The organism is Streptomyces sp. NPDC002926 (assembly GCF_053591755.1).
The window spans coordinates 1-53,494 of record NZ_JBSFUK010000033.1 but is presented as its reverse complement, the minus strand read 5'-3'; the positions used below and the strand labels follow the sequence as shown (position 1 = coordinate 53,494).

Below are 53,494 nucleotides of genomic sequence, written 5' to 3'. Positions count from 1 at the left end.
CCGCGGGCCACCGGCGGCGGGCTGACCCGCCCGCCGGTGGCCCGCCCGCCGTGGACGCGGATTCAGTCGGTGCGCACCTCCGAGCGGTCACCGCCCCAGAGGGTGTGGAACGAACCCTCCCGATCGGTCCGCCGGTAGGTGTGCGCGCCGAAGAAGTCGCGCTGGCCCTGGGTGAGCGCCGCGGGCAGCCGCTCGGCACGCAGGGCGTCGTAGTACGCGAGGGCCGCCGAGAAGCCCGGCGTCGGGACGCCCTGCCGGGCGGCTGACGCGATCACTCCGCGCCAGTCGTCCTGCGCCGCGCCGATCTCCTCGGCGAACTGCTTGTCCGAGAGCAGGCTGGGCAGATCACGTTGCGCGTCATATGCGCTGCGGATCCGGTCCAGGAACGCCGCCCGGATGATGCAGCCGGCCCGCCAGATCGCGGCGACCGAGCCGAGGTCGATGTTCCAGTCGTACTCCTCGCCGCCCGCCTGGATCTGGTGGAAGCCCTGGGTGTACGACACGATCTTGGACGCGTACAGCGCCTGCTCGACCTGGTCGGCGAAGCGTGCGGCCTCGGCCTCGCTCAGCGGCTCGGCCGTCGGGCCCGGCAGGGTGCGCGAGGCGTTGCGCAGCTCCGCGTGGCCCGACAGCGAGCGGGCGAAGACCGCCTCCGCGATACCGGAGACCGGCACACCCAGATCGAGCGCGATCTGGACGGTCCAGCGGCCCGTGCCCTTCTGCTCCGCCTGGTCGGCGACGATGTCGACAAAGGGCTTTCCGGTCGCAGCGTCCGTGTGGGCGAGCACCTCGGCCGTGATCTCGATCAGATACGAGTCCAGCCGCCCCGTGTTCCAGGTGCGGAAGGTCTCGGCGATCTGCGCGGGGGAGTAGCCCGCGACCGCGCGCAGCAGGTGGTACGCCTCGGCGATCAGCTGCATATCGGCGTACTCGATGCCGTTGTGCACCATCTTCACGAAGTGGCCGGCGCCGTCCGGGCCGATGTGCGCGACGGTCGGTGTGCCGTCGGGAGCCTTCGCGGCGATCTTCTCCAGCAGCGGGGCGAGGGAAGCGTACGACTCGGGGGAGCCGCCCGGCATGATGCTCGGCCCGTGCAGCGCGCCCTCCTCGCCGCCCGAGATGCCCGCGCCGACGAAGTGGATGCCGCGCTCCCGCAGTTCCTTCTCGCGGCGCCGGGTGTCGGCGAAGTGGGCGTTGCCGCCGTCGATGATGACGTCGCCCTCCTCCAGCAGAGGCGCGAACTCCTGGATCACGGCGTCGGTCGGATCGCCCGCCTTGACCATGATGATCAGGCGGCGTGGGCGCTCCAGGGCCGCGACGAAATCCTCGGCCGACTCCGCGGGCACGAAAGTGCCCTCATGGCCGAACTCCTCGACCAGCGCCCGTGTTTTCGCCGCTGTCCGGTTGTGCGCGGCCACCGTGAAGCCGTTGCGGGCGAAGTTACGGGCGAGATTGCGGCCCATCACCGCGAGCCCCGTGACGCCGATCTGGGCTGTACCACTCATACGTGTGCTCCTGGATGTCCGTCGGAAAATCCATCTCCGCCTCTACGCATACGTATGGACGGAGTCAGCCATTCATTGATCCTCAAGCCCTTCGGATTGTTCCGCATTCCGGGCCGCCCGCGTCGCGCCGGGGCCCAAGTGTCCGCCCGCGGGCAGGGTTCGGACGCCGCCAGGGCGGGAAGCGGGCAGCGCCATCCACCGCGATGACGGCCCGATGGGGCCCGACCAGCGCCGACGGCTTCGCCGAAACGGGCAGATACGGGCACAGCGGATCCTGTGAAGAGCCTGGTCGAGAGGCCGTGCCTGCTTGTACAAACGACGCATGAGCCCGAACGGACGCCGGGCTCGCAGCACCAGCAGAAGCAAGGAAGTGTGCCGTGGACACCGAGGAACGCCGACGAGGCATTCTCGATACGGCCCGGCGGGACGGGTCGGTCGACGTCAACCGGCTCGCCGGCCGGTTCCGGGTGGCCAAGGAGACCATCAGGCGGGATCTGCACGCCCTGGAGGAGCACGGCCTGGTCCGGCGCACGCACGGCGGGGCCTACCCCGTCGAGTCCGCCGGCTTCGAGACCACGCTCGCCGTTCGTACCACCCGTCATGTGCCGCAGAAGTCCCGGATCGCGGCGGCCGCCGCCGATCTGCTGGGTGACGCGGAGACGGTCTTCGTCGACGAGGGCTTCACCCCGAAGCTCGTCGCCGAAGCGCTGCCGCGGGACCGGCCGCTTACCGTCGTCACCGCGTCCCTGGCGGTGGCGACCGTCCTGGCGGACGCCGAGAAGACGTCCGTGCTGCTGCTGGGCGGACGTGTCCGCGGCGGCACCATGGCCACGGTGGACCACTGGGCCACCCGGATGCTCGCCGGCTTCGTCATCGATCTGGCGTACATCGGCGCTAACGGCATCTCCCGTGAATACGGACTGACCACGCCCGACCCCGCGGTCAGTGAGGTCAAGGCACAGGCCATGCGGAGCGCCCGCCGGCGGATCTTCGCCGGGATCCATACGAAGTTCGGCGCGGTGAGTTTCTGCCGCTTCGCCGACGTCGGGGACTTCGAGGCCATCGTCACCGACGCGGGCCTGCCCTCGGCCGAGGCGCAGCGCTACTCCCTCCTGGGCCCTCAGATGATCCGCGTCTGAACCCCGACGCCCCACCGACGCCCGACTTCCTTACCCCATAAGCGCATTGATCCCCGGCCACCCGGCCGGGGGCAGGGCCGTCATGCCCTGAACCACCGATCACCGAGCCGCTACGACCGATCAGGAGAAATCATGCCCCTCCAGCGACGACCACGTGGAATCCGCCTGAGTGCGGGGGCGGCCACGGCCGCCATGGCTCTGCTCGCGGGGTGCAGCGGAGCAGGCGCCTCCTCCTCCGGAGAGGGCGAGGCGGTGAACGTACTCATGGTGAACAACCCGCAGATGGCCGAGCTGCAGAAGCTGACCGCTGCCAACTTCACCAAGGAGACCGGGATCAAGGTCAACTTCACCGTGCTCCCGGAGAACGACGTCCGCGACAAGATCAGTCAGGACTTCTCCAACCAGGCGGGCCAGTACGACGTCGCCACCATCAGCAACTTCGAAGTGCCGTTCTACGCCAAGAACGGCTGGCTGCACGAGCTCGACGAGTACGCGAAGAAGGACACCGCGTTCGACCAGAACGACATCCTCAAGCCGCTGCGGGAATCGCTCACCGCCCAGGACGGCAAGCTCTACGCCGAGCCGTTCTACGGCGAGTCGTCCTTCCTCATGTACCGCAAGGACGTCCTGGCCAGGAAGGGGCTGACGATGCCGGCGCAGCCCACCTGGCAGCAGGTCGCCGATCTCGCTGCGAAGGCGGACGGCGCAGAGAGTGGCATGAAGGGCATCTGCCTGCGCGGGCTGCCCGGCTGGGGGGAGGTCATCGCCCCGCTCACCACCGTCGTCAACACCATGGGCGGCACCTGGTTCACCAAGGACTGGCAGGCGCAGCTCACCTCCCCGGAGTTCAAGAAGGCCACCCAGTTCTATGTCGACCTGGTACGCGGGCACGGCGAAGCGGGCGCGGCCCAGTCCGGGTACGCCGAGTGCCTCAACAACATGACCCAGGGCAAGACCGCGATGTGGTACGACGCCACCGCCGGAGCCGGCTCCCTGGAGGCGGCCGGGTCCCCGGTCAAGGGCAAGATCGGATACGTACCGGCGCCGGTGGACAAGACCCGGAGCTCCGGCTGGCTCTACACCTGGGCCTGGGGCATGCAGAAGGCGTCCAAGAACGCCGACAGCGCCTGGAAGTTCATCTCCTGGGCATCCAGCAAGAAGTACGAGGCGCTGGTCGGCGAGAAGAGCGGCTGGGCCAATGTGCCCGCGGGCAAGCGCACCTCCACCTACGCCAACCCGGAGTACCGCAAGGCCGCGGGCGCGTTCGCCGACATCACCGAGAAGGCCATCGCGAGCGCCAACCCGGAGAACCCCGGCACCCAGCCCCGCCCCGCGGCCGGAATCCAGTTCGTCGGCATCCCCGAGTTCACCGACCTCGGCACCAAGGTCTCGCAGGAGATCAGTGCGGCCATCGCCGGCCGCCAGTCCGTCGACCAGGCCCTGGCCGCCTCCCAGAAGCTGGCCGAGAAGGTCGGCAAGGAGTACCAGTGAGCACATCCGTCACCAGCCGGTCGCTGTCCCCGCAGATCCGCTCGGAGCAGGCGCGGCAGCCGAAGGAGCGGAAGGGGGGAGTGCGGGCCTGGGCCACCCGGGCTCCGCTCCTGCCCGCCCTCGTCTTCCTGATCGCGGTCACCCAACTGCCGTTCGTGGCAACGCTGGTGATCTCGCTCTTCGACTGGAACTCGCTCAGCCCCGACGAGCGCGACTTCGCCGGATTCTCCAACTACACCACTGTGGTCACCGACCCGGAGCTGCGCGACTCGGTCTTCACCACCGTCCTGCTCACCGCGAGTGTCGTCGTCGCCACCATGGTGCTCGGGCTGCTGCTCGCCCTGCTCCTCGACCGCTCCTTCTTCGGCCGCGGCATGGTGCGCACCCTGCTCATCACGCCCTTCCTGATCGTGCCCGTCTCCGCGGCGCTGCTGTGGAAGCACGCGCTCTACAACCCGGAGTACGGACTGCTCAACGGGGCGCTGACCTGGATCGGTGAGCTGTTCGGCGATACGTCCCCTCCGCAGCCGGACTGGATTTCCGGGATGCCGCTCATCGCCGTCGAAGCCGCGCTCGTGTGGCAGTGGACGCCGTTCATGATGCTGATCCTGCTCGCCGGACTGCAGAGCCGGCCCGCCGAGATGATGGAAGCCGCACGCCTGGACGGCGCGAGCAGCTGGCAGACCTTCCGCTATCTGACCCTGCCGCATCTGCGCCGGTACCTCGAGCTCGGCGTGCTGCTGGGCTCGGTGTACATCGTGCAGAACTTCGACGCGGTGTTCACCATCACCGCCGGAGGGCTGGACACCGCCAACCTTCCGTACACGATCTACCAGACCTTCTACAACGCTCACGAGTACGGGCTGGCGTCCGCCGCGGGAGTCGTCGTCGTCATCGGCACGATGATCATCGCGACATTCGCTCTCCGGGTCGTCTCGTCCCTCTTCCGTGAGGAGGCGAACCGCGCATGACCGCGACCACAGCCACTCCGGCTCCTCCGAAACTGCTGCCGCCCGCCGCGCGCCGCGCCCGGCGACGCTCCGCCGCACTGGGCCTGGTGGCATGGGTGGCAGGACTCGGCTTCTGTCTGCCCGCCATGTGGATGCTGCTCACCTCCCTGCACTCGGAGGCGGACGCGGCCACCAACCCGCCCCCGCTCGCGGCGGCGCTCACCCTCGACAACTACCGGCAGTTCTTCGGCGCCGACGGAGGTCCGAGCCCCTGGCCATCGCTGATCAACTCCCTCTCGGCTTCGGTCTTCTCCACAGTGCTGGTGCTCCTTCTCGCGCTGCCGGCCGCGTACGCGCTCTCCATCCGGCGCGTACGCAAGTGGACGGACGTGATGTTCTTCTTCCTGTCCACCAAGATGCTGCCGGTCGTCGCGGGTCTGCTGCCCGTCTACCTCTTCGCGAAGAACGCCGGGATGCTGGACAACATCTGGCTCCTCGTCATCCTCTACACCTCGATGAACCTGCCGATCGCGGTGTGGATGATGCAGTCCTTCCTCGCGGACGTGCCGGTCTCGATCATCGAGGCGGCCCAGGTGGACGGCGCCCGGCTGCCCACTGTGCTGACCCGGATCGTCGCGCCGGTGGCCGGTCCCGGAATCGCGGCCACCGCACTGATCTGTTTCATCTTCAGCTGGAACGAGCTGCTCTTCGCCCGGGTGCTCACCGGGGTCGTGGCCCAGACCGCTCCGGTCTATCTGTCCGGAGTCGTCACCAGTCAGGGCCTCTTCCTGGCCCAGCTGTGTGCCGCCTCCGTCGTTGTGTCCCTGCCGGTGCTCGCCGCCGGATACGCCGCCCAGGACAAGCTCGTCCAGGGCCTTTCCCTTGGAGCTGTTAAATGAGGGCAGCGATCGTCGAAGCCCCCGGCAAGGTCTCCGTCACGACGGTTCCCGACCCCACCCCGGGACCGCGGGAGGTCGTCGTCTCGGTGGCCTCGTGCGGACTGTGCGGCACCGATCTGCACATTCTGCAGGGCGAGTTCGCGCCCACACTGCCGATCCTGCCCGGCCATGAGTTCGCCGGTGAGATCGTGGGTATCGGGAGCGACGTCACCGAACTGGCCGTCGGCGACAAGGTCGCGGTCGACCCGTCCCTGCACTGTCACGAATGCCGGTACTGCCGGGCCGGACGCGGCAACCTCTGCGACCGGTGGGCCGCCATCGGCGTCACCGTGCCGGGTGGTGCGGCGGAGTTCGCCGTCGCCCCCGTCGCGAACTGCGTACGGCTGCCCGGCCATATCGACGTCAAGGACGCGGCGCTGATCGAGCCGCTGTCCTGCGCGGTGCGCGGATACGACGTGCTGAACAGCAGCACCCTCGGCGCCAACGTGCTGATATACGGCTCGGGGACGATGGGCCTGATGATGCTGGAACTCGCCAAGCGCACGGGCGCCGCGGGCGTGGACATACTCGACATCAATCCGGACCGCCTCGCGACGGCCGCTCTGCTCGGCTGCTCCCGCGCGGCAGCGGGCGCCGAGGAGCTGGAGCAGCCGGGCGGCTGGGATTTCGTCATCGACGCGACCGGCAATGCGGGCGCCATCCAGGACGGCCTCGGACGGGTCGCGAAGGGAGGCACCTTCCTGCAGTTCGGGGTCGCCGACTATGCGACGACAGCGGTGGTCGAGCCGTACCGGATCTACAACCAGGAGATCACCATCACCGGCTCGATGGCGGTGCTGCACAGTTATGAGCGGGCCGCCGCCCTCTTCGCGACCGGGGTGCTCGACCCGTCCGTCTTCATCAGCGACCGGTTGCCGCTGGAGCAGTACCCCGAGGCCATCGACCGGTTCAAGGCGGGCATCGGCCGCAAGATCGTGGTGGAACCGTGAGCGGCGGACCCGGTGGACCCGGTGGAGTCCTGGTACTGGGCGAGGCGCTCATCGATCTCGTTCCCATGCCGAGTGAGCCGGAGGCCAGGCGCGCGCAGCCCGGCGGCGCACCGGCCAATGTGGCGGTCGGCCTCGCGCGCCTCGGCACGTCCGTCGCCTTCGCCGGAGCGCTCGGCGGCGACGGCTTCGCGCGGAGCATCGAGCGGCGGCTCGCGGGCGCCGGCGTGGATCTCAGCCTCTGCGCACGCTCCGAACTCCCCACGGCGCTGGCGGTCGCCGATCCGGGGGAGACGGGGACCGGCTACCACTTCCACCTCCATGACACGGCGACGTTCCGGTTCCCGGACCGGGCGGCCGACGCCGGACGCTTCGGGGCTGTGTACGTCGGAGGCCTGGCCGCCGTCGTCGAACCGGCGGCCCGGGCCGTCGCGTCGACGGCGCGGGCCGCCGCCCGGAACTCGCTTCTGGTGGTGGACCCCAATGTGCGCGAGGACCGCACGATCGATCCGTGCCGGGCCATCGGGCTGCTCCGTGACCTGTGCGCGTCGGCCCATGTGGTGAAGGCCAGCGACGAGGATCTGCTGCGGATGTGGCCGGACAGGGATCCGGACGAGAGCTGCCGGCGGCTGGCCGCGGAGGGACGGCTCGTCGTCATGACCCGGGGAGCCCGGGGCAGTACGGGCTATACCCCCGGCGCCCCGCCCGTGTCCGTACCGGCCGTCCCGGTCGACGTGGTCAACAGCATCGGCGCCGGAGACGCGTTCATGGCGGGAGTCCTCGCCTGGCTCGGCACGGCGGGAGGCTGGGAGCGGGCGCTGTCCCCGGGCCGGACCGAGCACATGCTGACCTTCGCCTCACAGGTGGCGGCGTCCGTGGTCACGCAGACCGGCACGGAGCCTTCGGCGCCTGCCCACGTCTGACCGCACTTGCCCGTACCTGACCCGTCCCCGGATCCGGTGCGGCGGGCCAGGTACGGTCCCGGAACGGCGGGTCAGTACGGTCCCGGTCCCGCCGGTGCGTCCGTTTGCGGGGCCGGGTTCAGGCCGCTGCGGCCACGACCTCCTTGGTCGTCACCACCGTCGCGAAACCTCCGCCGTGCAGTGACACGGCCGACGCCTGCGCCAGTTCGTCCGCGGACCGCTGCCAGCCGAACGGACCCTCGAGATCGAATGTGTACGTCGCATCCAGCGCGAAAAGCACCTCGTACCCGAGGTTCCCACCCATCCGCGCCGTCGTCTCCGCACACATATTGGTCTGGATCCCGGCCACCACGAACTGCGAGACGCCCTCAGCCCTGAACCACGCGTCCAGGTCCGGCGTCCCGTAGAAGGCGGAATTCACGGTCTTCGTCACGAACAGCTCCGCCGCGGTCCCCTTTCCTCGCCGCTGCTCGACGTACTCCTTGAAGCCGTTCCCCTCGTGCCCCTGTCGCAGCGGCGAGTCCGGCTTCGACGAGTCGTGCCGGACGAAGACGACCGGCCGCCCGGTGGCCTGCCAGGTGTCGATGAGCGAGGCGATGTTCTCGTCCGCCTCCGGGTTGTTCCGCCGACCCCAGAAGTCCGGCTCGTCGAAGCCCTTCTGTACGTCCACCACGACCAGTGCTGCGTTCTCTGCGATCTCCATGCCTACGATGCTGCCGCCCCGGTCGGCCGGACCCCAGAGGGTTACAAGTCAGCGATCAATGATTTACTGCCACGGTGGCCACCGACCCCGTTCCGTACCGTGTCGCCCTCGTCAGCTTCCCGGGCATCCGGGCTTTCGACGTCTCCGTCATCACCGAGGTCTGGGGCACGGATCGCACCGACCGTGGCGTCCCCGCCTTCGACCTGCGCCGCGCCGCCGCCGACGCCACGCCCGTCCCCATGCGCGGGGGTCTCAGCCTCACCCCCGACCGCACCCTCGCCTGGCTGGCCCGTGCCGACCTGATCCTGGTCCCCGGCCTGGACGACCACCTCACCGCCGCACCGCAGCCGGTACTCGAAGCCCTGAGCCGGGCACACGCCCGCGGCACCACCATCGCCGCCCTGTGCGGCGGCGCCTTCACCCTCGCCCAGGCCGGCCTTCTCGACGGCCGCCGCGCGATCACACACTGGAACCTCGTCGATCTGCTCCGCGCCGAGCACCCGCGCGTCACCGTCGAACCCGACGCCCTCTTCATCGAGGACGGCAACATCTGGACCGCCGCCGGTACGGCCGCCGGCATCGACCTGTGCCTGCACCTGGTCCGCACGGCCCACGGTGCCGAGGCGGCCGCGACGATCGCCCGCTCGATGGTCACCGCTCCCTTCCGCACCGGAACCCAGGCCCAGTTCATCGAGCACCCCACCCCGCGCACCGACCGCGACGCCGACGCACTCGCATCCGTCCGCGAATACGCCCTCCATCACCTCGACGAACCGCTAGCCGTCGCCGACCTCGCCGCCCGCGCGGGCATGTCGGCGCGCTCATTCGCCCGCCACTTCGCGGCGGCCACCGGCACGACGCCGCTGCGCTGGCTCCTGGACCAGCGCATCGCCGCCGCCCAGAAGCTCCTCGAACACACCGACCTGCCGATGCCCGAGGTCGCCCGCCGTACGGGCTTCGGCAGCGAGATCACGATGCGCCAGCACTTCGCCTCACGCCTCGCCACGAGCCCGCGCGCGTACCGCGCTTCCTTCGCCGCCCATGCCGCCCGCTTCGATCTCGGCAACTGAGACCAGCCACGAAGCAGACCCCGACCAAGATCCTCAATACCGTGGTGGCGCCGGTCGACGTTCGTCGGCCGGGGCACGATCGCAGCACTCAAGGAGCGCATCGGCAGGCGGGGCATGTCCACGTGTGCCGACATCCTCATCCAGCGGCAGGGGAGCGAACCCGCATCAGGCGAGCCCGGCCAGGATGCTGCCGGCAACTGCGGGGTGGGCCAGGTAATCCGTGATGCCCGGCGGGCCGCTTCCAATGTCGACGACCAGATTCTCGACCTCGCCGGGCCAGACGGTGTGGAGTGGTTCTGCGGTGGTCAGCAGGTCTTCGCGGCACCGGACATCCGTCCAGCGACGGATCCGGCCATGGGCGGGTCTCTCGAACCTGCGGCGTACGGTCGACAACCCGAGTGGGCTCCCCAGAGTGACGAGTGAAAGCGCAGGAGAGTCCACAGGAAGATGATTGATCAAGTCCATGGCTACGAGAGAGCCCATCCCATGCGTCACCAGGGCCAGCTGCCCCGATCGTGGTACGACTTCCAGTACGGCCTCAAGCACAGAATCACGGTGTGCCTGATCGCTGAGATAACGTGCCAGGGTTCGGAGCACAGGCAGGATGGCGCTGCTGTCGGGTCCGCTCCTGGAGAGGATCCGGTCCCTCGCATGCCGCAGTCTTCCATACGCCCCCTTCCGGTTTGATGCCCTGTCGTCGTGCTCCAGTTGCACCCCGAGTTCTGCAGCGGTCTCCATGAGCATGCCCTGATACGTACCGTCAGGCCCGGACGCTTCCCAGGGAGATGAGTCAGCAACCGCTGCCGCTTCGAGCCGCTCACGGTAAAAGGGAAACGACACATCCGCCGAGCCGATCGGATCGTGTCCGGCCCGGTTCAGTCCCAGGTTGAGGCCGGCAACCCAGGACATGCGCAACTGATCGGGGTCGCCCGCCTGCGGTTCTCCCCCGGGAAGAAACAGCAGGTGCCGGTCTCCGCCGAAGGCCGGGTTCGTCGCTCGCAGCCCGCGGCTCCGGAGGACAGTGGCGGGCGGCAGAGTGCGCTCCTGGATGCCTTCCAGCTCGTCCATCAGAGCGCGGGCGGTGGGACGCCGGGTTGGTTCCGCAGCCATGCAACGTCGGATCAGTTCGCCAAGGTCACCAAGGTGGCGCGGCAACTGCGAAGCCATCAGATGCCCCCGAGACCTCGGTGGACTATCGCGCGTCGCCTCGTGGAGAAGGATCGCTCCCAGCCCATAGATGTCGAAGGACGGGTCCAACGGCTCGTCCTGCGGATATCCCTCGGGGGGGAGGTAACCGGTGGCGAGTTCGCGGTATTGAGGGCAGGGGTGAGGGCGTCCGTCGTGCTGGGCGTACACCCAGCTGATGAGGATCGGTGTATCGGGGACGAGCACAACGGCGTGTGGCGACAGGTTGCCGTGCACGATGCCGAGGGAATGAGCCCTGTCGAGGATCCGCGCGAGTTGCCGGGCCAGGTGGGCGAGGGAGTGAAAGTTGTCCGGGGGGCCGTTGCTCCACCAAGGGGCGCGGAAGAGGTTGTTCGCCGCCTCACCCGAAACCGAGGTGATGTATCCCATGGCCAGCCAGGGCGGTGATGCGTGCGCATCCATGCCGAGGAGCGGTGGCGCGCCTTGGCCCGCCATGCGCCGCAGGGATTCCGCCTCGACGTGCAGGAATTCACGGAACACCTCGGGTCCCGGCTGGAAGCTGTAAGGCTGCGTCTTCACCACAGCCTGGGTGCCCTGGGCGTCGACTCCAAGGAAGACGTCGGAGAAGTCCGCCGCGGTGAGGAATGTGACGAGCGTGTACGGATTGGCCCCAGCGTGACCGGAGGCGCCGGTGGCGGTAGGCACGGCTGACGCGGCCGGCGGTGCCAGACCCGCGCGGACGAGGGCCTCCTCGCGCAACCGGGCCCAGGGAATGCCGTCGACGGGCAGCCGTGCAGGGCCGGGAAGGGCGGGGAGTAGACCGGAGACGCGTCCGGCGGGACCTTGGGAGCTGCGTTCGAGGAAGCGGGACACCTCGAGGAGGACCCGGTCCACCTCGTGGACGCGAAGCGTTTCGAGGAGAGCCGCGCGCACCCCGGGGAGGAAGTCGTGCGGAATGTCCGACAGATCAGCGGCATCATCGGTCCCGGACGGCGTGATGAGCCCGCTGAACATGACCTCGGCCAGCACCGCGGGCGGGCTGCCCGGCAGCATGGCCGCTTGCACCACCCGCATGATGGCGAAGCTGAGCGGTACAGCCGACAAGTAGGCCGCCAGCCGGAAGGCGTCGGGGGCGGCCGTCGCGTGAAAGTCCTGAAGAAGTCGGGCCGGCGACCTGGTATCGGCCGAGGTCGGACGCGGCTGGGGCCGCTCGGCTAGTAGCGTCACCCCAGCATCGGTGACCCGGTGGCCGGAACCGGCCACCAGATTCGCCCAGGGCCTGAGCCACTGGGGGTTCAGTTCCAGCACCGGGACGGGGATGCTGTCGGCGGGCAGATTACGGGTACGGCGCCAGTGCCCGGTGTACGCAAGGTCAGTGTTGGCGGCGGAGAGGGCCGAGCGGCGCAGCCGGGCGGGAACGACCGGAAGAGCCGTGCGTCGCCACAGATGTTCGGGAAGGGCCTGGAGTACGGCGAGGGGACCGGCAGCGGCCCACTGCCGCACGGCCTTCCGAACCGATGCGTCATGCCAAGCGGGAGACACCCCGTCAGTGAGCACGAGCACCAGTCGGCGTCCCGTAGGGTCGCAAATCTCGGAGGTGGCCCGTATCCGGTCCGGATCCGGGACGGGGTGTGCGCTCAATCCCGGCGGGCCGTCGGGGTGGGCATGCAGATAGCGGATGCGTACGTCGCGGAAAGCCCCCAGCTGGATCAGCAGTCGATGCACCTCACACGCGAGCGACGTCCACAGCAGCAGGCTGGTCGGGTGGCCGTCCACCACGAGGACCGCGTCGAGCCAGCGTTCGGCCGCCGGCCGCAGGACGGGGTGATGCGCGGCGTTCCGACGCGAGGCGGCTCGCTGAGCCATCTCCTCGGTGGTCGCTTCCTCGTCGAGTTCACCGGCGTGCCGTGACGGTACCCGGCGCTTGAGCGGTCGCATGGCACGCAGCAGTTCCAGCCGCCCGGGCAGCCGCGAATCAGCGGCCAGCCTCACCGGGCTGGCGGGCAGGCACGTGCCATGGAGGGGCGAGGTCGTAGTCGCGGGGTGAACGGGGACGCCGGCTGGGCGGGTTGATGTCTCCTCGCCCCGGGCTGGTCCTGCGGCAGGGTGCGCAGTCTCTTCCGGCTCCGGTGGATCACTGCTTGTCCGAGCATCAGCGACGGTGGAAGCGTCCACGGCGGGCAGTCGGGTCGCGAGCCAGAGGATCTCGGCGACTTCCCTTGGCGTGGGATCCGGCCCGAGCCCGGCCAGTACGGATCGGAACCGTCCGATACTCATCAGCGGACCTGATTGAGGTACTGCAGGACGAGATCTGCAACATGGCTGCGATCGCTGGTCGTCTCACCCGCCGCGTGGCGAGCGAGGTACACGGCTTGCAGTAGCTGGTCCGTGGCTAATTCGCCCGTATTCCGCCGGTCGAGGAAGTGCGAGATGAGACTCTCGGCATGTGGAGCCGCCTCGCCCAAGTGGGCGTGCACGATGGCGCGCAGCCGGTCCGGGCCGGGAGCGGGAAGGTGAAGGCGTACGCAACGGCGCAGGAAGGCGGGCGGGAAGTCACGCTCACCGTTGCTGGTGAGCACCACGAACGGGAAAGCCCTGCACCGCACTTGACCTGAGATGACCGTTACCCGTGCCCCGTCGTCGGCGGGGCGCACCTCGACGTCGGCCAGTGTGTCGGCGACCCGGGAGAGCTCGGGAATCTCGAAGGTGCCCTCTTCGAACACATCCAACAGGTCGTTGGGGAGGTCGATGTCACTCTTGTCGATCTCATCCACGAGCAGCACACGAGGGAGGGCGTAGGGCGCCAGTGCGGTGCCGAGAGGCCCCAGCCGGAAGTACCGGCCCACGTCGAAGGCGGTCGCCGGAGAGCCGGCGTTGGCCTCCTCCAGTCGGCCGATCGCGTCGTAGCGGTACAGGCCGTCTTTGAGAGTGCTGCGGCTGGTGATCGGCCATCGCAGTACGGGACCGAGGCGCAGTTCATGTGCCACGGCATAGGCGAGGCTGGACTTCCCGACGCCTGGGTCGCCGGTGACAAGCAGCGGACGGCGCAGATACAGGGCAGTGTTGACCATCTCCACGGTCTGTGGATCAGCCTGATAAGCGACGGCTCTCAGGGGCCAGCGATCGGACAGGCCGTAGTCGTGATCCCTGTCGAAGGGCGTCGGCTCATCCGCGTAGAAGGCACGCCAGGGTGGCGGCTCGGGCAGGCTCGCGATGCCGTCATGAGGCTCGCCGCTGCCACGGTAGATCAGCCAGTCGCTCATCGATTCGGGGCCTCTCTTCTCTTCCTACGCGTACCGCAGCGGCGCATCCGGAAGCTGCCGCTCGGGGTCGTCCCACAGCAACACGAGGTCCTGGGCGTGGTGTCCTGCCGACCGAACGGTCGCGGCTTCCCCTCGCAGCTGCCGCACTCGCTCCGGCCATTGCGATGGTGGAGTACCCCCGACATCCCGGCGCAGGCTCGCGAAAAACGCGTCCGCGGGGCAGGAGTCGACTTCCCCGTCACGAGAACAGGCGCGTGCGATCCGGGACGGGCATCCGGAGGAGGCGGCCCCGGAGCAGCCGTCGAGATCTGATCGCCGCCAGAGGATCACCGGAACCCCCGAAGCCAGCGCGACCTCCATCGCGATTCCGGAGGAGGGAAGACGCAGCGAGCCTGCCAGTACCAGAACGGCCAGCGCGGGATCGGACTCGATCCAGCCCTCGATCATCTCGTGATCCGCCTGGTCGTCGTCGCAGGCGAGCGCCATCGACGGCCCCCCCGCCGCCACCTCAGCGGTGAATCGGTTCCAGCGGTTACGCCAGTACTGGTGCAGTTCGTCGTCGTCGAACCGCTCCAGATCCCGTAGCACCACCGGGTGTCTGCGGCCCAGGCTGGACCAGGCGTGGCGGGCCCAGGGCTTCCACTTGTCGAAGGCCTCTTCCATGAGCTCCTGGGGGATGATCAGCTCCACCATCACGGTGTCACCACCGGATCGGCCCAGGATGGCGAGTTGTTCCGGAAGCAGCCGTTGGGCCAGCCCCAACGCTTCGGCAAGCGGCAGCGCAGCCGACTCGGCAGCGGCCGGAGAGATGGCGTCCCGGCCCTCGTAGCGCCACATCGCCACCTGGTAACGGCTGGGGTCGACCACGGACGGCCTGAGGCGGACCATGACCGAACGCTGGACGGCAGGGCGCGCGGCTGAGGAACGGAGAATCTGCGCCACCAATCGGCGGTCCAGCTGCAGCGACTCTCCCACATGCTCTATCCAGGAGCGCAGCCGCAGGCCAGGATTTCGGGGTAACTCTTGTGCGACAGCAGCGACATGGAGCAACGCGCGGGGCAGTCCGTGGTCCGCGGCGCCCAGGGTGTCCAACTCGGTTATGACATCGCGGTGTTCGTGCATGGGCAGTTCCGGCTTGTGCGCGTAGCGCCCTGCTGCGGCATGGAAGGCTGTCGGCAGGCTTTCGGACACTGGCGCGGGAGCATCTGCCAGCAGGCCGAAAAGTCTGCGCTGCCACCGTAGCGGGATGCCTGCGCTCCACCGCGGAGAGGTGTCGTGTGACGGGGGGTCGGGCCATCTCGGGTCCTGCCCATGGAACGTGTCGTGTGCGCGGACAAGGGCCTGGTAGGCAACCGGATCGAGATGTCGTAGCGCCCCGATCGGTGTCGCCAGACCGCCCATGTCCGTGCTGTCCATCCGGGTGGCTTTCACCACCGCGCATACCCCGCCGGTGCTCAGGTTGAGGACCGGACCGCCCGACATACCAGGAGTGATCTCGTCCCGCTTCATCCTCAGCATCAGCCCGCCATCGAGGGACTGGTCACCCTGGTAATCAAACGTGGAGGTGAGCGGCTCGGGTACGGAGCGGTACTTGTCCGAGTGGCCGAGCGCGGTCAGCGCCTGGCCGCCCGCGGGTATCTGGTCGTGCCACCAGGTGCAGAGGTGGCCTTCGGGTAAGTCCGTCAGCCCGACGATCGCCAGATCGGGATACGGCCATAAGCCGCCGGACACCGGTGCGGGCGAGGCGGCCAACACCGCGCCGTCGAACTCGGACCCCTGCCAGGACACTTTGACTGGGCTTCCAGCCGTGCCGGCCACGTGGGCGCAGGTGACGACATGGCCAGGGGCCGCCAGGAACCCGCTCCCCGCTGTTCTCCCCCGGACCTGGACCAGGCATTGTCTTGCTGTCCGGGTCAGATCGGCGATCTGTGTTCCCCTGTCTCCGGTGTGCGCCGGGACGGGCGCCATCACGATTGAGCCTCACCCCGCTGCGACTGATCGGACTGACCGCTCCATGAGAGAGTCACCTTGACGGCCGCAGTTCCACTCACCCCCGCGAGCGCGGCAATCAAACCGTCCTTACCGAGCGCCAATTCGACTCCGAACTCAACGCTCACCTCATCAGGTCCTGCCTGAGCGACAGCATCGCGTACGTTGGCGGCCACTGATCGGAGCGTCTCGTCAAACCCCCGGAGTGCGCGAGCTCCGCCGTCGAAGAAGCCGGAGTCCTGAGGGCCTGGTGGCGACTCGATCCGCGCCCAGATCTCCTGTCCGTCCGGAAGCCGCACCTCTACCAGCTGTTGCATGTCCCCCGCCCAAACGGTACCGAGCTGACCTTGTTGCCACGATAGTGCTGCGAACGTCAGCACGCCGGGCATTCGCAGGGTTCCTGAGGCCGCACTCCGTCCGCACCCACCGAGTCACGCCGGTCGCCCCCGCCACCGCGAGCAGCGCCCGATCACGCCGCCCTGCGTGCCCTGCGCGACGCGCCGCGGATGATCTCCGCGTACCTGTGCCCGCTGCCCTTGATCGTGCGGCGCTGCGTCGCGTAGTCGACATGAACAAGACCGAACCTCTTGTCGTAGCCGTACGCCCACTCGAAGTTGTCCAGCAGCGACCACGCGAAGTAGCCCGCGACCGGCGCTCCCCGGCGCGCTGCCCGTCCGCACGCGGCCAGGTGTTCCTCCAGGTACTGGACGCGCTCGGGGTCGTCGACGGTGCCGTCCGCGCGGACGACGTCCGGATAGGCCGAGCCGTTCTCCGTGACGTGGATGCGCCGCGCGCCGTACTCATCGGTCAGCCGCAGCAGCAGCAGCTCCAGGCCGTCCGCGTGGACCTCCCAGTCCATGGCCGTGTGGCGGGCGCCCGGCAGATAGATCTGTTTGGCGTACGGCACGGGGCCCGTCGGGTCGGCGGTGACGATCTGGCGGAAGTAGTAATTCAGCCCCAGCCAGTCCAGCGGCGCCGCGATGCTCTTCAAGTCACCGGCCCGCTCCGGGAGTTCGACGCCGTACAGCTCGAGCATGTCCTGGGGATAGCCGCGGCCGTGGATCGGGTCGAGCCACCAGCGGTTGGTGTGGCCGTCCGCCCGGGCCGCGGCGGCGTGGTCCTCCGCGCGGTCGTTCGCCGGCTCGATCGGGCTGAGATTGTTGACGATGCCCACGCGCGCGTCGGACGAGGCCGCGCGGATCGCCTGGACGGCCAGGCCGTGACCGAGGTGCAGATGGTACGAGGCGTGCACCGCGGCCCCGAGATCGGTCAGACCCGGCGCCATCCGGCCCTCCAGATGGCCGATCCACGCCGAGCACAGCGGCTCGTTGAGTGTCGCCCAGTCCTTGACCCGGTCGCCGAGCCGTTCGGCGACGACGGAGGCGTACGCCGCGAAGTGCTCCGCGGTCTCGCGGGCCGGCCAGCCGCCCCGGTCCTGGAGCGCCTGCGGCAGGTCCCAGTGGTAGAGCGTCGCGAACGGTGTGATGCCCGCGTCGAGGAGACCGTCGACCAGCCGGTCGTAGAAGGCGAGGCCCGCCCTGTTCACCGGCCCGTCTCCGCCGGGCACGACCCGCGGCCAGGCGATAGAGAACCGGTAGGCGCCGATGCCGAGTTGCTTCATCAGAGCGATGTCCTCGGGCCAGCGGTGGTAGTGGTCGCACGCCACATCGCCGGTGTCGCCGCCCGCGACCGATCCCGGCGTGTGGGAGAAGGTGTCCCAGATCGACGGGGAGCGGCCGTCCTCGGCCACGGCACCCTCGATCTGGTACGCGGCGGTGGCGGCGCCCCAAGTGAAGTCGGCCGGAAGGGCGTTGAGGTCGTTCACGAACTGCCTTTCTGCTGGGCTCGGAGGGCGGATCACTTGACGGCGCCCGCGGTGAGGCCGGCGACGAGATAGCGCTGGAGCAGCAGGAACCCGGCGACGACGGGCACGCTGACGACGAGCGAGGCGGCCATGACCTGGTTCCAGTAGATGTCGTTCTGGGTGGCGTAGCCCTTGAGCCCGACGGAGAGCGTGCGGGTGACGTCGTTCGTCATCACGGAGGCGAACAGAACTTCGCCCCAGGCCGTCATGAACGCGTAGATGGCCACGGCGACGATGCCCGGGACAGCGGCCGGGACCACGACCCGGAAGAGCGCGCCGAGCGGTCCGCAGCCGTCCACCGTCGCCGCCTCGTCCAGATCCCGCGGGATCGAGTCGAAGTAGCCGATCAGCATCCAGATGGAGAAGGGGAGCGAGAACGTCAGATAGGTGAGGATCAGCCCGCCGCGTGAGCCGTACAGGGCGATGCCGGTGCTGTTCCCGATATTGACGAAGATCAGGAACAGTGGGAGCAGGAACAGGATGCCGGGGAACATCTGGGTGGACAGCACAGTGACGGTGAAGACCCGTCGGCCGCGGAATCGGTAGCGGCTCACGGCGTACGCGGCGAACACCGCGATCACCACCGACAGGACCGTCGCCGCGCCCGCCACGATCAGCGAGTTGAGGAAGTAGCGGGCGAGCGGAACGGTGTCCCAGATGTCGAAGTACGGCTGGATCGTGAACGTCGACGGAATCCACTGGAACTTCCCCGACACGTCCTGCAGCGGTTTGAGCGAGCTGCTGACCATCACATAGACGGGCAGCAGCGCGAACGCGGTGAGAAACGTCAGTACGACGCGGCGCGTCCAGAGGAACGACTGCGGCGGCGCGTTCGGGGACCTGGGTGGCCTAGGCATCGGCGCCCCTCCTTCCACGTGAGGTCAGCAGCAGATGGGCGGCGGTCACCAGCAGCAGGAACAGCAGCAGCAGCACGGACATCGCGGATCCCGAGCCGAAGTTCCAGGCGACGAAGGAGGACTGGTAGATATGGACCGAGATCACGTCGGCGGCCTCCGGAGCAGCCCTGCCGAACAGCACGTACGGCGTGTTGAAGTCGTTGAAGGTCCACAGGAACAGCACGAGCACCAGTACCTGGTTGACCGGGCGCAGCGACGGCAGAGTGATCTTGCGGATCTGCTGCCAGACGCCGGCTCCGTCGATCGCGGCGGCCTCGTACAGCTCGCGCGGAATGTTCTGCAGCCCCGCCATGACGATGAGGAAGGCGAACGGCCAGGACTTCCAGACCGCGACCACGACCAGCGCGACGAAGCTGTTGTCGCCGATCAGCCAGAAGGACGGCTGGTCGGTGAGGCCCAGCTGGTCGTGCAGGACATGGTTGATCAGGCCGTTGTCCCGCTGGAACATGAAGGCCCAGGTGATGACGGCGGCGTACACCGGCAGGGCGTACGGGGTGAGGAAGACCGCCCGCAGGAAGCCGCGGCCGCGGAAGTTCTCCTGCATCATGATCGCCGCGGCGACGCCGAACAGCCAGGACAGTCCTACGGCGAAGACGGTGAACAGGCAGGTGACGTAGAAGGAGTGGAGCAGGGCCCGGCCGATCGGGGCGTCGAAGTCGACGGCGACCTTGTAGTTGTCGAGCGCGGCCCACGGCGCCTCGCCCCAGTTGCGGATGTAGAACTGCGTGAGCCGGCGGAAGCTCATCACGATGCCGATGACCATCGGGATGAGGTGGACGAGCAGTTCGAGTACGACGGCCGGCAGGAGCAGGAGATAGGGCAGGCCGCCGTGGCGGACCCGGTCCGGGATACGCGGCAGCCGTCCGCGCGGATCCCCCTTGCCCGGGCTCGCACCGCTGTCGGCCCGGTCCGTCCGGCCGGGAGTCACGGTGGTCATCCGGCGGCCCTCACTGCTGCATCTGCTGCTGGGCCTTGGCCAGGCGTGCCTTGACGGATTCGGTCGTCACCGGCAGTCCGGCCGCGGCATCCGCCCACAGCTCCTTGACGGCGGTGCCGACGGCCGTCTCGAACTGCGATTCGGTCGGCACCTGGGGCAGCGGTGCGGCGCCGGTGGTCAGCGTGTCGCGCAGGATCTTCAGATCGGGTGCGGAGAACGCCGGGTCCTGCTGGGCGGCCTTGACCGGCGGAATGGATCCGTACGTCTTGTTGAGCAGCTTCTGCTCCGCGTCGCTCGTCATGAACTTCACGAACTTCTTGGCGCCGTCGATGTTCTTCGTGTTCTTGAAGACCGCAAGATTGATGCCGGCGACCATGGAGTTGGTGTTCCGGCCGGTGCCGGGAGTGCCTGCCGGGACCGGTACGGGCGCCACGCCCCAGTCCGCGGGCTTCATGCCCTGCGCGGCGAACGTCGAGGCGGCGGCCTGCCACAGCACCATGGCCGTCCTGCCGCGCGCGAAGTCCTGGAGGGACTGGTTCTGGGCGTACTCCGCGTTGCCCGGAGCGATGATCTTGTCCTTGGCCATGAAGTCGACGTACTGCTTCACCGCGGCGACCGCGCCGTCCGAGGTGAAGGTGGGCTTGGCCGAGGAGTCGAAGAAGTCCGCGCCGTGCTGCTTTCCGAGCACGAACACCTGGTGGATGTTGTTCGCGAGGTTGCCGCCCTCGGCGCCCAGCGCCCATTTCCCGTTCTTCGAGAGCTTCTTGCCGTCCGCGATCAGTTGGTCCCAGGTGGCCGGCGGCTGCGAGATCCCCGCATCGGCGAACATCTTCTTGTTGTAGTAGAGCGCGTACGCGAGCGAGTACAGCGGTACGGCCGCGGGGTCCTTGCCCTCGGCTCCGGCCGATGCGACCGCCGAACCGACGAAGCGGTCACGTCCGCCGATCGCGTCGAAGTTCTTCCGGTCCCAGGGCAGCAGCGCGCCGGTCGCCTGGAGGGAGGCCGACCAGGTATTGCCTATGTTGAGCACGTCGGGGCCCTGGCCGGAGGTGGTGGCGGCCAGAATCCGGTTGAGGAGATCGGACCAGGGGACCACCTCGAGCTTGACCTTGATGCCCGTCTGCTTCTCGAACTTCTTGAGTTCGGGCGTGAGGATCTTCTTGTCGGCCTCGACGTTCGGGCCCTGATTGGAGGCCCAGTACGTGAGCGTCCTGGGTGATTCGTTGCTGCCTCCTCCGTCGGTGGAGGTGCCTCCGCCGCAGCCCGCCGTGACGGCGGCGAGTGCGGTGACGACGGTGACGGCTGCTGCGGCTCTGCTCGTGCGCATGAGAGGTGGCCCCTTCCCGGGGGTGGCTGCGTTCGGTTCCCGAACGGTCTCCCTGGCTTAATTCATGTCGTGATTTAAGAGGTGAGGGAAGGTCGCGTCAAGGGCTGCGGCCGGGGTATGTTGCGTCCACGGAAGGAGCACCATGGCGGAGCGCAGCAGACGGACAGTGCGTGACCTGCGGCGCGGCAACCGCGCCCGGGTACTGCAACGGTTGTATTTCCACGGCCCGTTGAGCCGCCAGGAACTCGGACCCGCCACCGGGCTGAGTTCAGGATCCATCAGCAACGTCGTATCGGAACTCATCGCCGAGGGAGTGCTGGAGGAAGCCGGGGTGGTCGACTCCGACGGCGGCCGGCCGCGCACACTGCTGCGCGTCACCCCGGGCGGCGGACTGCTGATCGGCATCGACATCGGCGAGACCCGTGTACGCGTCGAACTCTTCGACCTCTCCCTCACCGAACTCGCCCGCACCGAACGCCCGCTGGCCCAGCACGGCTACGACGTCGAGCGCATCGTCGCCCATGTCCGCACCGGCGTCGCCGACGTCCTGCGGGACGCGGGCGCCGACGCGACGAGCCTTCTCGGCGTCGGGATCGGCGTCCCCGGAATCATCGAACAGGACACCCCCGGCGGCGCGATCGTGCACGGCCAGACCATCGGCTGGAGCGCCGTGCCCTTCGAGAGGCTCCTCCGCGCCTCCGTCGAACTGCCCCCCGAAGTACCACTGTTCATCGACAACGGCGCCAAGACGCTCGGCCAGGCCGAAATGTGGTTCGGCGGCGGCCGCGGCGCCCGCGAGGCCGCCGTGGCACTCATCGGCTCCGGAGTCGGCGCCTGTGTCGTGCATGCCGCCACCCCCGACGAGAATGCCCGCAGCAGCGCGCTCGAATGGGGCCATACGACCGTACGGATCCGGGGGCGGCGCTGCCGCTGCGGCTCTCTCGGCTGTCTGGAGGCGTACGCGGGCGCGGAAGCGCTGCGCGAGCGCTGGCAGGAGGCGGGCGGACCGTCGGCGGCCGACGCCGACGACGAGACCGCGCTGGCCTCGCTGCTCGCCGCGGCCTTCCCCGGCGCGGACGGCCCCGAGCCCGACGCGGTGGCACTCTCACTGCTCGATGACACCGCCGAGTACCTGGGTGCGGCCGTCGCCGACCTGATCAACCTCTTCCGGCCCGAACGCATCCTGCTCGGCGGCTGGGCCGGACTGCTGCTCGGCCCGCATCTCCTCCCCGAAGTGCGCCGGTACGCGGGGGAGTACGCCCTGCGCCACGCGGCCGCCCGCACCACCATCGAACTCGGGCGGCTCGGTCCGGACGCGGTCACCGTCGGCGCCGCGACACTGCCGCTCGCCGACTTCCTGGCGCGCGGCGGCAGCCGGCCCCCGGCCGCGGCCCGCGCCACAGTGCGCGGGAGCTGACCCCTTGTCATGGCGCGTGCCCTGCACCTAGTTTGGCCGATTGCGATGTGACCTGCATATCAGTGGGGGAGTCTCAAGATGGCCGCAACCGGTCGGCACCGTCGATACCAGCCGAGCCGCATCAACCGTGCTTCGCTCACTGTCACGGCGGGCGGTGCGGGCATGGCTCTGCCGCTCATCGGCGCGGGCACGACCCACGCGGCCTCCGTGGATGTCTGGGAGAAGGTCGCGGCCTGCGAGTCCACCAGCAACTGGAAGATCAACACCGGCAACGGCTATTACGGCGGCCTGCAGTTCACCCAGTCCACCTGGGAGGCGTACGGGGGCAGGAAATTCGCCCCGCGCGCGGATCTCGCCAGCAAGGACCAGCAAATCGCCGTCGCCGAGCGGGTCCTTGGGAGCCAGGGGCCGAGGGCCTGGCCCGTCTGCTCCGCCCGCGCCGGGCTCGCCCGTGGCGGTGAAGCCCCCGACATCGCACCGGCCAGGCGATCAGCGCCGCGGAGCGAGCACCGGTACGAACGCAAGGCAGCGCCGAAGAAGGCCACGCCGACCACCGTGCCCACGCATCGCGAGGGCTACACGGTCGCCCGCGGCGACTCACTCTCCAAGATCGCGGACTCCGAGCAGGTCAGGGGCGGCTGGCATCAGCTCTACATACAGAACCGCACCGTCGTCGGCCCCGATCCCGACCTCATCCATCCGGGCCAGAAGCTGATCCTGCGCATCGAGGCACCCAAGCCCGACCCGAGACCCAACCCGTCGTCCCCTGCGCCGGCCGAGCAGAAGCCGAAGACCCAGCCCAAGCAGCAGGCACCGAAGCACGAGCCGCCCAGGAAGAAGCAGGAGCGGCCACGGAAGCCGGCGTCCAAGCAGGCGCACGCGACCAAGCCCGCGCACAGGACCGGACTCAGCGCACCCGTACAAGCGAGCCCCGGTACCCCCTACGGCAAGCCCGGCTCCTCCTGGGCCAGCGGCTACCACACCGGCGTGGACTTCCCGGTTCCCACCGGCACCGCGGTGCAGGCGGTCGCCTCCGGCCGTGTCGTCTCGGCCGGCTGGGGCGGTGCGTACGGCTATCAGGTCGTCATCCGCCACACGGACGGCAAGTACAGCCAGTACGCGCACCTGTCGGCGCTCACCGTGCGCTCCGGCCAGCAGGTCGGCAGCGGACAGCGGATCGCACGCTCGGGGTCCACCGGCAACAGCTCAGGGCCGCATCTCCATTTCGAGGTGCGTACGGGGCCCGGATACGGGTCCGACATCGACCCCGTCGCCTACCTCAGGTCGGGCGGCGTCTCCGTCTGACGGACGCCCGTGCAGAGGGACGTGGCGCCCTCGGGGTTCCACGTGGCGCATCCGCGGTTCCGAGCGGCGCACCGGCTGTTGCGAGGGGCGTGCCTGCGCGTTCGCCTCCGGCCGTGCTTCCGCCTCCGCGCGCGTGGCCTTGATCCGCTCCGTCGTCAGCAGCATGAGCCCGCCCGCCGCCACGACCCCGAAGCCGATCGCGAACACGGTGCCCGGCACGCCGTACCGGAAGGTCTCGCCGAACATCGTGATGCCGACAACGGCTGCCACCACCGGATTGACGACCGTGACGGTGGCCAACGGGGCCGCGAGGCCCGCGCCGTGGTACGAGGACTGGGAGAGCAGCAGACCACCGCAGGCCAGGGCGGCGATCACCAGCAGGCTCGGCCACTGGTCGAGCGGCGCGGACCAGGTCCAGTCCACCGCGACGGTCTTGGTGAACACCGAGGCGATGCCGAACGCCACACCCGCGGCAGCGGCGAGCAGCACACTGCGGATGATCGGCCGGTTCACGGTCTGGGCGACCAGGAAGAGCAGCGCCACCCCGCCGAACGTCACGGCTGCCAGCACTCCACGCTGGCCGCCGTCCAGCGAGTGGGAAGCGGAAGTGCCGGTCAGCGCCAGCAGCCCGGCGAGCCCGGCGGTCGCCAGGATCGCGCCGCGCCAGGCGGCGGCCCCGGCCCTGCGCCGCACGAACAGCGCCGCCATCGGCAGCGCGAAGACGATCGTCAGCGCTCCGAGCGGCTGGACCAGGCTCAGCGGCCCGTACGCCAGCGCCACCACATGCAGCACGGCGCCGAGCGTGTTGAGAGCGACGGCGACCCACCACGCGGCGTGGTGCAGCGGTGCGTAAGGCCTGGCCGAAGTGGTGGCAGCGACATGCTCCTGCATGATCGCCCCGGCCGCATAGGCGACCGCGGAGACCAGTGACAGCACCACGGCCAGTGCGAGGGAACTCATAGAGACCACGATCTCCCTCTTCAGCGTCCACGTCGTCGTCCTTGAGCAGGCACTTGGGCCTACTGCCGACGTAGTACGCGCGTAGGTCTGAAGTCCCCCTCTCGGCGGGGGCGCGGGCCGGTGAGGTGGAGACCGACCCGCCCGGGTCCGGGACGTACGCGCCCATATGGACGCATACAGCGTTCCCCACCCAGTTTCCTCGCCACGCCCGTGCATCGCGAGTGGTGGCTACGGTGGCCTGGTGCGGACATTCCGGCCGCCCGGAAGGGAAAAAACCCGTACGGGTGATGACAGCCCGTACGGGTGATGACAGAGAGCGGAGCGTGGGCGTGGATCTGGAGGAGGTGGGCTCCGTCGGCGGCTTCTTCGCCCTGCGGATCGGCGCGCCCGGCGAGCGGCAGCTCCCGCTGGCGAGGCTGTACGCGGGCGAGACCGCCCCGCTCACGGCCCGTATCGACACGGTCGCAGCCCGCCTGCGCACCCCCGAGCGCCGGGTCGCCGCCTCCATCGCCCAGCTGGGGCTCGCCGCCCGGCTCTGGTCGGTCGCGCTCGGCTCCGCCGTGCTGCACGGACAGCTGCCCGACCTCGACCCCGCGCGGCTGCACTGGGACCCGGACCGCAGCGCGCCCGACGATCTGCGGCTGACCGCGGCAGATCCGCTGCCCGCGACCGCGGAGACGGTCCGCGAGGTGGTGCAGTACGGCCATCTCGTACCCCTGGCGGACGCGGTCCGCGGCGATGTACGGCTCTCACGGCAGCTGCTGTGGGGCAACGCGGGCTCCGCACTCGCCGGAGCCGTACGCGAACTCCACGCCTGGGCGCGGCGCAGCGGCCGGCCGGAAGCGGGCGAACGGGCCTCCGCGCTCGCCGCCGGACTCTTCGCCCATCCGGATCTGTCCGGCACGGTCCACGGTCCCGCGCTGCGGCGCCGCAGCTGCTGTCTCTACTATCGCTGCCCGGGTGGCGGGCTGTGCGGCGACTGCGTGTTCGACCGTCCGCCGCGGCGCTCCGCGCAGCGGTCCTGACCGCGGTCTTCCGCGCACGCCGTATGTGAGTGACCATCATGGGGTGCTGTGTCTTCCCGGGGGACGCTGTCCCCGATTGCGGCTCTGCCGCGAGCCGGGCCCCCGGCTGAAAAACAGGCCAATGGTGGTGGGCCGACCGCCTTCGCGAGGTGAATCTCCGTGAAGGTGGGACTGCTCACGCGCGAGTACCCCCCGGACGTCTATGGAGGCGCCGGGGTCCATGTGGAGTTCCTGGCCCGGGAGTTACGAGCTCTCGCCGACCTCGAGGTGCACTGCTGGGGCGAGGGCGCCGCCGAAGGCGTTCTGCGCCACGAGGCGCTCGCCGGACTCGACGGCGCGAACGAGGCACTGCGCACCTTCTCCGTCGACCTCGCGATGGCCGCCGAGCTCCAGGGCCGCGAACTGGTCCACTCACACACCTGGTACGCCAATCTCGCCGGTCATCTCGCCAAGCTGCTCTACGGCGTACCGCATGTGATGACCGCCCACTCGCTGGAGCCGCTGCGCCCCTGGAAGGCCGAGCAGCTGGGCGGCGGCTACGCCCTCTCCAGCTGGGCCGAACGTACGGCCATCGAGGCCGCGGACGCGGTGATCGCCGTCTCCCGTGGTATGCGCGCCGACATCCTCGCCTGCTATCCGGCCCTCGATCCTGACCGGGTGCATGTCGTCCACAACGGCATCGACACCCGCATGTACCGCCCCGACCACGAGACAGCCGTACTCGAGCGGATCGGCCTCGACCCGGACCGCCCGTTCGTCCTCTTCGTCGGCCGCATCACCCGGCAGAAGGGCGTCCCTCATCTGCTGCGTGCCGCCCGCTCCTTCGACCCGAACGCCCAGCTGGTGCTGGCGGCCGGCGCCCCCGACACCCCGGAGATCGGACGTGAATTCCGGCAGCTGGTCGAGGAGCTGGAGGGCGCACGCGACGGGGTGCACTGGATCCCCGAGATGCTGCCGCGCCCGCAGGTCATCCAACTCCTCAGCCATGCCGCGGTGTTCGTCTGCCCTTCGGTGTACGAGCCGCTGGGTATCGTCAATCTGGAGGCCATGGCCTGCGGAACGGCCGTCGTCGCGTCGGCGGTCGGCGGCATCCCCGAGGTCGTGGACGACGGCCGCACGGGACTGCTCGTGCCCTACGACGCGGCTCACCCCGAAGCCTTCGAGTCGGGTCTCACCCAGTCGGTGAACCGGGTTCTCGACGACGCCGGGGAGGCCGCGAGGATGGGCGCGGCCGGTCGGGACCGGGCGGTACGTGAGTTCGGCTGGGACCAGGTGGCCCGGCGTACGTACGAGGTGTACGAGAAGTTGCTCGAACAGTCGTAGCAGCCATAGCGGGCATGGCACGCATAGAGGGGGCGCGATGCGCGGTGGACCTTCGGTGCTCGGAATCGTACTGGCCGGCGGGGAGGGCAAGCGGCTGATGCCGCTCACCGCCGACCGGGCAAAACCGGCGGTGACCTTCGGGGGCATGTACCGGCTCGTCGATTTCGTCCTCTCCAGCCTCGTCAACGGCGACATCCTGCGTATCTGCGTACTGACCCAGTACAAGTCGCACTCGCTGGACCGGCATGTGACCACCACGTGGCGGATGTCGAGTCTGCTCGGCAACTACGTCACGCCCGTACCGGCCCAGCAGCGGCTCGGCCGGCGCTGGTATCTCGGCAGTGCGGACGCGATCCTGCAGTCACTCAACCTCGTCAACGACGAACAGCCGGACTACATCGCGGTGTTCGGTGCCGATCACGTCTACCGGATGGACCCGCGGCAGATGCTGCAGCGGCATGTCGAGAGCGGCGCCGGGGTCACCGTTGCCGGGATCAAGGTGCCGCGCGCGGAAGCGTCCTCCTTCGGGATCATCACCCCGGCGTCCGACGGCGCCCGGGTCGAGCGGTTCCTGGAGAAGCCCGTCGACCCTCCGGGGCTGCCGGGCGACCCGGGCCGGGTTTTCGCCTCCATGGGCAATTACCTCTTCACCACCAAGGTGCTCGTGGACGCTCTCCACCGGGACGCCGAGGACGATCGCTCGGTCCACGACATGGGAGGCTCGATCCTGCCGATGCTCACCGAGCGCGGTGTGGCGCAGCTCTACGACTTCGATGAGAACCATGTGCCCGGTGAGAACCCGCGGGAGCACGGTTACTGGCGTGATGTGGGCACCATCGACACCTACTACGAAGCCCATATGGATCTGATTCCGGACCGTCCGGTCTTCGACCTCGACAACCGGCGCTGGCCCATCTACACCCACTCCGGCCAGCTGCCGCCCGCCCGTTTCACCGGCGCGGGCATCGCGAGTGAATCGATCATCAGCCCCGGCTGTGTGGTCCGCGGTCAGGTCACCCGGTCCGTGCTCTCGCCCGGCGTCGTCGTCGCGGAGGGAGCGGTGGTGCAGGGATCCGTCCTGCACGACAACGTTCGAATCGGGCGGGGTGCGGTGGTGCGTGGCTCGATCCTCGACAAGAACGTGGATGTGCCGCCCGGCGCGACGATCGGCGTCAACCCCGAGCGCGACCAGGAGCTTTACACCGTCTCGAAGAACGGAGTCATCGCGCTGGGGAAGGGCCGGCACGTGCTGTGAGGCCGGCCCGCCCGAAGATTGGGCCCGCGGCCGGTTGCCGATCGTGCCGCGCGGGAATCAGAGGGGTGAGGGGCCTGTCGTTGCGTGGATGCCGCCAACGGCTCTCCCACCCGGTTTTCTTGGCCGGAACCGGCTGCCTAGTCAGAACGGAGTGATCCCATGCGTGCGCACAGGCAAGCCCGTAGGCGAGCCGCACGCGCGACGTACATCCTGCCGCAGGCAGAGACATCGGCCCGCTGGGCGCGGCATCTGACGACCGCCTTCCTCACCAGCGGACGTGTCGAGGAGGTGTCCGGGGGCCAGGTGGAAGACGTGACGCTGGTCGTCTCGGAGCTCGTCACCAATGCCACCCGGCACGGCCGCAGCGGCTGCCGGCTGCGGCTGCGCGTCGACACGGGACTGGTCACCGTTGAAGTGGAGGACAGCAGTCCGGTACTGCCGCGGTTGTGTTCACCGCAGGAGGCGGACGAGGGCGGGCGGGGCATCGCCATGGTGCGTCACCTCGCGCAGCACTTCGCCGTCCGCGGCGGACCCGGCGGCGGCAAGACCGTACAGGCCGTGCTCGCCTCGAGCTGAGAGACCGCGGTTCTCCCTCGAGTCGCGCCCTCAGCACGGCCGGCGCCACACCCCCAGCGCGGCCGGACGTTGTAGATGCCGGTCTTGCAGCGGGCGAGGTTCGCCGGGTCGCGGAAGAAGCCGATGGTGTGCGCGAGCCCGTCCGTAGGATCGAGTTCGGGCTGCCGGCCGGTGGCCGCACGCAGCCGGGTGACGTCGGCGACCAGCCGCATCACTCCGGAGCCGGCCGGATGCGCTCTTCGTCCTCGCGTACCTCGAGATCGACGTCCATCAACTTGCCGATGAGCCGGGTGAGTTCGCCGATCGAGATCTCACAGCCGGTGCCGGCGTTGAAGGTGCGGCCGACGACGTCCTCGGCCGGCGCGGTGCCGACGGCGGGAAAGGCGCGCGCGGTGTCCTTCACGTAGAGGAAGTCCCGTGTGGGGCGCAGATCCCCGGGCGTGATGACCTGCTCGCCCGCCGCGACCTGGCCGATGACGGTCGGTATGACCGCCCGCATCGACTGGCGCGGCCCGAAGGTGTTGAACGGGCTCAGGGTGACCACCCCAGTGCCGAAGCTGGCGTGGTAGCTGTCGGCCAGCCGGTCTACGGCCGCCTTCGAAGCGGCGTACGGGGACTGGGTGTTGATGGGATGGTCCTCGGTGGTCGGCACGGTCTGCGCGGTGCCGTACGTCGCGCTGGTGGAGGTGTGTACCAGGCGGGGGATCCCCAGCTTGTGTGCTCGGCTCCGGTGACGGCGACAAGCGGGTTGGTTGTCACGAAAGCTGGCACGGTCTTGTCAGCGGTCAGCGGTCAGCGGTCAGCGGTCAGCGGTCAGCGGTGGGCCGGCCGAGCAGACGACAGGCCCCGGCGATCAGAACGGCAGCCGCCGCGGTACGACAGATCAGTTGGACGGGGCCCGGTGGCAGCCCAGCGGGCAGCGCCGCGGCCTCGGCTGCCGCGGCGGCGAGACAGATGGCCGCCGGCAGCCGGTGCGTCTACGCCCCACACTCCGCGCGGCACCAGAGGCACCTGCGCCGGTGGGAGGCAGCGGCGTGGCACCGACAAGAGATTCAGTCTGGACAAATTTATTTGTCGGTGGGAAGGTGGAGCCATGTTGGACGTGACCGTGATCGAGGACTCGGCGGCTGCTGCCGTCTCGCTGGACCCCATGCGTGCGCGGCTGCTCGCCGAGCTCGCCACCGGGCCCGCGTCGGCGGCCATGCTCGCGGGCCGTGTCGGACTGCCCCGGCAGAAGGTCAACTACCACCTCAGGGCGCTGGAGCGGCACGGTCTGGTCGAGCTGGCCGGCGAACGCAGGAAAGGCAATGTCACCGAGCGGCTGATGCGGGCCACGGCGGCCTCGTATGTGATCTCGCCGCTCGCCCTGGCCGCGGTGCAGCCGGACCCGGCCCGCTTCCGCGACCAGCTCTCGGCGCGCTGGATGCTCGCCGTCGCCGCCCGTCTCGTACGTGATGTCGGCACCTTGATCACCGGGGCGGCCAAGGCCCGCAAGAGGCTCGCGACCTATGCGCTGGACGGAGAGGTGCGCTTCGCCTCGGCCGCCGACCGGGCCGCGTTCGTCGAGGAGTTGACGCACGGCGTCGGCGCCCTGATCGCCAAGTACCACGACGAGAACGCCGAGGGCGGCCGCGAGCACCGGATCGTCGTCGCGCTCCACCCCACCGTCAAGCCCGATCCCCCCGCCGCCAAGGCCATCGAGGAGTCGTCATGAGGAAGCCGGTCACGCTCGTGCGCCGGCTGCTGGGCGAGGGCCTCGTGGACGGGATCGAGCCGCTCGACGCTTCCGCCGCCGTCGGCGGCGGCAAGCGCCTCTCCCAGGAGGGGCTTGCCCGGACCCCGCTCGAGGTCGTCCGGCCCAGGACGTCCGGACCGGGCGGCCACCACGTGATCCACGCGCCCAGGGGCGCCTGAACATCAGGAGTCATCATGTCCAAGGAATTCGAGATCATCCGCGAGTTCGAGGTCGACGCCAGTCCCGAGCAGGTGTGGGACGCGATCACCACCGGCACGGCCGGCTGGCTCTGGCCCATGGAGTACGAGCCGAGGGAGGGCGGCGCCGCGCCCTTCGGCGGGACCGTCACCGCATGGGACCCGCCGCGGCATCTGACCGGCCGCACCGAGAGCCTGGAGGACGTGCCTCAGCAGACCTTCAACCAGCTCGACCATGTCATCGAGCCGCGCGAGGGCGGCGGCTCCTGGGTGCGCTATGTGCACAGCGGCATCTTCGTCGACGACTGGGACAACCAGTACGACGGTGCGGACAAGCACACCGACTTCTATCTGCACACCCTGCGGCAGTACCTCGAGCACTTCACCGGCCGTACTGCCACGTTCGTGACCCTCGACGCTCCCGCCGCCTCCAACACCCCGGGCGGGCTCGAGGTCGTCAGCCGCGGGCTGGGACTGCCGGACGACGCGGCACAGGGCGCCACTGTGCGGGTCGAGGTGCCCGGCGCCGGTGAGGTCGACGCGGTCCTCGACTTCCGCAACCCCTACTTCGTCGGGCTGCGCACGGACGAGGCGATGTACCGCGTCTTCGGCCGGAACCACTTCGGTGCTCCGGTCGGCGTCAGTGTGCACGACTTCGCCCGTGGCGCGGACGCCGAGCAGAACGAGGAAGCCTGGCGGAGCTGGCTCGCCGGCCTCTTTGCGTGACGCGGGGAGAAGGGGCCCGGGAACAAGGGGCCGGAGAGAAGGGGCCGGGGAGAAGGGGCCCGGCTTGTGTGACCCGGGAAGAAGGGGCCGGGTCGGGGCGGCACCCGACCGGGCCCCTCCCTGCCACGGACCGGTGCGGGTCCCGGCATTTTGCCCACGCCTCATCACTCAGTAAAGTTGCGCTTTTGAAACTGCTGCGTGGGCGCTACTGCGTACGAGTGATCGAGGAACGGCAAAGCGATGACGGTGACAGAGGACAGCCCGGTGTTCGGCCCGGGCATCGACCCGGAGCGGTTGGCCGTCTGCCTGAGCGTGCTCGACGAGCTCGACAAGCTGGACGTCGACCACCCGGACGCGATCGCGGTACGCCGGGCCACGGCCGGGATCTACCGGACCGTGAAGCAGCGCCGCCGCCAGGAGCGCCGCGCCGCCAAGACCGCCCACGACAAGTCCGTCACCGAGGCCACCGCGACCGGTTCCGCCGAACGGATCGACGACGAGACGGAAGGCCTGCTGCCGTCCTCGTCGGTCGCCGGCGAGATCGCGGGCATACTCCAGCGCCCCAGGTCCTGCTACATCTGCAAGACCCGCTACGTCGAGGTCGACGCCTTCTACCACCAGCTGTGCCAGAAGTGCGCGGCCGAGAACCGCGCCCGCCGCGACGCCCGCACCGACCTCAGCGGCAAGCGCGCTCTCCTCACCGGCGGCCGGGCCAAGATCGGCATGTACATCGCGCTGCGGCTGCTCCGCGACGGCGCCCACACCACCATCACCACCCGCTTCCCCAGCGACGCCATCCGCCGCTTCAAGGCGATGCCGGACAGCGACGAGTGGATCCACCGCCTCAAAATCGTCGGCATCGATCTCCGTGACCCGGCCCAGGTCGTCGCGCTCGCCGACTCGGTGGCGGCCGAGGGCCCGCTGGACATCCTGATCAACAACGCCGCGCAGACCGTACGCCGCTCCCCGCAGGCGTACAGCGAACTCCTCGCCGCCGAGTCCGCGCCGCTGCCCGCGGGTGAGCTGCCCAGCTCCCACGTCATCGGCGCGTTCGGCAGCGGCTCCCAGGCCGCGCTGCCCGTCGGCCGCGGCGAGGCCCTGACCGCCCAGGACGTCACCGGACTGGCGCTGGTCACCGGCTCCGCCTCGCTCGCCAGGATCGAGGCGGGTACCGCCATCGACGCCGGCGGCCTGGTGCCCGATCTGCACGACACCAACAGCTGGGTCCAGACGGTCTCCGAGGTCGAGCCGGTCGAACTGCTCGAGGTCCAGCTCTGCAACTCCACCGCGCCGTTCATCCTGATCAGCCGGCTCCGCCCCGCGATGGCCGCCGCCGCGGCCAAGCGCACCTATGTGGTGAACGTCTCCGCTATGGAGGGCGTCTTCAGCCGCGGCTACAAGGGCGCGGGCCACCCGCACACCAACATGGCCAAGGCCGCGCTGAACATGCTCACCCGCACCAGCGCCCAGGAGATGTTCGAGTCCGACGGCATCCTCATGACCGCCGTCGACACCGGCTGGATCACCGACGAGCGCCCGCACCCCGACAAGATGCGCCTCGCCGACGAGGGCTTCCACGCCCCCCTCGACCTGGTCGACGGCGCCGCTCGCGTCTACGACCCGATCGTGCGCGGCGAGGACGGCGAGGAGCTCTACGGCTGCTTCCTCAAGGACTACGCTCCGGCGAACTGGTAGTCCGCAGCTGCTCGTGGACGGCGTACGAGCCGGTGTCCGCTGCCGCGCGCACCCGAGTACCGCCGTCCACCAGCAGATCGGCCCCGGTCACCCACGCCGACTCGTCCGAGACCAGCCACAGCACCGCCCGCGCCACATCGCCGGGCTCGCCGATCCGGCCCAGCGGCATCCCGTCGGCGATCCGCCGCTCGGCGCCTTCCCAGACAAAGCGTGCCATCTCGGTGCGTACGAGACCCGGTGAGACGGCGTTCACCCGTACCGCTGGGGCGAGTTCGCCGGCGAGCTGACGCGTGAGATGCAGCAGTGCCGCCTTGCTCGTGCCGTACGCGCCGACCCGTGGGCCCACTCCATGGGTGCCCTCGGTGCAGATGTTGACCACGGTCCCGCCGTGCTCGCGCATCCAGGCCCGCCAGGCGAGCTGCACCAGCCGCAGCGCCGCCTCCACATTCACCGCGAACGCCTGCCGCCACTCGTCGGGATCGGCTTCCATCAGCGGACCGTAGGGCGCGTTCGTGGCGGCGTTGTTGACCAGAATGTCGAGCCGCCCGAACTCCCGCACGGCGAGGGCGGTGCAGCGATCGAGATGGGCCGGGTCGGCCACGCTTCCGGCACAGCCCGCCGCCCGCGCTCCCGCGTCCCGCAGTTCGGCAACTGCCGCTGTTACTCCATCCGGGTCCCGCGCGGTGACCACCACATCCGCTCCCGCTCCGGCCAGTGCTCCGGCGACGGCGAGGCCGATGCCACGGGAAGCCCCTGTCACCAGGGCTGTCCTGCCTTCGAGGCAGTTTTGCGCGGGCCCGGAAACCATCTGCGCACGATCCCACGAAGCCCCGCACAGGGAAAGATCGTTGGCCGGAATTGAGTTGGTTTACAGGAGATTTACAGGCCCCATCGAGCGGAGCTCTGCTCATTTGGTTACTCTGGGGTGAACGGACGCCACCAAAGGGCCCACGAAACCCCCTTGGCCGTCCTGGGACAGGTCTGCAACCAGGCTGCGGTCCCGCCCGACCACCGGCGCCACCGCGACCGAATTGCCCTTGTCCCAGTTGCGCGACACAGAGGAGTGCGCGGTGACATCAGATGTGAAGAAGCACGAGAAGCGACCGCCGGAACGCGGCGGCGAACGGGCCGGCCGGCCCGATGAACTCGGCAGTCTGGAAGTCTGGGCTCGATCGGCCCCGATCAGGCTGGCCGGCTACGAGGACGACCTGGCCGAGCCGCACATCCTGCCCGGCATCGACTGAGCGGATCGCTTCGCCCCGTACCCCCTGCCGCACCCGGCAGGGGGTACGGGGCGTTTTGGGGGCGGTGGGCGATCCCGCAGGTCACGCTGATTCATCCGATGGCTCGGGGAAATGCTTTCACTTGTGTCCGGTCGAGAGCATTGGCAGGTCACTGTCACGCTTCAATCATCGGACCTCATGACCGAACTTCCCAGGCGCCATGTACTCGGAATGACGGCAGGGGCGGCATTCGGCGCCGCCCTCATCCACCCGGCCACGGCCGATGCGAGCCCCCGGACCGCGGCGGCACACGTGAACGAGGAAGCGGGAGACGGCGACTGGGGCACCGTCCCCGCCGTCGTTCCCGTACCGCTGGAGCGCTGGTTCGACAACGACGGCATCGACACCGCGGATGCCCCCGGCGAGGAACTCCCCGCCGGACGGCTGGAGATCGACGGCATGGTCTATCTGTTCCCCGCCGCCACAGCGGGCACCAGGAACAACATCGTCGCCCTCGGACAGCGCGTCGAACTCCCCAAGGGCCGCTGTCTTTCCGGCCTGTTCCTCGTCGCCGGCAGCCATGGAGCCGCGTCCGGCAGGGCGACCGTGCACTACGCGGACGGCACCACGCAGTCCGCGGCCCTCGGCGGCCCCGACCGGTACTCGGGCAGCGGCACGCTCACCGCCCCGTACCGCCGCAACCCGGCCGGACAGAAGGATCCGCACCAGTTCGTCATCGCCACCGCCGAAGTCGCCATGGACCCCACCAAGGACGCGGTGGCACTCACCCTGCCCCTCACCAACCCCGCCGAGCCGAACAAGAGCGCACTCCACATCTTCGCCCTCACGCTTCAACCAGCCGCTCAGGGACGGGCCTTGATGCTGCGGCAGGCCCACTCCACACGTGCCCGCCGCCGCCCGCCGGGCCGGCAAGCATGTGTGGGTGTTCAAAATAGCCTGGTCGGCCTGAGGTACTCGCGCAGGTAGGTCCGGTGCCACCAGGCGCCGGTGTCCCGCAGTTCGCGCCAGGTCGTGTACCGGTAGCGGTACAGCCTGGCGCGGACATACGCGGGTGGGGCGTCCGGGAACGGATTGTGGGCAAGCAGCCGCAGCGTGTCCCGGTCGCCGTCGAGCAGGCGCTCCACGAACGGGCCGAACCAGGCGCGCGCATAGGCGGGGGAGAGCGCGGCGAACCACATCAGCCAGTCGAGCCGCAGATGGTACGGGGCGAACTGGCGTGGCATCCGGTGTACGTCGCCCGGCTTGCCCTTGAAACCGTACTCCCGCCACACCGTGCCCTGGTGGAGCACCGTCTCTTCCGTGCCTTCGATCACCACCTCATGGCGCACCCGGCCGACCGTGCCGAACGCGCCGTAGGCGTTGACCAGATGGAGCGGGTCGTAGGAGCGGTTCATCGACTGCCGTTTGGAGAGCAGATTGCGCGCCGGACGGTAGCTCAGCACCAGAACCAGGGCGGTCACGGCGATCACGACGATCTCGTACCAGAGTGGTGGCGCCGGCAGCGCGGGCGGATCCGCGAGCATCGAACCATCCACGGCGGCCAGCGCGAGCGTGATCGTTATCCAGTTCAGCCAGGCGAAGTTGCCGGAGAGCACCAGCCACAGCTGGGTCAGCACGATCAAGCCGGCCGCGGCGCTCGCCACCGGCTGCGGTGTGAACAGCAGGATGGGCACCAGCAGCTGGGTCACATGGTTGGCGGCCACCTCGACCCGGTGGCAGGGTTTCGGCAGATGGTGGAAGAACCAGCTCAACGGCCCCGGCATCGGCTGGGTCTCGTGGTGGAAGTCGAGACAGGTGAGGTTGCGCCAGCACTCGTCGCCGCGGATTTTGATCAGTCCCGCGCCGAATTCCACCCGGAACAGCACCCAGCGGAGCAGCCACAGCACCAGCACGGGCGGGGCCGTGCGGTCATTGCCGAGGAAGACGGCCAGGAAGCCCGTCTCGAGCAGCAGTGACTCCCAGCCGAAGGCATACCAGGTCTGCCCGACATTGACGATGGACAGGTACAGCACCCACAGCAGCGCCCACCACGCCATCGCCGCCCACAGTGGGATCCGGTCGGCGGCGCCTGCGACCAGGGCCGCGGAGAGCAGAGAGCCGGCCCAGGCGCAGCAGGCGAAGAAGCGGTCCGAGTAGTGCAGTTGGAAGATGCTCGGCGCGCGGCGCAGCGGTATTCCCCGTACGTACGCGGGCACCGGCAGCATGCCGCGTTCGCCGATCAGCGCCCGGAACTGCAGGGCGGCGGTGAGAAAGGCGACCAGATACACGCCGGCCAGAGCCCGCTGGAAGACCAGCCGACTGAGCCAGTAGTCACTGTCGCCGAACCACTCCATTACCTCCAGTATCAGGGAGCGGCGATCTCCCGCAGTGTGTGACCGAGCCGTCCGGCGTAGGCCTTCTGCAGCACGGGCACGAGCGGACCGGCGAGCCGGGTGTACCAGGCCGCCGGGCGGCTGAACGCCATCACCGTGAACCACACCGAGCCGTCGTCCCGGATGTCGACGATGAACGACTCCTCGCCGCACTCCGGATGCCCGGTCAGCGTCCCGTACGCGAAGCCCGTCCGGTCCTTCTCGTACGCCGTCCAGATCACCTCGCAGGGCGCGGTGAACCGCAGTGGTCCCAGACCGGCCGAGACCGTGAGGCGGGCGCCCGGCTCCGCCCGCACCGCGGCGGTGTGCACCCGGGCGCCCGTCCCCCGGTGCATCCGCCAGGTGGTGACGGCCGTGCCGGCCGCCTCGAAGGCGGCGCGGCCCCGGCCGATCCGGGTGGTGTGGTGGAGGTGGTGGTAGCCGGCGGGCAGTGGGCCGAGCCGGGTGGCACCGGTCTCCGGGTAGTTGAGCGTGCGGGCGGTCTGCCTGCGGACGCTGTTCATGCGGCTTTCTCCTTGAGTCGTCGCCAGGCCAGCACCGAGCAGAGTGCGAAGCCCAGGGCGTTGCCGAGGCCGTGGGTGGCGGCCATCCAGGTCAGGGTGGGGTGGGGGAGTCCGGTGGCCTCGCCGAGCGCCCAGCTCAGGGCGAGCAGCATGGTCGCACCCAGTACGGCGGCCGAGACGGCCAGCAGCATGCGGGTGAGCCGGTCCCGACTGCCAGTCCGGACATCCCGCCACGTCAGCAGGGCCACGGCCCACATACCCGCGGTCAGCACCAGTGCTCCCAGCAGCTCGGCCCAGTCGTCGACGAAGTAGCCGCCGAGGACCAGCAGGGTGCCCAGCGGAACACTGAGCGCCGCGAAGCGACCGGCCGGTCCCGCTGCCGCCCGGCAGACCAGGCCCGCGACCAGCGCGGCGGTGAACCCGGCGAAGTGGAAGTGCGGCACGGTCAGCGCCAGGATCGGCAGACTGAAGCCGAAGAGCTCGTGTCCCGAGCGCTCCGCGACCAGTGCCAGGCCGGCGACCGATGGTGTCGCCAGCGCGGTGAGCACCGCGATCTCAGCGGGTGCGAAAGAGCGCGTACGGCTCAGCCGCCGTGGTGCCTGCAGAGCGAGGGCCAGTGTGCCGAGCGCGTAGACGGCCGCGAGTGCCGCGGCCGAAGCCGAGCGGGGCAGCCATGGAGCGACCGCTCCCGGAACGGCGAACAGGAGCCATGTCCGCCGAATGGACGTGAGTTCGTCACCGTCGATGAGACGCAGTCCCGCGGGGACCACCACGAGCATTCCGAGCATCACGATCATGTTGACCAGTACGGACATCGCACCCCACCCCCGGTCTTGAACGTGTTCAATTCCCTGAGGGCGAGACTATGCCCTTACTTGAACGCGTTCAAGTCGCGGGGGTTGTGGGAATCCGGCAGAACTTGAGTGACATCTCGGGGTGAAGAGTCGGGAGACTAACGTGCGCTCACCAATTCGACGTTGGTACGCGGCAGTCGCCGCACCGTCCGTCGCGCTTCTCGCTGCCGGCTGCGGCGTCGTCGGCGGTGCGGCTTCTTCGGGCGCGGGCTCGGACTCCGGCTCGCGGGAGATCGTTCTCCAGCCGGTCGCAGCCCAGGGGCCGGACCCGTACACGGCGTCGACGGCCAGAAACGTGGCGCAGCAGCCGCCTCCGCCGCCCCGGTCGAGCGCGCCGGCCGACCCGGCGGGCGCGGGGCCGACGATGAACACGTTCCTGGGTTCGACGCCCGGTCTCTACGGCGGCACCGAGGCCATCGGCAGCTGCGACGTGGGGCAGCAGATCGCCCTCGTCAGTGGTGACCGGGCCAAGGTGCGTGCGTTTGCGGGGGGCTTGGGGGTCGCTCAGGCGGACGTCCCGAACTTCCTGCGCACGCTGACGCCCGTCGTCCTGCGCGCCGACACCCGGATGACCGGCCACGGGTTCCGCGACGGCTCCGCCACCAGTTACCAGTCCGTGCTGCAGGCGGGCACGGCCGTGCTGGTGGACCAGTACGGCGCGCCGCGCGTCCGGTGCGCCGGCGGGAACCCACTGAAACCGCCGGTCGCCGTCAAGGGCACCGTGGTGCACAAAGGCCGGCCGTGGGCGGGCTACCGGCCCGATCAGGTCATCGTCATCAAGCCCACCACCACGACGATCAACAACCTCGTGATCGTCAGCGTCCTCAACAACTCGTGGATCGAGCGGAGGACCGGAACCGACGGTGAAGAGGACAGGAAGCCCGAGGTGCTCCCGCCCGTCAACCCGGACGCCGTCTTCACCAACCCGCCGTCCATCGAACTGACCGGGCCGAGCAATCCGCCGGAATCGAGTGGCCGGTCCCCATCGAGCGGCCAGTCCCAGCCCGGCAACCCGACCGGGCCGAGTGATCAGGTGCAACCGGGTGACCAGTCCCGGCCCGACAGCCCGACCGGGCAGGGCCTCGACACGCAGCTCGGCGGCGACCCGTCGACTCCGGACTGCCCGGCACCGGCCGCCCTCCCGCCGGGGGAGGAGCCGGCGTCCGGCGGGGCGATCGAGCCCGGCTGCTCCACGTCGACCCTGGCGGAGCCGGTGGATCCGCCGCTGGACTCGCCCGGCGACGCCCCGGTCGACCCGCCCGTGGATCCGCCCGTCGGCCCTTTGGGTGATCCGTCCGTGTCCGGCGATGTGCCGACGGCGGACTGGCTCATGCCCTCCCGGCCGGAGCTCTTCACCCCCTCTTCGGAGGTGAAGGAGCCGGACACGTTCCACGTCTGAGCTGATCGTTCGAACGGTCGAAGAATCCGACAAATGATGGCAGAGTGGCTCCATGGTTGATCGGGCAGCGGGTGCCCTGTCGCTTCCCGACGACTGGCCGGCCCGACCGGATCTGAGCTTGAACCTCAACCGCATGGGCAGCTTCGACTGGGACCTGGCCAGCGGGCTCATGAACTTGGACCCGGCCGGACACGAAGTGTTCGATCTGCGCCCCGGCGAGTACGACGGCCGCCCGGCGAGCCTGGCGAGCCGGGTGCCGGCGGACGAGGCCAGCCGGCTCGACAGTCTGGTGGCGCGGGCGCTCAAGAGCGGCAGTCAGCACTACGGCGCGTACTTCCGCATCCGCCGCCGCGACGGCAGTCTGCGCTGGACCCACACCCAGGGCTTCATCCGGCGTGACAGCGCGGGTCGGCCGCTGCGGATCATCGGCATCATCCGCGACGCCACCGACGAGCTCGCCGACTCCTCCGCCCGTCTCGAAGCGGATGTGGAGCGCCGCAGGCAGACCAGCGTCGTCGAGAGCACGACGGCCGCCCTCGCTCACGCCAGGACCGTGCAGGAAGTCATCGACGTACTCAGGGACTCGCACGGTCTGGAGCACTTCGGCGCGACCAGTCTGGTCATGGGGCTGCTGGAGTCGGGCGGGCGGATCCATCTGGTCGCCGACGGCCCCGAGGGCTCCTTCGTACCGGGCACCCGCTACACCCGGGTCGACGACGAGTACCCGATGAGCGAGGTCGTCCGTACACTCACGCCGCGCTTCATCGAGTCCAAGCAGGACTTCGCCGACTCCTATCCGCTGCTGTGGCCGCATATCGAAGGACTCGGCATCTCCTCCGCCGTCTATCTGCCGCTGATCGCCCAGGCCCGCCCCATCGGAGCCCTCGGCCTCCTCTACGGCGACAAGACCGGCTTCAGCTCCGAGGAGCGCAATGTGCTGGTCGCGCTCGGCAGCAGCATCGCGCAGAGCCTGCAGCGAGCCGTGCTCTACGACCAGGAGCACGATCTCGCCCAGGGGTTGCAGCAGGCGATGCTGCCGCGCCGGATCCCCGCCGTGCCCGGGTCGCAGATCGCCGTGCGCTACCGCTCCGCGCGGCTGGGCCGGGACATCGGCGGCGACTGGTACGACGTCATCGCGCTGCCGGGCGGGCGCGTCGGCGCGGTCATCGGCGACGTGCAGGGCCATGACACCCACGCGGCCGCGGTGATGGGGCAACTGCGCATCGTGCTGCGGGCGTACGCCGCCGAGGGGCACACTCCGGCCACCGTGATGGCACGCGCCTCCGTCTTCCTGCATGAACTCGACACCGAACGGTTCGCGACCTGTATGTACGCCGAGGTCGATCTGTCGACGGGGGTGATGCAGCTGGTGCGCGCGGGGCATGTGGACCCGCTGGTCCGGGACAACGACGGCAGCACCCGTCGGCTGCCGGTGGACGGCGGGCTGCCGCTGGGACTCTCCGCGGAGTTCGGCAGGCTCGAATACCCCGTCACCACCATCGAGTTGGACCCCGGACAGACCTTGCTCTTCTACACCGACGGACTGGTCGAGGTGCCCGGCGCGGACCTCGACGACGGGATGCAGCTGCTGACCGCGCTGGTGCGCGCCGGCCCGCGCGATCTGCAGCTGCTGGCCGACCAGCTGTGCGATGTGGTGGACGAGCGGAGCGGCGACGACGATGTGGCGATCCTGTTGCTCCGCCGCAAGGGCGCGTACACCCCGCAGACCGGGGGCCGGCTGCAGCAGCATGTCGCGCAGAACGACCCCGAGGCGCTGCGCTCGGCCAGGCACATGATCCGGGCGGCGACCGGAGCCTGGGGAGCGCGCGAACGGTCGGACGAGATCGAGCTGGCCGCCGACGAGATGATCACCAATGCGCTGATGCACACCGACGGCGGGGCGATCGTCACCATCCGGGTGCTGTCCGGGGCGGAGCGGCGGCTGCGGGTGGAGGTGGAGGACCGCTCCAGTGCGCTGCCGCGCAGGCGCGATGCGGGAGAGTCGGGTGTGTCGGGGCGCGGCCTGATGCTGGTGGACCGGCTGGCTGAGGCGTGGGGCGTGGAATCGCGAGGAAGCGGCAAATGCGTGTGGTGCGAGTTCATGATTCCGGAGAGGCCGAAATCTTGATTATTACCAGTTGTTAACTGTCCGTGAACTGATCGTACTTGACCGTAACCGACCGTAGGCGATTGACTTCGCACACCTGGCCTTCTAGGACATGAGGAACCATTGAGCAGCGAGCTTCTCGCACCTCTCGACCTGGCGTTCTGGCACCTTGAGTCCGCCGGTCACCCGATGCATCTCGGCGCCCTGGCATTCTTCGCTCCCGCTCCCGCTGCCGCGGCAGCCGCCGGGCCGGGCGCGCGGGGCGGCGGCCGCCTCCTCGAACTGCTCGCCGGCCGTGCGGCGGCGATCCCCCGCCTGCGGATGCGAGTGCGGGACGTCCTGCTGCCCGTCGGAGGCGCCGCCTGGGCCATGGCCAAGGACTTCGACGTACGACGGCATGTGCACCACGTCCGCCTCCCCGGGGGCGACTTCGCCGCCGAGGCCACCGCCATCGCCGCCGAGCTGATGGAGCGGCCCCTCGAGCGCGGCCTGCCGCCTTGGGAGATGTACCTCCTCACGGGCGCCGACGACGCCGACGAAGGGCCGTTCGCGGTACTGGTCAAGCTCCACCACGCGCTGGCCGACGGTATGCGCGCGGTCGCCATCGGGGCAGGCATCTTCGATCAGATCGCCGACGCTCGCACCGTCGGCGTACGGAGGCCGCGCACAGTACCGCCCCGGTCGTGGACCGGAGATGCCTGGCAGGTGGCCGGGTTCGCCCGGGCCCGTATCGAGGAGCTGGGCCGCGCCGTCGGCGTCGGCGCCTCCGTCGTACGGGCCAGCAGGTTCGACCCCCGGGGTGTGCCCGCGCTCTCCGCGGGCTCCAGCGGCACGCGACGGCTCGGCACCGCGGTGCTCGGCCTGGCGGATGTGCAGCAGGTGCGCAGGGCGGTGGGCGGCACGGCGAACGACGTCCTGCTCGCCACCGTGGCGGGCGCGCTGCGGCGCTGGATGGGAGCCCGGGACGAGCGGCTGCCCGCCGCGGATCCGCGCGCCCTGGTGCCTGTCTCCCGGCGCAGGCCCGGCAGCCCGTCCGGCTCCGGCAACAAGTTCTCCGCGTATCTGCTTCCGCTTCCCGTCTCCGACCCCGACCCGCGCTCGCGGCTCGACGCCGTACGCACCGCCATGGACCGCAACAAGGCGGCGGGCCCTTCGCGCGGCGCCGGGGCGCTGGCCGTACTCGCCGATCAACTGCCGCCGCTGGCCCACCGGTTCGGTGCGCCACTGGCCGGAGGTGCGGCCCGGATGCTGTTCGACGTCCTGGTCACCAACGTGCCGCTGCCGCGCTCGGCCCTCTCGCTCGGCGGCTGCCCGTTGCGCGAGGTCTACCCGATGGCGCCGCTGGCCCGCGGACAGTCCCTGGCGATCGCCATGTCGACCTACGGCGGTCAGGTGCATGTGGGCCTGGTCGCCGACGGTAAGGCCGTGCCCGATCTGGACCGGCTCGCGGAGAGTCTGAGTGAGGAGCTCGAAGAACTTCTCGGTATCACCGTCACCGGGTAGACCCCGGAAGTCTCTCCAGTGGATCCGACACGATGGATGCAAGTGATCGGACAGCTCGGAGGTCGAGTGCAACATCTCGCGGCTTCAAGGGTGTTGACGCCGCGAAGTGATCCGATGAATATTCGTCGTGATCGGTGAAGGCGGCCTGAGCGAGGGGCAGCAGCGGGATGCGATGGAGCACGCTCGGACGCAGCTCGGTCGACATCACCGAACTGTCCTTCGGCGCGGCCGGAATCGGCAATCTGTACACCCCTGTCGACCCGGCGGTGGCCGCGGCTGCGATCGACGCCGCCTGGTACACGGGAATCCGCACCTTCGACACCGCGCCGCACTACGGGCTCGGCCTCTCCGAACGCAGGCTCGGCAAGGCGCTGCGCACCCGGCCCCGCGACGCGTACACCCTGTCCAGCAAGGTCGGAAGGCTGCTCGAACCCTGCGAGGCCCGCGGCGACGACCTCGCGGACGGCTTCGCCGTGACCGCCGACCACCGCCGCGTATGGGACTTCAGCGCCGACGGCGTGCGCCGCAGCATCGAAGAGAGCCTCGTCAGGCTCGGTCTCGACCGCATCGACATCGTCTATCTGCACGACCCGGACTTCCACGAGGAAGCCGCCTTCCGCCACGGCTACCCGGCGCTGGAACAGCTGCGTACCGAAGGCGTGGTCGGCGCGATCGGCGTGGGGATGAACCAGACCGCGATGCTCACCCGCTTCCTCCGCGACACCGACGTCGACGCCGTCCTGTGCGCCGGCCGCTACACCCTGCTCGATCAGAGCGCGCTGGACGAGCTGCTGCCCGAAGCGGCCGCCCGCGGCAAGAGCGTCGTCGTCGGCGGGGTCTTCAACTCCGGGCTGCTCGCCGATCCGCGCCCCGGTGCCCGGTACGACTACACGGCCGCGCCCGACGGGATCCTGCAGCGGGCCCTGCGGCTCAAGGCCGTCGCCGAACGGCACGGCGTACCGCTGCGCGCCGCCGCGCTCCACTACCCCTTCGGCCATCCGGCCGTCGCCGGCGTGCTGGTCGGGGCCCGGTCCGCCGACGAAGTACGGGACGCCGCCGAGCTGCTCGGCCGCTCTGTCCCGCCCGGGCTCTGGGACGAACTGCGCGCCGAAGGACTGCTGCCGAAGGACGGTGATGCCCGATGAGAGTCGCCCTGCACACCACGGTCCGCGCCGACCGCATCGCCGCGTACGAGGCGGCGCACCGTGAGGTTCCCGAGGAGCTGACCGCCGCGATCCGTGCCGCCGGCGTCGCCTCCTGGACGATCTGGCGCAGCGGCACCGACCTCTTCCACCTCCTCGACTGCGCCGACTACGCCCGGCTGCCGGCCGAACTGGAAGAACTCCCCGCCAATATCGCCTGGCAGGCGCGGATGGCCGAACTGCTCGACGTCGTACACGACTACTCCGCGGACGGCGCCGCGGCCGGACTCCCCGTCGTCCGGGAGCTGTGAGCCATGGCGATCATCGACGCCCACCACCACGTCTGGGACCTGTCCGTACGGGACTAGGACTGGATCACCGGTCCCGACCTGGCGCCCATCCGCCGCGACTTCACCCTCGATGACCTCGCGCCCGAGGCACACGCCGCGGGCGTACGTGCCACCGTCCTCGTCCAGACGGTCGCCGTCGCCGAGGAGACCCCGGAGTTCCTCGCCCTCGCCGACGGCAGCGACCTCGTCGCGGGTGTCGTCGGCTGGACCGACCTCACCGCTCCCGATGTCGCCGACACCTTGGCGGCTCTGAGCGAACTCCCGGGCGGGGACCGGCTGGTCGGCATCCGCCACCAGGTCCAGGGCGAGAGCGACCCCGAGTGGCTGCTCCGCCCCGACGTACTGCGCGGTCTCGCCGCCGTCGCCTCCGCCGGACTCGTCTACGACCTTGTGGTGCTGCCGAAGCAGCTGCCCGCGGCGTCGGAGGCGGCGGACCGGCTGCCGGGGCTCACCTTCGTACTCGACCATCTCGGCAAGCCGCCCATCGCCTCGAAGGAACTGGAGCCCTGGGCGAGCGATGTGCGCGCCCTCGCGGCCCGGCCGAACACCGTCTGCAAACTCTCCGGCCTGGTGACCGAAGCGGCGTGGTCCACCTGGACAACGACGGACCTGAGTCCGTACGCAGGCACGGTCCTCGACGCCTTCGGCCCCGGCCGGCTGATGTTCGGATCAGATTGGCCGGTGTGCCGGCTGGCCGCCGGCTACGGCGAGGTGGTCGCCACGGCCCGCGCGCTCACGCGGCGGTTGGGTGACGCCGAACGTGGCGCGGTGTTCGCGACCACGGCGAGCCGCGTCTACGGTCTGCGGGAGGTGTGAACCTGCGGCCACCGTGCCCCTGCGGCACCCTGGATGCATGCCGGAACTGCCCGAAGTCGAAGCGCTGAGAGAGTTCCTCGACAGCCACCTGGTGGAACAGGAGATCGCCCGCGTCCTGCCGCTGGCGATCAGTGTCCTCAAGACGTACGACCCGCCGCTCAGCGCCGTCGAAGGCGCCACTGTCACCGCCGTGGACCGGCACGGGAAATGGCTCGACATCGGCGCGGGCGGACTCCATCTCGTGACCCATCTCGCCCGTGCGGGCTGGCTCCAGTGGAAGGACGAATTCCCGGCCGCGCCGCCACGCCCGGGCAAGGGCCCGCTCGCCCTGCGCACCATCCTGACGGGCGGCGGCGGCTTCGACCTCACCGAGGCAGGCACCACCAAACGCCTCGCCGTCCACCTCGTGCACGACCCGGCAGAGGTGCCCGGCATCGCCCGGCTCGGCCCCGACCCGCTCGCCGACGACTTCGACCGCGACGCCTTCGCCGCGCTGCTCGCCGGGGAACGCCGGCAGATCAAGGGTGCTCTGCGCGACCAGAGCCTCATCGCCGGCATCGGCAACGCGTACAGCGACGAGATCCTGCACGCCGCCCGGATGTCGCCGTTCAAGCCCGTGCAGAACCTCGACGAGGACGCGATCACCGTGCTGTACGAGGCGCTGCGCTCCACCCTGCGCGAAGCCGTCGAGCGCTCGCGCGGCGTGGCGGCGGGCCGGCTCAAGGCCGAGAAGAAGAGCGGCCTGCGGGTCCATGGGCGTACCGGACAGGCGTGCCCGGTCTGCGGCGACACCATCCGCGAGGTCTCCTTCAGCGACTCCTCGCTGCAGTACTGCGCCACCTGCCAGACCGGCGGCAAGCCGCTCGCGGACCGCAGGCTCTCCCGGCTGCTGAAGTAGCACCGCCCGGCCCGAAAGCCCCCTGTTCGGCCGGCAACGCGGAGCTCCGGAAGTCCTGAGCTCCGGAAGTCCCGAGATCCGGAAGTCCCGAGATCCGGACCGGCAGTGCGGAGGTCCGGCAATGCGGAGCCCCGGGAGTTCCGGAGTTATCCCCGTAGTGTGACCACAGGCCGTCCGTCGAGGGTACGGACCTCCCACCGGCCGATCTCGCCGATCCGCACGTCCGTACCTCCTTGGATGTCCAGCGGCTGCTCATGTCCCGGCGTGTCCGGATTCCCGTAACCGCCCGCCGGCACCGCCCAGCTGAGGACGGGGTGCTCGATGCCGTCCTTTCCGACGGCGATAAGCCGGCATTTGCTCGGTCCGGTCAGGCCCGCGAGCCGCAGTGCGACGGAAGTGCCCCACGCACGGTCCTGGATCGCGGCGGACGCGGTGACACCGGTCGTGGCGTCCTTCGCCGCGACCTGCCGCCCGGCAGGGGGTGCGGCGTCCTGGAGTGCCACCACCGCGGCGGGCGCCCCGACGATCAGCGCGGCCGCCGCCGCGACCAGCCGCAACCGGCGCCCGTTGCTCCGTCGCCGCACCATCGTGACCTCGGCGGCGAGCCGCTCGAGCAACTGCCCGGAGGGCACGGGGGGCTCGACCCGGCAGGGACCGCCCAGTTCGGAGAGGGACGCGGCGAGGGAAGCGAAGTCGGAGAGCTGTACCGTGCAGGTGACGCAGTCGGACAGATGCTCCTCGAAGCGGAAAGCGTCGGCGGGCTCCAGGACGCCCAGCGCATAGGCGGCCACGTCCCGGTGCCGCTCCTGCATGCTCATGGGTCCTCGATTCGTCACTTGCGGTGGTGCGTCTGACGCGGTCTGTCGCCCAGGAGTACGGATCAGGCCGCCGCTCTGCTCAACTTTGTGCGCGATGAGCGCAACCGCCCCTGTGGTTCGGGTCGTGGGGGTGTGTGACAGAGCTCGATCGCCGAACTTCCGAGGCCACCCGCAGCTCTGCGACCCTTGCCGGACCGCGTACCTCGACGAGGCCGACGCACCGGCGATGGCGGCGATGTTCTCGCCGGAGGACCTGCTCGACGGTCATGGCGACGACAGCCCGTGGTCCCGGAATCGAGCCGCGCATACACTCCGCAGCATGCTGCGCGTACTGGCTGTCGACGACGAGAAACCGGCACTCGAAGAACTGCTCTACCTCCTCCGCTCGGACGCACGCATCAGGAGCGCGGAAGGGGCCACGGACGCCACCGAGGCGCTGCGTCGCATCAGCCGCGCCCTGGAGGCGGGCCCGGACGGCGAGGACGGCATCGACGTCGTCTTCCTCGACATCCACATGGCAGGGCTCACCGGACTCGACGTCGCCAGACTGCTGGCCGGCTTCGCCAGACCGCCGCTCATTGTCTTCGTCACCGCGCACGAGGGCTTCGCCGTCCAGGCCTTCGACCTCAAGGCCGTCGACTATGTGCTCAAGCCGGTGCGCAGGGAACGGCTGGCCGAAGCGGTACGGCGCGTCCGTGACCTGGTCGTCGCGGCGCGCGAGGCGCGGCAGCCCGACCCGCTGGGCCCTGCCGTACCCGCCCATGTACCGCCGACGGCATCCGCCGCGGCACAGCACGACCTGCCGGGCACAGTCGCCGGCGCGGAACAGATCCCGGTCGAGCTCGGCGGTGTCACGCGCTTCGTACCGATCGACGACATCGCCTACGTCGAGGCACAGGGGGACTACGCCCGCCTGCACACCAAGGACGGCAGCCACCTGGTGCGCATCCCGCTCTCCACTCTGGAGGAGCGCTGGGCCTCCCGCGGCTTCGTACGGATACACCGCAGTCATCTCGTCGCCCTCGCACGCATCGACGAACTGCGCCTCGACGCCGGGGCCACCACCGTCCGCGTCGGCGCCGCCGAACTCGCCGTGAGCCGCCGCCATGCGCGTCAGCTGCGCGATCTGCTGATGCGGCACGCCCGGGGCTGAGCCGCGGCCGATCCCCGCCCTCGCCCGTTCCCTGCCCTCGACCGGCCCCCGATACCGACCGATCCCCGCGGTCGAGGCCTCCCTCCCGACCGCGACAGCGCGACCGACCGTTCGGCGGTCGTGGAGAGCCGCTCGTCGTCCCGGCGTGGCCGTACGGCGACGGGCGTCGTCCACTGACAGAGCGGTCACCGGATTCGGGGCAGCCGCCACTGTCCGCCGCCTAGCCTCATCGGGCAAGCGGCGAAGGGGCCTGATGTCCGATATCGAAGCACTGCTGGAGGAGCTGAGAAGCCTTCCGGCGACCCGGGTGTCCAGCCCTCGTGACCTCGAGGCGCTCCTGGCGACGGTGAGGAGCGCGGCCGGCCGCTGGGCGGATGTGCTCTACGAGATCCAGGAATCGGCCCAGGGACTCGTCGGCCCCCGCGCCGAAGCCGCCCTCGAAGTCGCCTTCCGCAGGGCCGAGGAGTCGTACGTCGAGCTCGAGATCGCCCTGAGCGACTGCGCCGTCCGGCGGGCGGGCCACTGAGAGGCAGGCGTCTACCGTCGGTAATCGAGCCTGCGTAGACTCCACACGCCCCGAGGTTCGCCGAGAGACGCTGGAGCGGACGACGATGTCTGCAGAGCAACCACCCCGCCGCGAGGTCGTCACCGGTGTGCCGCGCAGCGCCAAACGGCCGCCCGGACACGCCCCCGCCCGGTCCGAGATCAGCGAGCAGACCACCCTCGGCGCCACCTACGTACGCTCCTTGATGCGCAGCCAGCTGCGGGCCGCGCTCTACGCACTGGGGACACTTGCGCTGCTCGTGGGCTCTCTGCCGCTGCTCTTCGCGCTCCCTGCCGCGTTCGACGGCACCCTCTCCTCGCCCGAGCCATTCGTCTGGGCAGCACTCGGCGTGGCGGTCTACCCCGTGATGTGGCTGACCGCGCGCCGGTACGTACGCCGGGCCGAGCGCAACGAGCAGGACTTCACCAGGCTCGTCGAAGGGCGCTGAAGGGCGCTCCCGGAGGACACGACGTGAACCAGACCTACGCGGTGACCGCCGTTACCGTCGTGGTGCTCGCCACTGTGCTCATCGGCGCGCTCGGCCTGCGAATATCCCGTACCACCTCCGACTTCTACGTCGCGTCCCGCACGGTGAAGCCCGGCCTCAACGCCGCCGCCATCAGCGGCGAGTACCTCTCCGCCGCCTCCTTCCTCGGCATCGCGGGCCTGGTGCTCCTCCAGGGCCCCGACATGCTCTGGTACCCGGTCGGTTACACAGCCGGCTACCTCGTTCTGCTGGTGCTGGTCGCCGCACCGCTGCGCCGCTCGGGGGCGTACACCCTCTCCGACTTCGCCGAGGCCCGGCTCGAGTCCGCCGCCGTACGCCGGCTCGCCAGCCTCTTTGTCGTCGGCATCGGCTGGCTCTATCTGCTGCCCCAACTCCAGGGCGCGGGACTGACCCTGGAGATCCTCACCGGCGCGCCGAACTGGGTCGGCGGCCTCGTTGTCGCCTTTGTCGTCACGGGGGCCGTCGCCGCGGGCGGCATGCGCAGTATCACCTTCGTCCAGGCCTTCCAGTACTGGCTCAAGCTCACCGCGCTGCTGGTGCCCGCGCTCTTTCTCGTTGCGGCCTGGCTCGGTGACGACGCACCCCGCGCCCGTTTCGACGCGCCCACGCTCTTCCGCGAACACACTGTCGTACGCGTCGACGACACCGTACGGATCGATATCGAGGGACCGCTCACCCTCGCCGTCTCCGGTGACATCGACGGCACACCGTACGAGGAGGAGCGGCGGATCACCCTCGGCAAGGGCACCCACCGTGTAGGCGCAGGCACCACGCTACGCTTCCCGCAGGGTGCCGAAGTGCCCGCGCGGGCCACCTCCGGGTCCGATCCGGCCAGCTGGTCCCAGCCCCTTTCCGGCGGCCGCGACGGTTACCACCTCTATGCGACGTACGGCCTCATCCTCGCCACTTTTCTCGGCACGATGGGACTCCCGCATGTCGCCGTCCGCTTCTACACCAGCCCCAACGGACGCGCCGCCCGTCGCACGACGCTGGTCGTCCTCGGACTGATCGGCGCGTTCTATCTGCTGCCGCCGGTCTACGGAGCGCTCGGCCGGATCTACGCACCCGAACTCGCCCTCACCGGCGACGCGGATGCCGCCGTGCTGGTGTTGCCCGAACGGATCATCGGGGGCGTCGCGGGGGATCTGCTCGGCGCGCTGCTCGCGGGCGGAGCCTTCGCGGCATTCCTGTCCACCGCCTCCGGACTGACCATGTCCGTCGCCGGTGTGATCACGCAGGATGTGCTGCCCGCGCGGGGTGTACGGAGCTTCCGGCTCGCGGCTCTCCTCGCCATGGCCGTGCCGCTCGGAGTGAGCGTCGTCGCCACCAATGTGCCGGTCGCCGACGCGGTGGGGCTGGCGTTCGCCGTCTCGGCCTCCTCGTTCTGTCCGCTGCTGGTGCTCGGCATCTGGTGGCGCGGGCTCACGCCGCCCGGTGCCGCCGCCGGACTGGTGATGGGCGGGGGCGCCGCGCTGACCGCGGTGATGGCCACCCGCGCGGGCCTCGCGCCGGCGGGCTGGCCGCACACTTTGATGGCCTGGCCCGCCGTGTGGTCGGTGCCCCTCGGCTTCCTGACCATGGTGGTGGTGTCACTGGCCACCCCGGGACACGTACCTCCAGGAGCCGCCGCCATCCTCGCTCGGCTGCATCTGCCGGAAGACGTCGCCGGCAGGCCGCAGCCCGAAGGAGCCGAACGATGACCGGGATCGGTATGGCCGCACTCGCCGCGGCGGGAGCGGTACTGCTCGCGGCGGGCATCGCCGTCGGACGCCTGACCGCACGACGGGGCGCCGAGGCCGACCTCGACCTCGGTACACCCGTCGAACGGGCCACGTTCCACACCCTGCACACCGCCTCGCTGGCCGCGCCCCCGCTGCGCGCCGGCCTCACCGAGGACACCGCGCGCAAGGCCGCCCGCAGGCTGCGTTCACTGCTCGGAACCGAGGCACTCTGCCTGACCGACCGTGAATCCGTGCTCGCCTGGGACGGCCCCGGCGCCGACCACCATGGCCAGGGGGTGATGGTGCGCGTCGCCGAAATGCTGGACTCCGGGCGCAGTCAGAGCGTGCACACCGAGTGCGAGGACCTGGAGTGCCCACTGCGCTGGGCCGTGATCGCCCCGCTGACCGGCGAGGAAGGAGTGCTCGGCGCGCTCGTCGCCTACGGGTCGCGGGAGTCGGCCGTCCTGGTGCGGGCCGCGACGGAGGTCGCCCGCTGGGTCTCCGTACAGCTGGAACTGGCGGAGCTCGACCGTTCCCGCACCCGGCTGATCGAGGCCGAGATCCGTGCCCTGCGCGCCCAGATATCGCCGCACTTCATCTTCAACTCGCTCGCCGCGATCGCCTCGTTCGTCCGCACCGACCCCGAGCGCGCCCGCGAACTGCTGCTGGAATTCGCCGACTTCACCCGCTACTCCTTCCGCAGGCACGGCGACTTCACCAATCTCGCCGATGAACTGCGCTCCATCGAGCAGTACTTGGCGCTCGCCGGGGCCCGGTTCGGCGACCGGCTCAAGGTGACGCTCCAGGTGGCGCCGGAGGTGCTGCCGGTGACCGTGCCGTTCCTGTGTCTGCAGCCGCTCGTCGAGAACGCCGTCAAGCACGGCCTGGAGGACTCCAGGCACGAATGCCGGGTCACCATCGCAGCGCGGGACGCCGGGGCCGAGGCCGTGGTGACCATCGAGGACGACGGTGTGGGCATGGACCCGGCAGTGCTGCGCGGGATCCTCGCGGGGGAGCGGCCGGCCTCGTCGGGCATCGGACTGTCCAACGTCGACGACCGGCTGCGCCAGGTGTACGGGGACGACTACGGACTCGTCATCGAGACAGGCGTCGGCGCGGGCATGAAAATCACGATGCGGATCCCCAAGTACCGGGCGGGCGTGCACTCGTCGGCCGGCCGCCGGGCCGGCGGATGAGATGGCCGCTCCAGGTTGGGTCGCCCCACCACCCGTTTCGTAGGACACGGTGACGTTGAGCGACGATGCGTGGGTGTACGGGAGATGAGCACCCTGGGGCCCTCCTGCGGGGCGCGCACAGGGTGCGGCTGCTCAGCAGTGCAGCTCGACGCTGCCTGAGCTGCGGGGGAGCGGTCGCCCTCAGAAGAAGCGGTCGCCCTCAGAAGAGGTGGATGGCCAGATGGCTCAGCGGCAGACCCAACTGCCAGGCCGGAGTCCATATCTGTGCGCACTCGTCCACAGGCAGGTCCAGCGCACCGGCCGGGGCCCACGGTCCGCTGTCGCCCAGGTCGGCGGCCAGCAGCTCCGTCTGCCGCAGCCAGCTCCAGGCGTCCCTGGCGAGCGCGAGATCCACATCGGCCCCGTCGCCGAGGCCGTGCCGTCCGTCCTCCTGGGCGGCCAGCCGCTCCTGCACCCACTCCTGCCAGGGATGGCCGTACGAGGTGAGGGACAGCCACTCGTCGATCCGGGAGACCACCCGGACACCCGCGAGTTCGTCCGCGCTGTGGCAGAGATAGATGGTGAGTGCCAGCGTCTGTCTTCCCGCGCGGAACTCGAGCGAGCCACTTTCGACGAGAGCGCCGGTGCGGAGCATCTCGTCAGCGATGTACTCGGCGCAGAGCCATGCCATGGGGACTGCCAGCCCGCCGCTGCTGGTGCCGTTCGAACTCTCGGGCTGCACCCTTCTCACCTGCCTTCCGGACGACGTCGTATGCCGACTCGACCACGAGCCTCCACCGAGAAACACGGCTGAGGGCCCGTCTTTACTCAACTTGAGCGTGAGGTTTCGCATACGGTCACCCCTTCGTCGTGGTCCTAGGGGGAGTCGGCTACCACCGGGGCGGCCGGGGTGGACGTGACTCGGCACAGTCGGTGGCGAGCCGCGACGTCAGGCCGCCGCCGCTGCCCATCCGGACCGCCAGCTGCCGTCGTGGAGCTGGAAGCGCAACAGCCCCGCGCGGCACCGCCGCCACGCGGGGCTGCCCGCGTCCGCCGCGCTCAGC

The 53,494-nt window shown here is 69.9% G+C and carries 48 protein-coding genes and 1 pseudogene; 31 read left to right on the top strand and 18 right to left on the bottom strand.

The window, feature by feature from the left end; translation table 11 throughout:
• Window positions 1-62: 62 nt before the first annotated feature.
• A complete protein-coding gene (gene gndA, locus ACWDZ6_RS29580; protein WP_451505280.1) occupies window positions 63-1,505 on the bottom strand; it encodes an NADP-dependent phosphogluconate dehydrogenase in 1,443 nt (480 codons plus the stop codon).
• Between the two features lie 377 nt (window positions 1,506-1,882).
• Here gndA and ACWDZ6_RS29575 point away from each other — a divergent pair, with 377 nt between their 5' ends.
• From ACWDZ6_RS29575 to ACWDZ6_RS29550, 6 genes are all read left to right on the top strand, one after another.
• Entirely contained in the window at window positions 1,883-2,644 is a 762-nt protein-coding gene (locus ACWDZ6_RS29575) for a DeoR/GlpR family DNA-binding transcription regulator (RefSeq protein ID WP_366732062.1), read from the top strand.
• Between the two features lie 132 nt (window positions 2,645-2,776).
• Window positions 2,777-4,135, top strand: a complete 1,359-nt coding sequence (locus ACWDZ6_RS29570) for an ABC transporter substrate-binding protein (RefSeq protein WP_451505279.1) — start codon at window positions 2,777-2,779, stop codon at window positions 4,133-4,135.
• Window positions 4,136-4,158: 23 nt separating this feature from the next.
• Window positions 4,159-5,106: a carbohydrate ABC transporter permease gene (locus ACWDZ6_RS29565; protein WP_451505282.1), complete on the top strand. Its 948-nt coding sequence runs from the start codon at window positions 4,159-4,161 to the stop codon at window positions 5,104-5,106.
• Window positions 5,103-5,984: a carbohydrate ABC transporter permease gene (locus ACWDZ6_RS29560; protein WP_366732060.1), complete on the top strand. Its 882-nt coding sequence runs from the start codon at window positions 5,103-5,105 to the stop codon at window positions 5,982-5,984. The genes ACWDZ6_RS29565 and ACWDZ6_RS29560 overlap by 4 nt, the downstream gene beginning before the upstream one ends.
• A complete protein-coding gene (locus ACWDZ6_RS29555) occupies window positions 5,981-6,973 on the top strand; it encodes a zinc-dependent alcohol dehydrogenase family protein (RefSeq protein ID WP_451505278.1) in 993 nt (330 codons plus the stop codon). The genes ACWDZ6_RS29560 and ACWDZ6_RS29555 overlap by 4 nt, the downstream gene beginning before the upstream one ends.
• Window positions 6,970-7,893, top strand: a complete 924-nt coding sequence (locus tag ACWDZ6_RS29550; RefSeq protein ID WP_451505277.1) for a PfkB family carbohydrate kinase — start codon at window positions 6,970-6,972, stop codon at window positions 7,891-7,893. Before ACWDZ6_RS29555 ends, ACWDZ6_RS29550 begins: the two co-directional genes overlap by 4 nt.
• Window positions 7,894-8,011: 118 nt before the next feature.
• On the opposite strand, the gene ACWDZ6_RS29545 is transcribed toward ACWDZ6_RS29550, so the two are convergent.
• The gene (locus ACWDZ6_RS29545) at window positions 8,012-8,596 is read right to left on the bottom strand and encodes a cysteine hydrolase family protein (RefSeq protein ID WP_451505276.1); all 585 of its coding nucleotides are present in this window, start codon (window positions 8,594-8,596) and stop codon (window positions 8,012-8,014) included.
• A gap of 74 nt (window positions 8,597-8,670) precedes the next feature.
• Here ACWDZ6_RS29545 and ACWDZ6_RS29540 point away from each other — a divergent pair, with 74 nt between their 5' ends.
• The gene (locus ACWDZ6_RS29540) at window positions 8,671-9,666 is read left to right on the top strand and encodes a GlxA family transcriptional regulator (protein WP_451505275.1); all 996 of its coding nucleotides are present in this window, start codon (window positions 8,671-8,673) and stop codon (window positions 9,664-9,666) included.
• A 165-nt stretch (window positions 9,667-9,831) separates the two neighbouring features.
• On the opposite strand, the gene ACWDZ6_RS29535 is transcribed toward ACWDZ6_RS29540, so the two are convergent.
• The 8 genes from ACWDZ6_RS29535 to ACWDZ6_RS29500 all read right to left on the bottom strand — a co-directional run bounded on the left by ACWDZ6_RS29535 (window position 9,832) and on the right by ACWDZ6_RS29500 (window position 21,109).
• Window positions 9,832-13,089, bottom strand: a complete 3,258-nt coding sequence (locus ACWDZ6_RS29535) for an SAV_2336 N-terminal domain-related protein (RefSeq protein ID WP_451505274.1) — start codon at window positions 13,087-13,089, stop codon at window positions 9,832-9,834.
• Entirely contained in the window at window positions 13,089-14,075 is a 987-nt protein-coding gene (locus ACWDZ6_RS29530) for an AAA family ATPase (RefSeq protein ID WP_451505273.1), read from the bottom strand. The genes ACWDZ6_RS29535 and ACWDZ6_RS29530 overlap by 1 nt, the downstream gene beginning before the upstream one ends.
• A 24-nt stretch (window positions 14,076-14,099) precedes the next feature.
• The gene (locus ACWDZ6_RS29525) at window positions 14,100-16,043 is read right to left on the bottom strand and encodes a VMAP-C domain-containing protein (RefSeq protein ID WP_451505272.1); all 1,944 of its coding nucleotides are present in this window, start codon (window positions 16,041-16,043) and stop codon (window positions 14,100-14,102) included.
• A complete protein-coding gene (locus ACWDZ6_RS29520) occupies window positions 16,043-16,453 on the bottom strand; it encodes a CU044_2847 family protein (RefSeq protein WP_366732052.1) in 411 nt (136 codons plus the stop codon). Before ACWDZ6_RS29520 ends, ACWDZ6_RS29525 begins: the two co-directional genes overlap by 1 nt.
• Window positions 16,454-16,533: 80 nt before the next feature.
• Window positions 16,534-17,889: a GH1 family beta-glucosidase gene (locus ACWDZ6_RS29515; protein ID WP_451505271.1), complete on the bottom strand. Its 1,356-nt coding sequence runs from the start codon at window positions 17,887-17,889 to the stop codon at window positions 16,534-16,536.
• 32 nt (window positions 17,890-17,921) lie between these two features.
• A complete protein-coding gene (locus ACWDZ6_RS29510; RefSeq protein WP_451505270.1) occupies window positions 17,922-18,785 on the bottom strand; it encodes a carbohydrate ABC transporter permease in 864 nt (287 codons plus the stop codon).
• Window positions 18,778-19,782 (bottom strand): carbohydrate ABC transporter permease, encoded by a 1,005-nt coding sequence (locus ACWDZ6_RS29505; protein WP_451505269.1) that lies wholly within the window; start codon window positions 19,780-19,782, stop codon window positions 18,778-18,780. Before ACWDZ6_RS29505 ends, ACWDZ6_RS29510 begins: the two co-directional genes overlap by 8 nt.
• Window positions 19,783-19,792: 10 nt before the next feature.
• Window positions 19,793-21,109 (bottom strand): ABC transporter substrate-binding protein, encoded by a 1,317-nt coding sequence (locus tag ACWDZ6_RS29500; protein ID WP_451505268.1) that lies wholly within the window; start codon window positions 21,107-21,109, stop codon window positions 19,793-19,795.
• Window positions 21,110-21,251: 142 nt separating this feature from the next.
• On the opposite strand from ACWDZ6_RS29500, the gene ACWDZ6_RS29495 reads away from it, so the two are divergent.
• Window positions 21,252-22,526: an ROK family transcriptional regulator gene (locus ACWDZ6_RS29495; RefSeq protein ID WP_451505267.1), complete on the top strand. Its 1,275-nt coding sequence runs from the start codon at window positions 21,252-21,254 to the stop codon at window positions 22,524-22,526.
• A gap of 78 nt (window positions 22,527-22,604) precedes the next feature.
• A complete protein-coding gene (locus ACWDZ6_RS29490) occupies window positions 22,605-23,831 on the top strand; it encodes a transglycosylase family protein (protein WP_451505266.1) in 1,227 nt (408 codons plus the stop codon).
• Here the strand turns inward: ACWDZ6_RS29490 and ACWDZ6_RS29485 are convergent.
• A complete protein-coding gene (locus ACWDZ6_RS29485; protein WP_451505265.1) occupies window positions 23,733-24,791 on the bottom strand; it encodes a DMT family transporter in 1,059 nt (352 codons plus the stop codon). The genes ACWDZ6_RS29490 and ACWDZ6_RS29485 overlap by 99 nt on opposite strands.
• Before the next feature lie 329 nt (window positions 24,792-25,120).
• On the opposite strand from ACWDZ6_RS29485, the gene ACWDZ6_RS29480 reads away from it, so the two are divergent.
• The 4 genes from ACWDZ6_RS29480 to ACWDZ6_RS29465 all read left to right on the top strand — a co-directional run bounded on the left by ACWDZ6_RS29480 (window position 25,121) and on the right by ACWDZ6_RS29465 (window position 28,970).
• The gene (locus tag ACWDZ6_RS29480) at window positions 25,121-25,816 is read left to right on the top strand and encodes a (2Fe-2S)-binding protein (RefSeq protein ID WP_451505264.1); all 696 of its coding nucleotides are present in this window, start codon (window positions 25,121-25,123) and stop codon (window positions 25,814-25,816) included.
• Window positions 25,817-25,975: 159 nt separating this feature from the next.
• On the top strand, window positions 25,976-27,139 hold the full coding sequence (gene glgA / locus ACWDZ6_RS29475; protein WP_366732044.1) for a glycogen synthase: 1,164 nt from the start codon (window positions 25,976-25,978) through the stop codon (window positions 27,137-27,139).
• A 37-nt stretch (window positions 27,140-27,176) separates the two neighbouring features.
• The gene (gene glgC / locus ACWDZ6_RS29470; protein ID WP_451505263.1) at window positions 27,177-28,394 is read left to right on the top strand and encodes a glucose-1-phosphate adenylyltransferase; all 1,218 of its coding nucleotides are present in this window, start codon (window positions 27,177-27,179) and stop codon (window positions 28,392-28,394) included.
• A gap of 159 nt (window positions 28,395-28,553) precedes the next feature.
• Window positions 28,554-28,970, top strand: coding sequence for an ATP-binding protein (locus ACWDZ6_RS29465; protein ID WP_451505262.1), 417 nt, complete (start codon window positions 28,554-28,556; stop codon window positions 28,968-28,970).
• Window positions 28,971-29,035: 65 nt separating this feature from the next.
• Here ACWDZ6_RS29465 and ACWDZ6_RS29460 read toward each other — a convergent pair.
• A pseudogene (locus ACWDZ6_RS29460) lies at window positions 29,036-29,691 on the bottom strand (NAD-dependent epimerase/dehydratase family protein); the annotation flags it as partial.
• Window positions 29,692-30,063: 372 nt separating this feature from the next.
• Between ACWDZ6_RS29460 and ACWDZ6_RS29455 the strand changes: the two are divergent.
• From ACWDZ6_RS29455 to ACWDZ6_RS29440, 4 genes are all read left to right on the top strand, one after another.
• Complete coding sequence (locus ACWDZ6_RS29455; RefSeq protein ID WP_326654007.1) at window positions 30,064-30,684, top strand: ArsR/SmtB family transcription factor; 621 nt, start codon at window positions 30,064-30,066, stop codon at window positions 30,682-30,684.
• A complete protein-coding gene (locus tag ACWDZ6_RS29450; RefSeq protein WP_451505261.1) occupies window positions 30,681-30,884 on the top strand; it encodes a hypothetical protein in 204 nt (67 codons plus the stop codon). The genes ACWDZ6_RS29455 and ACWDZ6_RS29450 overlap by 4 nt, the downstream gene beginning before the upstream one ends.
• 15 nt (window positions 30,885-30,899) lie before the next feature.
• Entirely contained in the window at window positions 30,900-31,628 is a 729-nt protein-coding gene (locus tag ACWDZ6_RS29445) for an SRPBCC family protein (RefSeq protein ID WP_451505260.1), read from the top strand.
• Window positions 31,629-31,868: 240 nt separating this feature from the next.
• Window positions 31,869-33,323, top strand: a complete 1,455-nt coding sequence (locus ACWDZ6_RS29440; protein ID WP_451505259.1) for an SDR family NAD(P)-dependent oxidoreductase — start codon at window positions 31,869-31,871, stop codon at window positions 33,321-33,323.
• Here ACWDZ6_RS29440 and ACWDZ6_RS29435 read toward each other — a convergent pair.
• Window positions 33,295-34,131, bottom strand: coding sequence for an SDR family oxidoreductase (locus ACWDZ6_RS29435; RefSeq protein ID WP_451505258.1), 837 nt, complete (start codon window positions 34,129-34,131; stop codon window positions 33,295-33,297). The genes ACWDZ6_RS29440 and ACWDZ6_RS29435 overlap by 29 nt on opposite strands.
• A 262-nt stretch (window positions 34,132-34,393) precedes the next feature.
• On the opposite strand from ACWDZ6_RS29435, the gene ACWDZ6_RS29430 reads away from it, so the two are divergent.
• Together ACWDZ6_RS29430 and ACWDZ6_RS29425 are read left to right on the top strand one after the other, a co-directional pair.
• Window positions 34,394-34,567, top strand: coding sequence for a hypothetical protein (locus ACWDZ6_RS29430; RefSeq protein ID WP_326654012.1), 174 nt, complete (start codon window positions 34,394-34,396; stop codon window positions 34,565-34,567).
• 177 nt (window positions 34,568-34,744) lie between these two features.
• Entirely contained in the window at window positions 34,745-35,533 is a 789-nt protein-coding gene (locus ACWDZ6_RS29425; RefSeq protein ID WP_451505257.1) for a hypothetical protein, read from the top strand.
• Here ACWDZ6_RS29425 and ACWDZ6_RS29420 read toward each other — a convergent pair.
• Genes ACWDZ6_RS29420 through ACWDZ6_RS29410 form a run of 3 tightly spaced genes read right to left on the bottom strand, consistent with a single transcriptional unit; the run spans window position 35,494 to window position 38,257 of the window.
• A complete protein-coding gene (locus ACWDZ6_RS29420) occupies window positions 35,494-36,900 on the bottom strand; it encodes a lipase maturation factor family protein (RefSeq protein ID WP_451505256.1) in 1,407 nt (468 codons plus the stop codon). The genes ACWDZ6_RS29425 and ACWDZ6_RS29420 overlap by 40 nt on opposite strands.
• Before the next feature lie 11 nt (window positions 36,901-36,911).
• On the bottom strand, window positions 36,912-37,442 hold the full coding sequence (locus tag ACWDZ6_RS29415; protein WP_451505255.1) for a DUF1990 family protein: 531 nt from the start codon (window positions 37,440-37,442) through the stop codon (window positions 36,912-36,914).
• On the bottom strand, window positions 37,439-38,257 hold the full coding sequence (locus ACWDZ6_RS29410; RefSeq protein WP_451505254.1) for a YndJ family protein: 819 nt from the start codon (window positions 38,255-38,257) through the stop codon (window positions 37,439-37,441). Before ACWDZ6_RS29410 ends, ACWDZ6_RS29415 begins: the two co-directional genes overlap by 4 nt.
• A gap of 142 nt (window positions 38,258-38,399) precedes the next feature.
• Here ACWDZ6_RS29410 and ACWDZ6_RS29405 point away from each other — a divergent pair, with 142 nt between their 5' ends.
• From ACWDZ6_RS29405 to ACWDZ6_RS29375, 7 genes are all read left to right on the top strand, one after another.
• Window positions 38,400-39,695: a DUF6777 domain-containing protein gene (locus ACWDZ6_RS29405; protein ID WP_451505253.1), complete on the top strand. Its 1,296-nt coding sequence runs from the start codon at window positions 38,400-38,402 to the stop codon at window positions 39,693-39,695.
• Window positions 39,696-39,747: 52 nt separating this feature from the next.
• The gene (locus tag ACWDZ6_RS29400) at window positions 39,748-41,823 is read left to right on the top strand and encodes a SpoIIE family protein phosphatase (RefSeq protein WP_451505252.1); all 2,076 of its coding nucleotides are present in this window, start codon (window positions 39,748-39,750) and stop codon (window positions 41,821-41,823) included.
• 102 nt (window positions 41,824-41,925) lie between these two features.
• Window positions 41,926-43,305, top strand: coding sequence for a wax ester/triacylglycerol synthase family O-acyltransferase (locus ACWDZ6_RS29395; RefSeq protein ID WP_389176211.1), 1,380 nt, complete (start codon window positions 41,926-41,928; stop codon window positions 43,303-43,305).
• A gap of 167 nt (window positions 43,306-43,472) precedes the next feature.
• The gene (locus ACWDZ6_RS29390; protein ID WP_451505251.1) at window positions 43,473-44,450 is read left to right on the top strand and encodes an aldo/keto reductase; all 978 of its coding nucleotides are present in this window, start codon (window positions 43,473-43,475) and stop codon (window positions 44,448-44,450) included.
• Entirely contained in the window at window positions 44,447-44,758 is a 312-nt protein-coding gene (locus tag ACWDZ6_RS29385; RefSeq protein ID WP_451505250.1) for an L-rhamnose mutarotase, read from the top strand. The genes ACWDZ6_RS29390 and ACWDZ6_RS29385 overlap by 4 nt, the downstream gene beginning before the upstream one ends.
• A 63-nt stretch (window positions 44,759-44,821) precedes the next feature.
• On the top strand, window positions 44,822-45,613 hold the full coding sequence (locus ACWDZ6_RS29380) for an amidohydrolase family protein (RefSeq protein ID WP_451505281.1): 792 nt from the start codon (window positions 44,822-44,824) through the stop codon (window positions 45,611-45,613).
• 37 nt (window positions 45,614-45,650) lie between these two features.
• Entirely contained in the window at window positions 45,651-46,511 is an 861-nt protein-coding gene (locus ACWDZ6_RS29375; protein WP_451505249.1) for an Fpg/Nei family DNA glycosylase, read from the top strand.
• A gap of 146 nt (window positions 46,512-46,657) precedes the next feature.
• On the opposite strand, the gene ACWDZ6_RS29370 is transcribed toward ACWDZ6_RS29375, so the two are convergent.
• Window positions 46,658-47,329, bottom strand: coding sequence for an anti-sigma factor family protein (locus ACWDZ6_RS29370; protein ID WP_451505248.1), 672 nt, complete (start codon window positions 47,327-47,329; stop codon window positions 46,658-46,660).
• A gap of 319 nt (window positions 47,330-47,648) precedes the next feature.
• Between ACWDZ6_RS29370 and ACWDZ6_RS29365 the strand changes: the two genes are divergently transcribed.
• The 5 genes from ACWDZ6_RS29365 (at window position 47,649) to ACWDZ6_RS29345 (ending at window position 52,451) form a co-directional block, all read left to right on the top strand.
• Window positions 47,649-48,482, top strand: coding sequence for a LytR/AlgR family response regulator transcription factor (locus ACWDZ6_RS29365; RefSeq protein ID WP_451505247.1), 834 nt, complete (start codon window positions 47,649-47,651; stop codon window positions 48,480-48,482).
• Between the two features lie 253 nt (window positions 48,483-48,735).
• Window positions 48,736-49,008 carry a hypothetical protein gene (locus tag ACWDZ6_RS29360; protein WP_451505246.1) on the top strand — a complete coding sequence of 91 codons (273 nt, stop codon included), beginning with the start codon at window positions 48,736-48,738 and terminating at the stop codon, window positions 49,006-49,008.
• An 85-nt stretch (window positions 49,009-49,093) separates the two neighbouring features.
• Window positions 49,094-49,474, top strand: coding sequence for a hypothetical protein (locus ACWDZ6_RS29355; RefSeq protein WP_326654028.1), 381 nt, complete (start codon window positions 49,094-49,096; stop codon window positions 49,472-49,474).
• Window positions 49,475-49,497: 23 nt separating this feature from the next.
• On the top strand, window positions 49,498-51,234 hold the full coding sequence (locus ACWDZ6_RS29350; RefSeq protein WP_451505245.1) for a sodium/solute symporter: 1,737 nt from the start codon (window positions 49,498-49,500) through the stop codon (window positions 51,232-51,234).
• Window positions 51,231-52,451 carry a sensor histidine kinase gene (locus ACWDZ6_RS29345; protein WP_451505244.1) on the top strand — a complete coding sequence of 407 codons (1,221 nt, stop codon included), beginning with the start codon at window positions 51,231-51,233 and terminating at the stop codon, window positions 52,449-52,451. Before ACWDZ6_RS29350 ends, ACWDZ6_RS29345 begins: the two co-directional genes overlap by 4 nt.
• A gap of 199 nt (window positions 52,452-52,650) precedes the next feature.
• On the opposite strand, the gene ACWDZ6_RS29340 is transcribed toward ACWDZ6_RS29345, so the two are convergent.
• Window positions 52,651-53,172, bottom strand: a complete 522-nt coding sequence (locus ACWDZ6_RS29340) for a hypothetical protein (protein WP_366732020.1) — start codon at window positions 53,170-53,172, stop codon at window positions 52,651-52,653.
• Between the last annotated feature and the right edge of the window lie 322 nt (window positions 53,173-53,494).

Coding starts and splice junctions, on each gene's coding strand:
- ACWDZ6_RS29365 (WP_451505247.1), top strand. CDS start 47,649: ATGCTGCGCGTACTGGCTGTCGACGACGAGAAACCGGCACTCGAAGAA.
- ACWDZ6_RS29510 (WP_451505270.1), bottom strand. CDS start 18,785: ATGCCTAGGCCACCCAGGTCCCCGAACGCGCCGCCGCAGTCGTTCCTC.
- ACWDZ6_RS29530 (WP_451505273.1), bottom strand. CDS start 14,075: ATGAGCGACTGGCTGATCTACCGTGGCAGCGGCGAGCCTCATGACGGC.
- ACWDZ6_RS29360 (WP_451505246.1), top strand. CDS start 48,736: ATGTCCGATATCGAAGCACTGCTGGAGGAGCTGAGAAGCCTTCCGGCG.
- ACWDZ6_RS29535 (WP_451505274.1), bottom strand. CDS start 13,089: ATGAGTATCGGACGGTTCCGATCCGTACTGGCCGGGCTCGGGCCGGAT.
- ACWDZ6_RS29495 (WP_451505267.1), top strand. CDS start 21,252: ATGGCGGAGCGCAGCAGACGGACAGTGCGTGACCTGCGGCGCGGCAAC.
- gndA (WP_451505280.1), bottom strand. CDS start 1,505: ATGAGTGGTACAGCCCAGATCGGCGTCACGGGGCTCGCGGTGATGGGC.
- ACWDZ6_RS29345 (WP_451505244.1), top strand. CDS start 51,231: ATGACCGGGATCGGTATGGCCGCACTCGCCGCGGCGGGAGCGGTACTG.
- ACWDZ6_RS29455 (WP_326654007.1), top strand. CDS start 30,064: ATGTTGGACGTGACCGTGATCGAGGACTCGGCGGCTGCTGCCGTCTCG.
- ACWDZ6_RS29425 (WP_451505257.1), top strand. CDS start 34,745: ATGACCGAACTTCCCAGGCGCCATGTACTCGGAATGACGGCAGGGGCG.
- ACWDZ6_RS29500 (WP_451505268.1), bottom strand. CDS start 21,109: ATGCGCACGAGCAGAGCCGCAGCAGCCGTCACCGTCGTCACCGCACTC.
- ACWDZ6_RS29445 (WP_451505260.1), top strand. CDS start 30,900: ATGTCCAAGGAATTCGAGATCATCCGCGAGTTCGAGGTCGACGCCAGT.
- ACWDZ6_RS29505 (WP_451505269.1), bottom strand. CDS start 19,782: ATGACCACCGTGACTCCCGGCCGGACGGACCGGGCCGACAGCGGTGCG.
- ACWDZ6_RS29385 (WP_451505250.1), top strand. CDS start 44,447: ATGAGAGTCGCCCTGCACACCACGGTCCGCGCCGACCGCATCGCCGCG.
- ACWDZ6_RS29560 (WP_366732060.1), top strand. CDS start 5,103: ATGACCGCGACCACAGCCACTCCGGCTCCTCCGAAACTGCTGCCGCCC.
- ACWDZ6_RS29440 (WP_451505259.1), top strand. CDS start 31,869: ATGACGGTGACAGAGGACAGCCCGGTGTTCGGCCCGGGCATCGACCCG.
- ACWDZ6_RS29485 (WP_451505265.1), bottom strand. CDS start 24,791: ATGAGTTCCCTCGCACTGGCCGTGGTGCTGTCACTGGTCTCCGCGGTC.
- ACWDZ6_RS29410 (WP_451505254.1), bottom strand. CDS start 38,257: ATGTCCGTACTGGTCAACATGATCGTGATGCTCGGAATGCTCGTGGTG.
- ACWDZ6_RS29400 (WP_451505252.1), top strand. CDS start 39,748: ATGGTTGATCGGGCAGCGGGTGCCCTGTCGCTTCCCGACGACTGGCCG.
- ACWDZ6_RS29545 (WP_451505276.1), bottom strand. CDS start 8,596: ATGGAGATCGCAGAGAACGCAGCACTGGTCGTGGTGGACGTACAGAAG.
- glgC (WP_451505263.1), top strand. CDS start 27,177: ATGCGCGGTGGACCTTCGGTGCTCGGAATCGTACTGGCCGGCGGGGAG.
- ACWDZ6_RS29370 (WP_451505248.1), bottom strand. CDS start 47,329: ATGAGCATGCAGGAGCGGCACCGGGACGTGGCCGCCTATGCGCTGGGC.
- ACWDZ6_RS29525 (WP_451505272.1), bottom strand. CDS start 16,043: ATGGCGCCCGTCCCGGCGCACACCGGAGACAGGGGAACACAGATCGCC.
- ACWDZ6_RS29390 (WP_451505251.1), top strand. CDS start 43,473: ATGCGATGGAGCACGCTCGGACGCAGCTCGGTCGACATCACCGAACTG.
- ACWDZ6_RS29570 (WP_451505279.1), top strand. CDS start 2,777: ATGCCCCTCCAGCGACGACCACGTGGAATCCGCCTGAGTGCGGGGGCG.
- ACWDZ6_RS29450 (WP_451505261.1), top strand. CDS start 30,681: ATGAGGAAGCCGGTCACGCTCGTGCGCCGGCTGCTGGGCGAGGGCCTC.
- ACWDZ6_RS29375 (WP_451505249.1), top strand. CDS start 45,651: ATGCCGGAACTGCCCGAAGTCGAAGCGCTGAGAGAGTTCCTCGACAGC.
- ACWDZ6_RS29490 (WP_451505266.1), top strand. CDS start 22,605: ATGGCCGCAACCGGTCGGCACCGTCGATACCAGCCGAGCCGCATCAAC.
- ACWDZ6_RS29415 (WP_451505255.1), bottom strand. CDS start 37,442: ATGAACAGCGTCCGCAGGCAGACCGCCCGCACGCTCAACTACCCGGAG.
- ACWDZ6_RS29520 (WP_366732052.1), bottom strand. CDS start 16,453: ATGCCCGGCGTGCTGACGTTCGCAGCACTATCGTGGCAACAAGGTCAG.
- ACWDZ6_RS29465 (WP_451505262.1), top strand. CDS start 28,554: ATGCGTGCGCACAGGCAAGCCCGTAGGCGAGCCGCACGCGCGACGTAC.
- ACWDZ6_RS29420 (WP_451505256.1), bottom strand. CDS start 36,900: ATGGAGTGGTTCGGCGACAGTGACTACTGGCTCAGTCGGCTGGTCTTC.
- ACWDZ6_RS29355 (WP_326654028.1), top strand. CDS start 49,094: ATGTCTGCAGAGCAACCACCCCGCCGCGAGGTCGTCACCGGTGTGCCG.
- ACWDZ6_RS29435 (WP_451505258.1), bottom strand. CDS start 34,131: ATGGTTTCCGGGCCCGCGCAAAACTGCCTCGAAGGCAGGACAGCCCTG.
- ACWDZ6_RS29555 (WP_451505278.1), top strand. CDS start 5,981: ATGAGGGCAGCGATCGTCGAAGCCCCCGGCAAGGTCTCCGTCACGACG.